The 41,408-nt window shown below is 71.2% G+C and carries 30 protein-coding genes; 8 read left to right on the top strand and 22 right to left on the bottom strand.

Going from position 1 to position 41,408, the window contains the following annotated elements:
* From ACWBNA_RS29965 to rimP, 4 genes are all read right to left on the bottom strand, one after another.
* The coding region (locus ACWBNA_RS29965; RefSeq protein ID WP_482707629.1) for a translation initiation factor IF-2 N-terminal domain-containing protein at positions 1–283 on the bottom strand (283 nt) is incomplete at its 3' end.
* A 147-nt stretch (positions 284–430) separates the two neighbouring features.
* The gene (locus ACWBNA_RS29960; protein WP_482707628.1) at positions 431–709 is read right to left on the bottom strand and encodes a YlxR family protein; all 279 of its coding nucleotides are present in this window, start codon (positions 707–709) and stop codon (positions 431–433) included.
* Between the two features lie 90 nt (positions 710–799).
* The gene (gene nusA, locus ACWBNA_RS29955) at positions 800–1,786 is read right to left on the bottom strand and encodes a transcription termination factor NusA (RefSeq protein WP_217234570.1); all 987 of its coding nucleotides are present in this window, start codon (positions 1,784–1,786) and stop codon (positions 800–802) included.
* Positions 1,787–1,788: 2 nt separating this feature from the next.
* Entirely contained in the window at positions 1,789–2,298 is a 510-nt protein-coding gene (gene rimP, locus ACWBNA_RS29950; protein WP_482707627.1) for a ribosome maturation factor RimP, read from the bottom strand.
* 204 nt (positions 2,299–2,502) lie between these two features.
* Here rimP and ACWBNA_RS29945 point away from each other — a divergent pair, with 204 nt between their 5' ends.
* From ACWBNA_RS29945 to ACWBNA_RS29935, 3 genes are read left to right on the top strand one after another with little or no spacing between them, the layout of a single operon-like run.
* The gene (locus ACWBNA_RS29945) at positions 2,503–3,057 is read left to right on the top strand and encodes a hypothetical protein (protein ID WP_482707626.1); all 555 of its coding nucleotides are present in this window, start codon (positions 2,503–2,505) and stop codon (positions 3,055–3,057) included.
* Positions 3,054–3,521, top strand: coding sequence for a ferritin-like domain-containing protein (locus tag ACWBNA_RS29940; protein WP_482707625.1), 468 nt, complete (start codon positions 3,054–3,056; stop codon positions 3,519–3,521). Before ACWBNA_RS29945 ends, ACWBNA_RS29940 begins: the two co-directional genes overlap by 4 nt.
* A gap of 27 nt (positions 3,522–3,548) precedes the next feature.
* The gene (locus ACWBNA_RS29935; protein WP_482707624.1) at positions 3,549–4,457 is read left to right on the top strand and encodes an aminoglycoside phosphotransferase family protein; all 909 of its coding nucleotides are present in this window, start codon (positions 3,549–3,551) and stop codon (positions 4,455–4,457) included.
* Between the two features lie 476 nt (positions 4,458–4,933).
* Here the strand turns inward: ACWBNA_RS29935 and ACWBNA_RS29930 are convergent, their stop codons facing one another.
* From ACWBNA_RS29930 to ACWBNA_RS29900, 7 genes are all read right to left on the bottom strand, one after another.
* Positions 4,934–6,643 carry a proline--tRNA ligase gene (locus ACWBNA_RS29930; protein WP_482707623.1) on the bottom strand — a complete coding sequence of 570 codons (1,710 nt, stop codon included), beginning with the start codon at positions 6,641–6,643 and terminating at the stop codon, positions 4,934–4,936.
* A gap of 89 nt (positions 6,644–6,732) precedes the next feature.
* Positions 6,733–7,263, bottom strand: coding sequence for a GNAT family N-acetyltransferase (locus ACWBNA_RS29925; protein WP_482707622.1), 531 nt, complete (start codon positions 7,261–7,263; stop codon positions 6,733–6,735).
* 40 nt (positions 7,264–7,303) lie between these two features.
* Entirely contained in the window at positions 7,304–8,152 is an 849-nt protein-coding gene (locus tag ACWBNA_RS29920; RefSeq protein ID WP_482707621.1) for a GNAT family N-acetyltransferase, read from the bottom strand.
* A gap of 221 nt (positions 8,153–8,373) precedes the next feature.
* The gene (gene ispG / locus ACWBNA_RS29915; RefSeq protein WP_383861977.1) at positions 8,374–9,531 is read right to left on the bottom strand and encodes a flavodoxin-dependent (E)-4-hydroxy-3-methylbut-2-enyl-diphosphate synthase; all 1,158 of its coding nucleotides are present in this window, start codon (positions 9,529–9,531) and stop codon (positions 8,374–8,376) included.
* A 313-nt stretch (positions 9,532–9,844) separates the two neighbouring features.
* Positions 9,845–11,137, bottom strand: a complete 1,293-nt coding sequence (locus ACWBNA_RS29910; protein ID WP_482707638.1) for a M50 family metallopeptidase — start codon at positions 11,135–11,137, stop codon at positions 9,845–9,847.
* Positions 11,138–11,145: 8 nt separating this feature from the next.
* Entirely contained in the window at positions 11,146–12,402 is a 1,257-nt protein-coding gene (gene dxr, locus ACWBNA_RS29905) for a 1-deoxy-D-xylulose-5-phosphate reductoisomerase (RefSeq protein ID WP_482707620.1), read from the bottom strand.
* Between the two features lie 95 nt (positions 12,403–12,497).
* The gene (locus ACWBNA_RS29900; protein WP_482707619.1) at positions 12,498–14,429 is read right to left on the bottom strand and encodes an acyl-CoA dehydrogenase family protein; all 1,932 of its coding nucleotides are present in this window, start codon (positions 14,427–14,429) and stop codon (positions 12,498–12,500) included.
* Positions 14,430–14,972: 543 nt separating this feature from the next.
* Between ACWBNA_RS29900 and ACWBNA_RS29895 the strand changes: the two genes are divergently transcribed.
* Positions 14,973–15,992, top strand: a complete 1,020-nt coding sequence (locus tag ACWBNA_RS29895; RefSeq protein ID WP_482707618.1) for a LacI family DNA-binding transcriptional regulator — start codon at positions 14,973–14,975, stop codon at positions 15,990–15,992.
* Positions 15,993–16,064: 72 nt separating this feature from the next.
* Positions 16,065–18,107: a glycoside hydrolase family 31 protein gene (locus ACWBNA_RS29890; RefSeq protein WP_482707617.1), complete on the top strand. Its 2,043-nt coding sequence runs from the start codon at positions 16,065–16,067 to the stop codon at positions 18,105–18,107.
* A gap of 73 nt (positions 18,108–18,180) precedes the next feature.
* Here the strand turns inward: ACWBNA_RS29890 and ACWBNA_RS29885 are convergent, their stop codons facing one another.
* The 7 genes from ACWBNA_RS29885 to ACWBNA_RS29855 form a co-directional block, all read right to left on the bottom strand.
* The gene (locus ACWBNA_RS29885) at positions 18,181–18,906 is read right to left on the bottom strand and encodes a glycoside hydrolase family 12 protein (protein WP_482707616.1); all 726 of its coding nucleotides are present in this window, start codon (positions 18,904–18,906) and stop codon (positions 18,181–18,183) included.
* A gap of 48 nt (positions 18,907–18,954) precedes the next feature.
* Complete coding sequence (locus ACWBNA_RS29880; protein WP_482707615.1) at positions 18,955–21,183, bottom strand: glycosyl hydrolase family 95 catalytic domain-containing protein; 2,229 nt, start codon at positions 21,181–21,183, stop codon at positions 18,955–18,957.
* Entirely contained in the window at positions 21,180–23,162 is a 1,983-nt protein-coding gene (locus ACWBNA_RS29875) for a beta-galactosidase (RefSeq protein ID WP_482707614.1), read from the bottom strand. The genes ACWBNA_RS29880 and ACWBNA_RS29875 overlap by 4 nt, the downstream gene beginning before the upstream one ends.
* Complete coding sequence (locus tag ACWBNA_RS29870) at positions 23,162–25,375, bottom strand: WD40/YVTN/BNR-like repeat-containing protein (RefSeq protein ID WP_482707613.1); 2,214 nt, start codon at positions 25,373–25,375, stop codon at positions 23,162–23,164. Before ACWBNA_RS29870 ends, ACWBNA_RS29875 begins: the two co-directional genes overlap by 1 nt.
* Before the next feature lie 129 nt (positions 25,376–25,504).
* Entirely contained in the window at positions 25,505–26,431 is a 927-nt protein-coding gene (locus ACWBNA_RS29865; RefSeq protein WP_482707612.1) for a carbohydrate ABC transporter permease, read from the bottom strand.
* Positions 26,428–27,480, bottom strand: a complete 1,053-nt coding sequence (locus ACWBNA_RS29860) for an ABC transporter permease (protein ID WP_482707611.1) — start codon at positions 27,478–27,480, stop codon at positions 26,428–26,430. The genes ACWBNA_RS29865 and ACWBNA_RS29860 overlap by 4 nt, the downstream gene beginning before the upstream one ends.
* On the bottom strand, positions 27,480–29,159 hold the full coding sequence (locus ACWBNA_RS29855) for an extracellular solute-binding protein (RefSeq protein ID WP_482707610.1): 1,680 nt from the start codon (positions 29,157–29,159) through the stop codon (positions 27,480–27,482). Before ACWBNA_RS29855 ends, ACWBNA_RS29860 begins: the two co-directional genes overlap by 1 nt.
* Before the next feature lie 380 nt (positions 29,160–29,539).
* Here ACWBNA_RS29855 and ACWBNA_RS29850 point away from each other — a divergent pair, with 380 nt between their 5' ends.
* Positions 29,540–32,395, top strand: coding sequence for a glycoside hydrolase family 3 C-terminal domain-containing protein (locus ACWBNA_RS29850; protein ID WP_482707609.1), 2,856 nt, complete (start codon positions 29,540–29,542; stop codon positions 32,393–32,395).
* Between the two features lie 97 nt (positions 32,396–32,492).
* Here the strand turns inward: ACWBNA_RS29850 and ACWBNA_RS29845 are convergent, their stop codons facing one another.
* From ACWBNA_RS29845 to ACWBNA_RS29835, 3 genes are all read right to left on the bottom strand, one after another.
* The gene (locus tag ACWBNA_RS29845; RefSeq protein WP_482707608.1) at positions 32,493–33,938 is read right to left on the bottom strand and encodes an aldehyde dehydrogenase family protein; all 1,446 of its coding nucleotides are present in this window, start codon (positions 33,936–33,938) and stop codon (positions 32,493–32,495) included.
* A gap of 238 nt (positions 33,939–34,176) precedes the next feature.
* Positions 34,177–35,859 carry a PucR family transcriptional regulator gene (locus ACWBNA_RS29840; protein WP_482707607.1) on the bottom strand — a complete coding sequence of 561 codons (1,683 nt, stop codon included), beginning with the start codon at positions 35,857–35,859 and terminating at the stop codon, positions 34,177–34,179.
* 118 nt (positions 35,860–35,977) lie between these two features.
* Positions 35,978–38,107 (bottom strand): ATP-binding protein, encoded by a 2,130-nt coding sequence (locus tag ACWBNA_RS29835; RefSeq protein WP_482707606.1) that lies wholly within the window; start codon positions 38,105–38,107, stop codon positions 35,978–35,980.
* A gap of 246 nt (positions 38,108–38,353) precedes the next feature.
* On the opposite strand from ACWBNA_RS29835, the gene gabT reads away from it, so the two are divergent.
* Together gabT and ACWBNA_RS29825 are read left to right on the top strand one after the other, a co-directional pair.
* Complete coding sequence (gene gabT, locus ACWBNA_RS29830; RefSeq protein WP_482707605.1) at positions 38,354–39,688, top strand: 4-aminobutyrate--2-oxoglutarate transaminase; 1,335 nt, start codon at positions 38,354–38,356, stop codon at positions 39,686–39,688.
* 242 nt (positions 39,689–39,930) lie between these two features.
* On the top strand, positions 39,931–40,734 hold the full coding sequence (locus ACWBNA_RS29825; protein WP_482707637.1) for a phosphatase PAP2 family protein: 804 nt from the start codon (positions 39,931–39,933) through the stop codon (positions 40,732–40,734).
* Between the two features lie 114 nt (positions 40,735–40,848).
* Here the strand turns inward: ACWBNA_RS29825 and ACWBNA_RS29820 are convergent, their stop codons facing one another.
* Positions 40,849–41,301, bottom strand: a complete 453-nt coding sequence (locus ACWBNA_RS29820; RefSeq protein WP_482707604.1) for a bifunctional DNA primase/polymerase — start codon at positions 41,299–41,301, stop codon at positions 40,849–40,851.
* Positions 41,302–41,408: the final 107 nt, after the last annotated feature.

Below are 41,408 nucleotides of genomic sequence, written 5' to 3'. Positions count from 1 at the left end.
GCTGCTCGGCGGCCGGCTTGGGAGCCGGCGGGCGCGGGGCGGCCGGACGGGCCGCCTGCGCGGGAGAGGGGGCTGCCGGCCTGGCCGGAGCAGCCTTGCGTGCGGCGGGCTTGCCGCCCCCGTTGCCCTGCTGGAGGGCATCGGTCAGCTTGCGTACAACGGGCGCCTCGATCGTCGAGGACGCCGAACGGACGAATTCACCGAGTTCTTGGAGCTTGGCCATGACGACCTTGCTCTCCACCCCGAACTCCTTGGCGAGTTCGTATACCCGGACCTTAGCCACTTCGCTCCTTTTAGGTCCGGGTTGCGTCCGGACCGTCGCTACTTCATGGGCGTACTCATCGCGTGCTCATCGAGTGCTCATCGCAATCTCGACCTACTTCCAACTCGCGGGGTACCAGGGCCGCACGGGGGTTCCGTGCGACGCGTCTTACGGTGTTGCCTGCTCGACGTAGTGGCGCAACGTCTTGGTGTCGAGCGCTCCCGGGGCGCGCAACGCCCTTGGAAACGCCCGGCGACGTACCGCCAGGTCGAGACAGACCAGGGCGGGGTGCACATACGCGCCCCGGCCGGGCAGCGTACCGCGATCATCGGGGACGCATTCGCCCTCGACTGCCACGATGCGCAGCAAGTCCTTCTTGGCCGCTCGCTCCCGGCACCCCACACAGGTGCGTTCAGGGCATGCGCGGGCTCGCGTCCGGCCAGACACTCTTAAGTCTACCTCCCCGCACCGACCTCACCCGTTGGGGGCAAGAATCGAACGGATGTTGTCGTGATCTAAGCGACCTGCGGCTTGGATCTATTCCCCGGGCTGCTCGGTGTCCGGACGGATGTCGATCCGCCAGCCGGTCAGGCGGGCCGCGAGGCGGGCGTTCTGGCCCTCCTTGCCGATCGCCAGGGACAGCTGGTAGTCGGGCACCGTCACGCGCGCGGACCGGGCCGCCATGTCCACGACCTCCACCTTGGAGACGCGGGCCGGGGACAGCGCGTTCGCCACCATCTCGGCCGGGTCGTCCGACCAGTCGACGATGTCGATCTTCTCGCCGTTCAGCTCGGCCATCACGTTGCGCACCCGGCCGCCCATGGGGCCGATGCAGGCACCCTTGGCGTTCAGACCCGAACGGGTGGACCGTACGGCGATCTTCGTGCGGTGGCCGGCCTCGCGGGCGATGGCGGCGATCTCGACGGAGCCGTCGGCGATCTCCGGCACCTCGAGGGCGAAGAGTTTCTTCACCAGATTGGGATGCGTGCGGGACAGGGTCACGGACGGGCCGCGGACACCCTTCGCCACTCGTACGACGTACGACCGAAGGCGCATCCCGTGCGGATACGTCTCACCGGGGACCTGCTCCTGCACCGGCAGGATGGCCTCCAGCCGGCCGATGTCGACGAGCACGTTCTTCGGGTCGCGGCCCTGCTGGACCACACCGGTGAGGATGTCGCCCTCACGGCCCGCGAACTCGCCCAGCGTCGCGTCGTCCTGGGCGTCGCGCAGGCGCTGCAGGATGACCTGCTTGGCCGTGGTGGCCGCGATGCGCCCGAAACCCGTCGGGGTGTCGTCGAACTCGCGGGCCTCCTGGCCCTCCTCGAGGTCCTCGGGATCCTCCTTCGCCCACACCGTCACGTGGCCGGTCTCCCGGTTGAGCTCCACGCGCGCGTGGCGGCGGCTTCCCTCGGTGCGGTGGTAGGCGATGAGGAGGGCCGACTCGATCGCCTCGACCAGCAGATCGAAGGAGATCTCCTTCTCCCGCACCAAGCCCCTCAGGGCACTCATGTCGATATCCACGGCTACGCCTCCTCTTCTTCCGTCATGTCGTTCTTGTCCTTGCGGTTGAACTCGACCTGCACACGGGCCTTGTCGATGGCCTCGAAGGCGAGTCTGCGGCTGGTGGCCTTGCGGCCCTTCACGCCGGGCACTTCGAGGTCGAGGCCCTCGTCGTCGACCCGCAGGATCCTGGCCACCAGTTCGTCGCCGTCGGTCAGCTGGAACTTCACCAGCCGGTCGACGGCGCGCAGGTAGTGCCGGTGTTCCTTCAGGAGGCGTTCCGCGCCGGGGGTTCCGACCTCGAGGGTGTACTCGCCCTGGCCCATCGCGTCCGTCTCGTCGAGCTTCGCCGAGAGCGCGCGGCTCACATCGGCGATCTGGTCGAGGTCGGCGCCGGTGTCGGAGTCGACGACCACGCGCAGCACACGCTTGCGTCCGACCGAGTCCACCGCGATCTCCTCGAGATCCAGGCCCTGGGAGCCGACGAGCGGTTCCAGAAGTTCTCGCAGCCTCTCGCTCTGGGTGGTGCTCATCCGGGTGACTCCTCGGCCGCGTGTGCTGTTGTGGGTAGGTCGCGTGTCTGGTCAAAGGGTATCCGGTCCAGGGGTGTGTTGCCGTCCACCTGCGCCCGGGGCGGTGCCGCTGAGTGGTGCCGGGCCCGTGCGCGGGTACCGTGATCACCGGCGGGGCCGCCCTCCCGCCCGCGTGTTCGTACGAGCTCCCCGAGGACGTCTGACGTGCCGTACCCCCCACCGCCGCGCACCCCCTCGGGGACGCGCAGAAGAACCGTGCTCGCCTCGGCCGCCGGGGCCGTCCTGCTGACGGGCTGCTCCACCGGCTCCGAGGACTCCGACGGCGGGACGGGCGGCAACCCGTCGCTCGGCGAGCGGGCACGCGCGCGTGCGGCCGGCGAGAGCACGCGGCTCGTGGAGCGCTACGACGCCGTGATCGCCGTCCATCCCACGCTGGCGGAGCGGCTGCGACCGCTGCGGGCGGAGGTCGTCCGGCACGCGGAGGCGTTCGGCGCCTCCCGGCAGGCGTCCCCCCGGGCCTCGCGGACCTCCCCCGCCGCCGGGCCCTCCGGTTCGGCAGCACCCTCCGTTTCCCCGCCGGCCGCCGTCCCCGCGGACGAGAAGGGCGCCCTCGCCGACCTCGCCGCAGCCGAGCGGACACTCGCCGACCGGCGGGCGAAGGCGCTGCTCGACCTGCCGGGCGAGCTGGCCCGGCTGCTGGCCTCGGTCGCGGCGGCCGGTGCGGCGCACGCGTATCTGCTGACGGAGGGTGCGAAGTGAAGGAACGGGAGCTGAAGGCCCTCCAGGCGGCGCTGGCCGCCGAGCACGCGGCGGTGTACGGCTACGGGGTCGTCGGCGGCCGGATCATCGAGGGCCGTCGCACGGAGGCGAAGGCGGCCTTCGACGCCCATCGGGCGCGGCGGGACGCGCTGGCGCGCGAGGTGCGAGACCAGGGCGGCACGCCGGTGGCCGCGGCCGCCGCGTACGCGCTGCCCTTTCCGGTGCCGGACTCGGCCGCTGCCGTACGGCTGGCCGCCGAACTGGAGGAGCGGGTGGCCGGGGTGTACTCCGATCTGGTGCGGGCGGCCGGGGACGAGCGGCGGGGCGCGGCGGCCGGGGCTCTGCGGGAGGCGGCGGTGCGGGCGGTGCGCTGGCGCGGCGGGAGCGTAGCCTTCCCTGGGCTCGCCGAGCGGGCGGCGACGACTTCCGCAGCGGGCCCGCCGTCGGCGACGCCGACCGCTTGACGCGTACTGGAAGGAAACGACTCGCGCATGGCTTTCGAACCGCCGCAGCGTCTGGTGAGGGCGCTCGGCGAGACGGCACCGGACGGTGACGACTGGTTGGAGAGGCTGCCCGAGGCGGCCCGACGGGCCGTCGCGGTGGGCGAGTTGACCGTCGAACGGGTGCAGCTGCCGGGCGGGCGCAGCAGCCTGGTGGTGCTGGTGCGGCGGCCGGACGGGACGCCCGCCGTGCTGAAGCTGGCCCCGCGCCGGGCCCGCCCGGAGAGCGAACGGGCCGCGCTCGCGCACTGGGGCGGTCTGGGCGCCGTACAGCTCCTCGAACCCCTCGCGATGGAGGGTGTGCTGCTGCTCGAGCGGCTGCATCCGGACGTGTCGGTGCGGTCGTTGCCGGAGGCGAAGGCGCTCCTGGAGGCTGCCGGGACCCTGCGGCGGCTGTGGGTGGAGCCCCCCGCGGGCGAGGGCGCGCACGTCTTCGAGACGGTGGCCGAGCGGACCGGGCGGCAGGCCGAGGTGATGCGGACGAGTGCCGGCGACGACGCGGAGGTGGCGGCCCTGGTGGACGCGGCGCTCGCGGCCCGCGAGGAGCTGCTGGCCGCGCCGCCCGAGGACCGGCTGCTGCACGGGACGTTCCGGCAGAGCAAGGTGCTCGCCGGTGAGCGGACGCCGTGGCTGGCCGTGGGGCCGGACCCGGTGGTCGGCGAGTGCGCCTTCGATCTGGCGCGGCTCGTCCGGGACCGGGTGGAGGACCTGATCGCCACGCCCTCCGGGGCGGCGACGACCCGGCGGCGGATCAAACGGCTCGCGGAGTCGCTGGACGTCGACCAGGAACGGCTGCGGGGGTGGACGCTGTTCCGGGCCGTGGAGTCGGGCGTGCGGGCGCGGCGGGTCGGGCGGCCGCAGGACGCGGAGCTGCTGCTGGAGTTCGCGGGCTGGCTCTGACTGCCTTGCGTCGGGCTGGCTCTGACTGCCTTGCGTCGACGTCAGGCAGGGGCCGCCGCACCGGCCGGCTGATCGCAGGGCCGGTGCGGCGCAGGAGGCGGGCGGTGTCGGCGAGACCGCGGCGGTCGGCGGGGGCGCTTTCGAGCATGCCGACGCCCATGGGGTCGGCGTCCGGGCAGAACCGGGCGGCCTCGACGGCCGGGATCCAGGTGCCGTGGTAGCCGCCGTCCGGGACGGTGCACACGCCGTCGAGGGTCAGCGACCGGTCGGCGGGATGCCGAACGGCTCTTCCCCGGCCCGGACTTCACAATCCCGGCACGTGGACGGTGCACAAGGCACCGCCCGGCTGGGCCGGCATCCCGGCGGAGCGGAACCAGCCGGCGCCGTGGCGGCGTCAGGGCCGTACCCTTCGCAGCCCTGCTGACGCTGCGTCAGGTACTGCGGTCGGGCACGGCCCTGAGGAATTGTCCTTTACGTCACGCGGTCGTCGCGGTCAGGCGGGCGATCGCCTCCTCGACCGTCAGCTCCTCGCGCTCACCGGTCCGGCGGTCCTTCAGTTCCAGCACGCCCTCGGCGGACCGTCGGCCGGCCACCAGGATCTGCGGTACGCCCATCAGCTCCGAGTCGGTGAACTTCACACCCGGGGAGACTCCGGCGCGGTCGTCCACCAGGACGCGCAGGCCGGCCGCCGCCAGCTTGCCGGAGACGTCGAGGGCGAGTTCGGTCTGGAGGGCCTTGCCGGCGGCGACGACGTGCACGTCGGCCGGGGCGACCTCGGCGGGCCAGCACAGGCCCTTGTCGTCGGCGGTCTGCTCGGCGAGGGCGGCGACCGCGCGGGAGACACCGATGCCGTACGAACCCATGGTCACGCGGACGGGCTTGCCGTTCTGGCCCAGGACGTCGAGCTTGAGGGCGTCGGCGTACTTGCGGCCCAGCTGGAAGATGTGACCGATCTCGATGGCGCGGTCCAGCTTCAGGCCGGTGCCGCACTTGGGGCAGGGGTCGCCCTCCTGCACCACCACGACGTCGACGTACGCGCCGACCTCGAAGTCACGGCCCGCGACGACGTTCTTCGCGTGCGTGTGTTCCTTGTTGGCGCCCGTGATCCACGCGGTGCCGGGGGCCACGCGCGGGTCGGCGATGTACGTGACCTTCTCCAGGCCCTGCGGGCCGACGTAGCCGCGGACCAGGTCCGGGCGGCCCACGAAGTCCGCCTCGGTGACCATCTCGACGGTGGCCGGGGCGAAGTGCGCCTCGACCTTGCCGAGGTCGACCTCGCGGTCGCCGGGGACGCCCACGGCGACGATCTCGCCGTCGACCTTCACCAGGAGGTTCTTGAGCGTGGCGGAGGCCGGGACGCCGAGGGAGGCGGCGAGCGTCTCGATGGTCGGGGTGTCGGGGGTGGGGATCTCCTCGGCGGCCGGGACGCCGGAGCCGTCCACCGTCTTCAGCTCGTACGTGATCGCCTCGGTGTTGGCCGCGAAGTCGCAGTTCGGGCAGTCCGCGAAGGTGTCCTCGCCCGCGCCGGCCGGAGCCAGGAACTCCTCCGACTTCGAGCCGCCCATCGCACCCGCGGTCGCGGCACAGATGCGGTAGTCGAGGCCGAGGCGCTCGAAGACCTTCTGGTAGGCCTGGCGGTGCAGGGCGTAGGACTGGGCGAGGCCCTCGTCCTCGGTGTCGAAGGAGTAGGAGTCCTTCATCAGGAACTCACGGCCGCGCAGGATGCCGGCGCGGGGGCGGGCCTCGTCACGGTACTTGTGCTGGATCTGGTAGAGGATGACCGGCAGGTCCTTGTACGAGGACGCCTGGTCCTTCACGATCAGCGTGAAGATCTCCTCGTGGGTGGGGCCGAGCAGGTAGTCGCCGCCCTTGCGGTCCTGCAGGCGGAACAGCTCCGGGCCGTACTCGTCCCAGCGGCCGGTCGCGTCGTACGGCTCACGCGGCAGCAGCGCGGGGAGCAGCACCTCCTGGGCGCCGATCGCGTCCATCTCCTCACGGACGATCCGCTCCACGTTGGCGAGGACCTTCTTGCCGAGCGGCAGCCAGCTCCAGATACCGGCCGCCGTGCGACGGACGTAGCCGGCGCGGACGAGAAGCTTGTGGCTGAGGACCTCGGCGTCCGCCGGATCGTCGCGCAGCGTCTTCGCCATCAACTGGGACATGCGCTGGACCGGTGCCTTGGCCATGGTTCTCGTACTCCTGCTGCTGGGGTGCCCCCTCTGGGGGAGGGTGATGGCAGGAGGTTATCCGGGCGGCCGATGCCGGTGGAAATCGGTTAGCGGCGGCGCAGGGGCAGCGGGGCGCCCATCACGGCGTACGGCTTGGGTGCGCTGGGGAACAGGACCTGGCGGGCCAGGTCCTGGTAGCCGAGGGAGTGGTAGAGGCCGCGGGCCGGGCTGTCCTGGTCGATCGCGGAGAGGATCGAGCGGGGTTCGGTGGCCGTGTCGGTGATCGTGGTGATCAGAGCGCGGCCGATGCCTCGGTTCTGGTGGTGCGGGTGGACGTGCAACTCGGTGATCACGAAGGAGTTGTCGAGCCAGGCGTCGCAGTGCCGTGCGCGGAGGTACGGCTCCACGACCGTCGACCACCAGTGGGCGCGGTCGTTGGGCATCCCGTAGACGAATCCGACGAGGTTGCCCGCGGCGGTCGCGCCGAAGGCCCTTGCTCCCGGATAGGCCATGTGGCGAAGGACGATCTGGCGGCGTACGGCGACCTCGTCGGGACCCAGTCCGAAGGCGAGGGCTTGGACGGCCAGGGCCTCGTCCACGTGGGCTGCGAGGTCCAAGGGGCCGATGACGAGGTCCATGCGGGGAGCCTACAGGGGGGTTCGGCCGAGGTGGGGGGCGCTAGAACAGGACACTCATGAAGGCGCCGACCTCCTGGAAGCCGACTTTCCTGTACGTCCTTCGCGCCGCCGTGTTGAAGTCGTTCACGTAGAGGCTCACCACCGGGGCCACGTCCGCCAGCGCGTAGCGCAGGACCGCCGCCATGCCCGGGGCGGCCAGGCCCCTCCCCCGGTACTCGGGGGCGACCCACACGCCCTGGATCTGGCAGGCGCGGTCGGTCGCGGCGCCGATCTCGGCCTTGAAGACGACCTTGCCGTCGGCGTCGAGACGGGCGAAGGAGCGGCCGGCGCCGACGAGTTCGGCGACCCGGGCCTGGTAGAGGAGGCCCCCGTCACCGGCCATCGGCGAGACGCCGACCTCCTCGGTGAACATCGCCACGCACGCCGGCATGATCGTGTCCATCTCGTCCTTGCGGATGCGACGGACGTAGGGATCCGGGGCGACGGCGGTGGACACGCGGTCGGTGACCATGAGGGGCTGCTGGGCGCGGACCTCGCGGGCCGGTCCCCAACTCGGCTCCAGCAACCGCCAGAGCAGGGCGGTGGGTTCGGCGGGGCCGACGACGGAGGAGCAGCGGCGGCCGGCCCTGCGGGCACGGTCGGCGAAGGCGCGGACGGCCCTCGGGGTGGCGCAGATCGGGACCAGGTTGGCGCCGGCGTAGCACAGGGACGTGAGCATTCCGTCCTCGTACCAGCCCCACATCTCGCCGCCGAGCCGCCACGGATCCAGTCCGGCGACCTGCACCCGGGATGTCACGAAGGCGTTCGCGACCGGCTCGCGGTCGAGGACGGCGAGCGCGGCGTCCAGGTCGCTCGGTTCGAGGACCCGGGAGGTGGTCTGGGTCAACACGGACGGCGCCTCACACTGGGGTCTGCTGATCTCCGCACTGTACCTGCGGAAGCTGAGCAGCGCCGCCCTGCCTGAGTTGCCGCTTGTTTCCGGGTGACCGGTGACTGCCGTCCCGTACCTGGGGGCTGCCCGCCCCCAGACCCCCGCTTCGGCCCTGAACGGGCCTCGTCCTCAAACCCCGGACGGGCGGGACTGCCCCGCCCGGTGCCCGAAAAGCCCGGTCAGCCCGCGACCGAGATCGACGGCTCGCCCGACGCGACCCCATCGGCCTCCATCTGCTCGGCCAGCTTCATGGCCTCCTCGATGAGGGTCTCGACAATCTTCGACTCGGGGACGGTCTTGATGACCTCGCCCTTCACGAAGATCTGGCCCTTGCCGTTGCCGGAGGCCACACCGAGGTCGGCCTCGCGGGCCTCGCCGGGACCGTTGACCACGCAGCCCATGACGGCGACGCGGAGTGGCACTTCCATGCCGGTCAGGCCGGCGGTGACCTCTTCGGCCAGCTTGTAGACGTCGACCTGGGCACGCCCGCAGGACGGGCAGGAGACGATCTCCAGGCCGCGCTGCCTGAGGTTCAGCGACTCCAGGATCTGGTTGCCGACCTTGACCTCTTCGACGGGGGGCGCGGAGAGGGACACGCGGATCGTGTCGCCGATGCCCTGCGACAGCAGCGCCCCGAAGGCGACAGCCGACTTGATCGTGCCCTGGAAGGCGGGACCCGCCTCCGTCACACCCAGGTGCAGGGGGTAGTCGCACTGGGCGGCGAGCTGGCGGTACGCCTCGACCATCACGACCGGGTCGTTGTGCTTGACGGAGATCTTGATGTCCCGGAAGTCGTGCTCCTCGAAGAGGGACGCCTCCCACAGGGCGGACTCCGCGAGCGCCTCGGGGGTCGCCTTGCCGTACTTCTGCAGCAGGCGCCGGTCCAGCGAGCCCGCGTTCACCCCGATGCGGATCGGCGTGCCGTGGTCCTTGGCGGCCCGCGCGATCTCCTTCACCTTGTCGTCGAACTGCTTGATGTTGCCGGGGTTCACCCGGACCGCGGCGCAGCCGGCCTCGATGGCGGCGAACACGTACTTCGGCTGGAAGTGGATGTCGGCGATCACCGGGATCTGCGACTTACGGGCGATCGTCGCGAGCGCGTCCGCGTCGTCCTGGGTCGGGCAGGCCACGCGGACGATCTGGCAGCCGGACGCGGTGAGCTCGGCGATCTGCTGCAGGGTGGCACCGATGTCGGACGTACGGGTCGTGGTCATCGACTGCACGGACACCGGGGCATCCCCGCCGACCGCCACGGATCCGACCTGGATCTGCCGGCTCTTGCGGCGCTCGGCGAGCCTGGTCGGAACGGACGGCATGCCGAGAGAAATCGCAGTCATCTGCTGTGCAACCCCAAGTCGTGGATCAAGGTCCAGGTCCCGTCAGCGGCGNACCGCCACGGATCCGACCTGGATCTGCCGGCTCTTGCGGCGCTCGGCGAGCCTGGTCGGAACGGACGGCATGCCGAGAGAAATCGCAGTCATCTGCTGTGCAACCCCAAGTCGTGGATCAAGGTCCAGGTCCCGTCAGCGGCGGGCTCCAGGCTTCGAGATTACGGCACATGGCCAGGCGCGAGCACATCACGGCCGTAAACCCACCCGATGGGCGGCGGCCCGGCATCGAGGATGCCGGGCCGCCGCGAATTCCTCGTGACTAGGAGATTCTCACCGGATTGACCACGTCCGCGACAAGGACCAGGAGCGTGAAGCAGATGAAGATCCCGGCCACCACATAGGCGACCGGCATCAGCTTCGCCACGTCGAACGGACCGGGGTCGGGACGCCTCAGTACCTTCGCCAGGTTGCGGCGCAGGGACTCCCACAGGGCGCCCGCGATGTGGCCGCCGTCGAGGGGCAGCAGCGGGAGCATGTTGAAGAGGAACAGGGAGAGGTTGAAGCCGGCGACCAGCATCAGCGCCATGGCCAGCTGCTGGGTCGGGGGGATGTCCAGGGTGAAGATCTCGCCGCCGACGCGGGCCGCGCCGACCACACCCATCGGGGAGTCCGGCTCGCGTACGCCGTCGCCGAAGGCGGCGTCCCAGAGGGCGGGGATCTTGCCGGGGATGGCGGCGAGGGAGTCGACGGCGTCGCCGACGCGGTCGCCCATCCAGGTCACGGAGTCCCCGAAGTCCTGCTTCACGATGCCGGTGGCGGCGCTGAAGCCGAGGAAGCCGGCGGTGACGTACTCGCCCTGGACGTACTGGCCGCTGGAGTCCTTCTTGGCGACCTGGTTGGAGGCGATCTTCGCGTGCAGGGTGAGTTGCTCGCCCTTGCGGTCGACGACGATCGCCACCTCCTTGTCGGGGTTGGCGCGGATGAGGTCGGAGAGCCGGTTCCAGTCGTCGGTCTTCACGCCGGCGAAGGAGATGATCTTGTCGCCCGCCTTGAGGCCGGCGGCCGCGGCCGGGGAGGGCGGGTCGGACTTCTTGCACTCGTCGCGGTTCTGGCTCTGGGCGATGACGCACTGGGAGACCGAGCTGACCGTGTTGGTCTGCTGGGAGATGCCGAAGCCCATGAGGACGGTGAGGAAGAGCGCCACCGCGAGGATCAGGTTCATGAACGGGCCCGCGAACATCACGATGACCCGTTTCCAGGGCTTGCGGGTGTAGAAGAGGCGGTTCTCGTCACCCGGCCTGAGTTCCTCGAAGGCGGCCGAGCGGGCGTCCTCGATCATGCCGCGCCAGGGTGAGGTGGAGCGGGCCTCCAGGCGGCCGTCCGCGCCGGGCGGGAACATGCCGATCATGCGGATGTAGCCGCCGAAGGGGATGGCCTTGATGCCGTACTCGGTGTCGCCCTTCTGGCGGGAGAAGATCGTCGGGCCGAAGCCGACCATGTACTGCGGCACGCGGATGCCGAAGAGCTTGGCGGTGGACAGGTGCCCCAGCTCGTGCCACGCGATCGAGATCAGCAGGCCGAACGCGAAGATCACTATGCCGAGGATGAACATCAGTGTCGTCATGCACGGGCCTCCGCCGTCTGTGCCGCCAGTTGCCGGGCCCGGGTCCGCGCCCAGGTCTCCGCTTCGAGGACGTCCGCGAGGGTGAGCGAGGTTCCCCTGCCCGGGGTGCCGTGCTCGTCCACCACCCGGGTCACGGTCTCCATGATCCCGTTGAACGGCAGCGCGCCGGCCCGGAAGGCCTCGACGCACTCCTCGTTGGCGGCATTGAACACCGCCGGGGCCGTGCCCGCGAGCCGCCCCACGTGGCACGCGAGGCCGACGGAGGGGAACGCGTCGTGGTCGAGCGGGAAGAACTCCCAGGTCGACGCCTTGCTCCAGTCGAAGGCGGGGGCCGCGTCGGGGACGCGTTCGGGCCAGCCGAGGCCGATGGCGATCGGCCCCCGCATGTCGGGGGGCGTCGCCTGCGCGATCGTGGATCCGTCCGTGAACTCAACCATCGAGTGGACATACGACTGCGGATGCACGACCACCTCAATGCGTTCGAAGGGAATGTCGTACAGCAGGTGTGCCTCGATGACCTCCAGACCCTTGTTGACGAGGGTCGCGGAGTTGATCGTGATCACCGGGCCCATGGCCCAGGTGGGGTGCGCGAGGGCTTCCTCGACGGTGACGTTCGCCAGCTCGGCCTTGGTGCGGCCGCGGAAGGGGCCGCCGGACGCGGTGACGACGAGCTTGCGTACGTCGGCTCTGGTGCCGGACGCCAGCGCCTGGAACAGCGCGGCGTGCTCGGAGTCGACCGGGATGATCTGTCCGGGCTTGGCGAGGGCCTTGACCAGTGGGCCGCCCACGATGAGCGACTCCTTGTTGGCGAGCGCGAGGGTGCGGCCCGCCTCCAGGGCGGCGAGGGTCGGGGCGAGGCCGATGGAGCCGGTGATGCCGTTCAGGACGGTGTGGCAGTCGGTGGCGGCGAGCTGTGTGGCCGCGTCGGGGCCGGCGAGGATCTCGGGGAGCGCTTCGCCGGTGCCGTAGTGGGAGCTCAGGGCCTCGCGCAGGGCCGGTACGACGTCCTCGCGGGCCACGGCGACGGTCCTCACCCCGAGCCGGTGCGCCTGCTCGGCGAGGAGGGCGACCCGGCCGCCGTTGGCCGAGAGTCCGGTGACCCGGAACCGGTCGGGATTGCGCAGCACGAGGTCGATGGCCTGGGTGCCGATCGAGCCGGTGGAGCCGAGGACCACCACGTCCTTCGGCCCGTCGCCCGCGACCGGGTCGTAGACGAGGTGCGGGTCGGCGAGAGGGGCTGGACTGTCGGTCATCCCTCCATTGTGGCCGTAAGGACGGTGTGTGAGGACAGGGAGTCCCCCTCGTCCCCCGCACGGGGGGTCGAGGGGGACTTCCTGTCGTGGGCCGGTCAGCGGATCGGCCGGTGCACGTTCTCCCTCTGGCTCGGTCCCGGGGTCGCGTCCGCGATCCACGGTCCGTCGCCCGACGGGTCGACGATGCCCTCCTCCAGCCACTCGTACGTGCCCGAGAGCACGCCCTTGACGACCTTGTGGTCGAGGTCGTCGGTGTTGGTCCACAGACGGCCGAAGAGTTCCTCGACGCGGATGCGGGACTGGCGGCAGAAGACGTCGGCCAGTTGGTAGGCCTCGCGGCCGTGGTCCTCGGTGGTGCGCAGGAGTTCGGCGCGTACGCAGGCCGCGCTCATGGCGAACAGTTCCGCGCCGATGTCGACGATCCGGCCCAGGAAGCCCTGTTTGGTCTCCATCCGGCCCTGCCAGCGGGACATGGCGTAGAAGGTGGAGCGGGCAAGTTTGCGGGCGGTGCGTTCGACGTAGCGCAGGTGCGGCGAGAGGTCGACCTCGTGCTTGAACTCGTTGTAGGAGGTGGGGAGTTGGCCCGGTCCCGCGACCAGTTTGGGGAGCCACTTGGCGTAGAAGGCGCCGGCCTGGGCGCCCGCCTTCGCCTTGTCCGAGAGGGATTTCTCCGGGTCGATCAGGTCGCCCGCGACCGAGAGATGGGCGTCGACGGCCTCGCGGGCGATCAGCAGGTGCATGATCTCGGTGGAGCCCTCGAAGATGCGGTTGATGCGCAGGTCGCGCAGGATCTGCTCGGCGGGCACCGCGCGTTCGCCGCGGGCCGCCAGTGACGCGGCCGTCTCGAAGCCTCGGCCGCCCCTGATCTGAACCAGTTCGTCGGCCATCAGACAGGCCATCTCGGAGCCGTAGAGCTTGGCGAGGGCGGCCTCGATGCGGATGTCGTTGCGGTCCTCGTCCGCCATCTGGGACGCCAGGTCCAGTACGGCTTCCAGGGCGAAGGTCGTCGCCGCGATGAAGCTGATCTTCGAGCCGACTGCCTCGTGGAAGGCGACCGGCTTGCCCCACTGCTCGCGGGCCGCCGACCACTCGCGGGCGATCTTCAGGCACCACTTGCCGGCGCCGACGCACATGGCGGGCAGGGAGAGGCGGCCGGTGTTGAGGGTGGTGAGGGCGATCTTGAGGCCGGCGCCCTCGGCGCCGATGCGGTTCGCGGCGGGGACGCGGACCTGGTGGAAGCGGGTGACGCCGTTCTCCAGGCCGCGCAGGCCCATGAAGGCGTTGCGGTTCTCGACCGTGACGCCCTCGGAGGCGGACTCGACGACGAACGCCGTGATGCCGCCCTTGTGGCCCTCGGACTTGGGCACGCGCGCCATGACGACGAGGAGGTCGGCGACCACGCCGTTGGTGGTCCACAGCTTGACGCCGTCGAGGACGTAGTCGTCGCCGTCGGGGACGGCCGAGGTGGCCAGGCGCGCGGGGTCCGAGCCGACGTCCGGCTCGGTGAGCAGGAACGCCGAGATGTCCGTGCGGGCGCAGCGCGGCAGGAACGTGTCCTTCTGCTCCTGGGTGCCGAACATCTTCAGCGGCTGCGGTACGCCGATCGACTGATGGGCGGACAGCAGGGCGCCGATCGCCGGGTTCGCGGAGCCGACCAGTGCGAGGGCCTTGTTGTAGTAGACCTGCGTGAGGCCGAGGCCGCCGTACTTGGTGTCGATCTTCATGCCGAGGGCGCCGAGCTCCTTGAGCCCGTTGATCGTCTCGTCGGGGATCTTCGCGTCCCGTTCGATGCGCGCCGAGTCGATTTTCGTCTCGCAGAAGTCGCGCAGTTTGGCGAGGAACTCCTCGCCGCGCTGGGCGGCCTCGTCGGGCGGCATCGGGTGGGGGTGGATGAGGTCGAGCCGGAAGCGGCCGAGGAACAGTTCCTTGGCGAAGCTGGGCTTGCGCCAGTCCTGTTCCCGGGCGGCCTCCGCCACCTGGCGCGCTTCACGCTCGGTGACGGTGGGTTGGGTGGGTGCTGCGGACATTGAGGCTCACCTCGCCGCGAATCGGGATCTTGGGGCCGTTTGGTTACCGACGGGTGCTACCCGATCGTATGTACCCGATCCGGGCCGACCCCACCACCCCTCGCGCGTCCGTTCAGCCGATGTCGGCCGAGTACGACTCCGTGTCCAGGCGCCCCGTGCCCTTGAAGACCTCGGTGCCGGCTCGACGCCGGAGACGTAGGTGTCGTTGCCGAGCGGCTTGCGCCGGACGAGTGCCCCGGGTGGTCGTCGAGGTCGAGCTTCAGGGGGCGGGAGCCGTTCCCGGTCCTCGCACGGCGGACACCGCCGTTCCATAGCCCGCCACGGCCGGTCGTGGTAGGCAGGAACCTCCACCTCCGAAAGGCTGCGCGGCAGCGGGTGGGTCCGGGATCGGCGCCCCTGCGGCCGTCCGCTCGCAAGTCGTAGTCGAAGCGCTTCGACAACCTATGGACACCCACCCCCGGTGGAGCTACTGTCGAACCACCCTCACCCGCCCTTATTCGCAACGCGCACTGTCGAAGCGCTTCACAAAGCTTGGAGAGCTGGATGGTCACCCTCGCCGAGGTCGCCCAGCACGCCGGAGTCTCGGCGAGCACGGTGAGCTATGTCCTCAGCGGCAAGCGGTCCATCTCCGGAGCCACCCGGCAGCGGGTGGAGCAGAGCATCCGCGAGCTCGGCTACCACCCGAACGCGGGCGCCCGCGCCCTGGCCAGCAGCAAGTCGAACATCATCGCGCTGATGATCCCGCTGCGCACCGACATGTACGTGCCGGTGATGATGGAGATCGCCATCGCGGTGGCCACCACGGCCCGCACGTACGGTTACGACGTGCTGCTGCTCACCGGCGAGGAGGGCCCCGACGCCGTGCGCCGCGTCACCGGCAGCGGACTGGCCGACGCGATGATCCTGATGGACGTCGAACTCGACGACGAGCGGCTGCCGTTGCTGCGCGGCACCGACCAGCCGTCCGTGCTGATCGGGCTGCCCGCCGACACCTCCGGACTGACCTGTGTCGACCTCGACTTCAGGGCGACGGGCGCACTGTGCGTCGAGCACCTCGCGACGCTCGGCCACCGCGACATCGCTGTCATCGGCGAGGCCCCGGCCGTCTACGAACGGCACACCGGCTTCGCCGAGCGCACCCTTGACGGACTGCGGTCCCGCGCCCTGGAGCTGGGCGTACGACTGCTGCACCGGCCCTGCGAGGGCGGCTACGACGCGATGGCCGTGACCCTCGCCCGGGTCCTCGACGAGCGCCCGGGCACCACCGGGTTCGTCGTACAGAACGAGTCGGCGGTCGAGCCGCTGCTCGCCCTGCTGCGCCAGCAGGGGCGGGCGATCCCCGAGGACGTGTCGGTGGTCGCGATCTGCCCGGACCAGGTCGCCGTCCAGGCCTCGGTCCGGCTGACGTCGGTCGCCATCCCCGCGCAGGACATGGGCCGGCACGCCGTGGAGCGCCTGGTCGCCAAGCTCGACGGCCACGGAGCCGACGAAGTCGTGCTGATCGCCCCCGAGCTGACGGTACGGACCAGCACCGGGCCCGCCCCGGCCCTGTCCGGATCCTGACGCCGAACCCGCCCCCGCCACGCCCTGCCGGGGCACCGCCATGCCCGCACTCCTTCAAGGAGCACCCCCAACGTGAACCAGCCTGCCGCACAGCAGCCCCAGGTCAGCCTCGCGCAGTCGTCACCCACCGTCGGCACCTTCCGCGAGCGGGACGGCGCCCTGGAGTGGAGCGGCCGCCAGGAGACCGTGCGCATCGAGCCGTGGGGTCCGGACGCGGTCCGGGTCCGCGCCCGGCTCGGCGGTCCGGTCCTGGCCGGGCTGCCGGGCGCGCTGCTCGACACGCCGCCCGCCACCGAGTCTTCTGTCAAGATCGAGGACGGGCAGGGCCGGCTGACCGTCGGTTCGCTGACCGTGGAGGTCGACGCCGAGGGCCTGATCCGTTTTCTGCGCACCGAGGACGGCTACGAGGTGCTGGCCGAGGAGCGCGCCCACTTCTGGTGGCCGGGCTCGCGCCTCTACACCGCCGTAGGCAACGGCCACCACCGCCTGGAGCAGCGCTTCGCCGCCTACGACGACGAGAAGCTGTACGGCCTGGGCCAGCACCAGCACGGCCGGCTGGACCAGAAGGGCCTGGTCCTGGACCTGGTCCAGCGCAACGCCGAGGTCGGCATCCCGGTCCTCACCTCCAGCCGCGGCTACACGCTGCTGTGGAACAACCCGGCGATCGGCCGGGTCGAGCTGGCCGGCAACGGCACCCGCTGGGTGGCGGACTCGGCCCGCCAGCTCGACTACTGGATCACCGCGGGCGCTCCGGCCGACGCCCAGCGCCACTACAGCGCGGTCACCGGCCGCACCCCGATGCTCCCCAAGTGGGCGGCGGGCTTCTGGCAGTGCAAGCTGCGCTACCGCACGCAGGAGGAACTCCTCGGTGTGGCACGGGAGTACAAGCGACGCGGGCTGCCCCTCGACGTGATCGTCTGCGACTTCTTCCACTGGACGCACCTGGGCGACTGGAAGTTCGACCTGGCGGAGTGGCCCGACCCGGCGGCGATGGTGCGCGAACTGGAGGAGCTCGGCGTCAAGCTGGTGGTGAGCGTGTGGCCGTCGGTGTCCCCGCTGAGCGAGAACCACCAGCTCATGGAGCAGCGCGGCTACTTCATCGGCACCCAGTACGGGCCGATGGCGCACGCCGACTGGCCGGACAAGGAGGTCGCCTCCACCGTGCAGGTCGCCTTCTACGACGCCACCAACCCCGAAGCGCGCGACTTCGTGTGGTCGCGGGTGAAGCGGAACTACCTGGAGCCGTACGGCATCACGGCGTTCTGGCTGGACGCCTGCGAGCCGGAGCTGAAGCCGGGCTTCTCGGAGAACCTGCGCTACTGGGCGGGTCCGGGCCTGGAGGTCGGCAACATGTACCCGGCCGAGAACGCCCGCACCTTCTACGAGGGCCTGCTGGCGTCCGGCGAGGAGGAGATCATCTCCCTCAACCGCTCGGCGTGGGCGGGCAGTCAGCGTTACGGCGCCGCCCTGTGGTCCGGTGACATCGGCACCGACTTCGCGACCCTGCGCCGCCAGATCGCGGCCGGTCTCAACACCGCCCTGTCGGGCATCCCGTGGTGGAACACCGACATCGGCGGCTTCCACGGCGGCGACCCGGACGACCCGGCGTACCGCGAGGTGATGATCCGCTGGTTCCAGTTCGGGGCGCTGTCCCCGCTGATGCGCCTGCACGGCTTCCGTGACCCCGGGATGCCGCTGGGCCCGGACATGACCGGCGGCCCCAACGAGGTGTGGTCGTACGGCGAGGAGGCCGGGACGATCATGGAGCGGTACCTGCGACTGCGCGAGCGCCTCAAGCCGTACGTCCTGAAGGTCATGCGCGAGGCCCACGAGGAGGGCCTGCCGGTCATGCGCCCGCTGTTCCTGGAGTTCCCCGACGACCAGGCGACGTGGTCGGTCGACGACGCCTATCTCTTCGGCGGGGACCTGCTGGTCGCCCCGGTGCTCACCGCGGGCGCCACGGCCCGCACGACGTATCTCCCGGCGGGCGCGGCCTGGACGGACGCGTGGACCGGTGAGACGTACGAGGGCGGTACGGCCGTGACGGTCGACGCCCCCCTGGACCGCATCCCGCTGTTCCTGCGGGACGGGGCGCGGCTGCCCGTGGCGGAGTAGTCGCGCGGGACACGGAAGTGCGGCCGGTCCCGTGGGGGAGGACCGGCCGCACTGTCCTGCGGGGAGGCGAGGGTCAGCTGCTGCTGACCGTCAGGTTGTTGGTGGTGAAGTCCAGGCCGCCCTGCGACGAGGTGATCTCGTAGCCGAACTGGACGTCACCGATGGTCTCGTTGCCCATCCAGCCCTTGGTGTCCTTGATCCACTTCAGGATCGGCAGGATGTTGACGGTGCCGGAGCTGGAGTTGGAAGTGCGGATGAACGAGAAGACCTCGTTGGCGCCGTTGTTGCCCTTGTAGACGGTCCAGGAGTGGCCGCCGAGCGTCACGTTGCCCTGCGAGGTGCCGAGGGGGCCGACGGCTCCGGTCTTGTTGACCCAGAGCATGATCTCGTAGTCGTAGTCCGTGTCCCAGATGTCGTACGACGTGTTGTACGCGCCGGACGACGGGACGCTGACGTTGTAGCTGCTGGAGAGCGAGCCCAGCGAGGTGATCGTCTTGTTGATCACCTTTTTGGAGTTGGGGTAGGACTTGATGCCGCCGGTGTTGGGGTGGTTGGCCCAGGTGCCCCAGTTGGTGCCGGAGTTGGCCCAGGTGCACTGGGGGCCGGCCGGCGCTGCGGGGGTGCCGCCCCAGATGTTGTTGTAGAGCGTGTAGCCGTTCAGGTTCGTGTTGCCGTACTGGTCGCAGGAGCTCCAGACGGCGGCGGAGGCGGGGGCGGAGGCGACGCCGACGGTGACGCCGAGCGCGAGGGCGGGGGCCAGCAGGACCTTGCTGATCCTGCCGATGGTGCGTGATGCCATGGTGTCCCTTCCATGGGTGGGGGGAATTGCGGGGGATTTTTTGGGGGGTTACCACGCCCCGAGAGTGAGGACGTGGTCTTCTCCGGCGACGAGGTGGAGCGGTTCGGCGCCGGAGGAAGTCCGGAGTTCGACGCGGTGGGTCCGGGTGGGGCGGATCACCGCGGTCGCTTCGTGCTGGTTCCAGGTGAGGTCGATCTCCGCCCCGAAACGGGTGCGGATGCCGAGGAGCCGGCCCTTCGGGTATGCCGCCGGCAGCGCGGGCAGCAGGACCAGCCGGTCCGGCGTCGACTGCACCAGCATCTCGATGAGCACGGCGGGCAGGGTGTGCGCCGCGTCCGCGTTGTAGACGTCGCGGTTCGGGTAGTGCGCGCTCATCAGGGACGCGTGGAAGAAGTCCCCCTTGAGCACCTGGCCGAGGGCGTGCGCCACCCGTTCGCCGTCGCGCAGGCGGGCCGCGACGAGGGCGTGGTGCAGATGGCCGTGCGCGGAGTCGTTCTCGGCGCCGCGCAGTTCGAGGGCCCGGTACGCGGCTGCCGCGAGGTCCGGGGTGTCGTAGGGGTTGATCTCGTCGAGCGGCCAGACGCCGTAGAGGTGGCTGAGGTGGCGGTGGTCGTAGGTGTCGTCGAGGCCTGGCCAGGCCCACTCGGCGAGCGCGCCGTCGGCGTTGATCCGGTGGGGTGGGAGCCGGTCGGCGAGCGCACGCCAGCCGTCCGCCCGCTCCGGGTGGTAGTCGGCGGCGGTGAGCAGGGCGTGCCGGGCGGCCGACAGGTCCATGGCCGCGTTGATCGCACCCCAGCTCGCGTTCGCCGGGCGGTTCTCGGGCGAGTAGGAGGGGACGACGACCAGGTGGCCGTCGGCGTCCGTCCGCGTGAGGAAGTCCTCGTAGAACGCGGCCACTTGGGCGAGGGCGTGGGCGGTGCGCGGGTCACGTTCACCGCGGGTCTCGTCGTGGTCGACGAGCGGCTTGAGCAGCCAGTCGGCGCCCGCGGTCCACAGGTGGAGCGGGTATTCGCGGCTGAAGTGGTACGTGAGCCCGGACTCGCCGTCGCTGTGGGGCGGGGCGACCACGCCCCGGGCACCGAAGATCGCGCGCGCGTTGCCGGCCCAGTCGTCGAGCTGACGGTGGATCAAGGAGGCGTGCGCTGCGGTGACTTCGGGGAGGGCCGCAGCCGCGGCGGAGGAGGTCTGGAGGTTGAGGTTGGCGTCGTTGGTGAACGCGCCCGACCAGGCCGTGTTCCAGTCGCCGGTCCACAGGCCGACGAGGCGGGGCGGGAGCATCCCGCTGGCGGAGAGCAGGTGGTAGCGGCCGGCGGCGAAGAGGCGTTCCAGGAGGGCGGGGCTGTCGGGGCGGGTCAGCAGGGTGGAGCCGGGCAGGTCGCGTTCGACGGGGTCCGCTGCGAGATCCAGGGTGACGCGCTCGTAGGCGGTGCGGTGCGGCGGGGTGTGGCGGTCCAGGAGGCGGGCGTACGGGTCGCCGTCGTCCGGGATCAGGTCGCCGAGGGCGCGGGCCTGGGCGAGGGCGTCCGGTTCGTCGGGGTCCGGGGCGCCCGAGGCGCCTGGGGCGCCTGTGTGGCGCAGGACGCGGGTGAGCAGCAGCACGGACTCGGCGCCGGTGATCCGCAGACCGGGAGGGGTGAGTGTCGTCCGGCCGCCGGTGACCGCGACCAGCGTCACGCCGGTGTACGCGCGGTCGCTGCCGGGGTAGCGGGCGCGCAGGGTGAGCAGGGCGCCCTCGGGGGTGAGGACGGCGCCGTGGCCGACGGCCAGGTCGTGCGGTGCGCCCGGGAGCCGGTGGTCGAGGGAGATGGCCAGGTCGGTGGCGGTGACCTGCTGGACGATGACGTCGTCGGCGCGAGAGACGAAGACCCGGCTGCTCCAGTCGTCGCACTCGGCCGTGGCGACGCCGGTGGTGAAGTCGACGGATCGGCGGTACGCGCGCGGTTCATCCCCGGCCGTCCTGTGCAGCCGCACCTGGAAGGCCGGGTGGAACGGCTGGACCCACTGGAGGTCGCGGCCGTCCGTGAAGGTCTCGGCGGCCGTCGCGTCTCCGGCGAGCAACCGGTCCTGGAGCGCGGGGAGTTCGGCGGCGAGCACCGGCGGGCGGGCGTGCTCGGCGCCGTTCGGGCGGACGAGGGCGTGATGCGTGACGACGACCCGCTCCTCGTTCGGATCGCCGAACACCATGGCGCCGTGCCGGCCGTTGCCGCTCAGGAAGGCGTCCTCCCAGCGGGCGGCGGGCCGCGGCTCCCAGGTGCCGTGGACGGGACGGGCGCTCATGGCCTCAGTACCGCCACTCCGTAGCGGCCGAGCATGAGCTCGTCCGTGACGTTCGCGTCCGTCAGGAGGTCCCGGTGGGTGCCCGGCACCTCGACCGTGACCGATTCACGCCCGTGGTTGAGGACGAACAGCAGGTCACCGCGGCGGACCGCCTCGACCCGGTCGGGCAGCGCGTCGAGCACGGGGCGGGCGCCGGCCTCGCGGGCGACCCGGGCGAGCAGGTCGCGCATCGCGTCCGGCTCGGGAAGCGTCGAGACGTACCAGGCACGTCCCTTGCGGAGCACGGCCGGCAGCCCGTCGAGCTCCCCGCCCTTGTAGGCGGCCTCGACCTCGCCGTCCTCGGCCTTGTCGATCTCCTCCGACCACAGGGTGCCGCGGAAGCCGTCGCACTCGACGTGTCCGTCCGCGTCCAGGGGCCACCACTCGTGCAGGGTGCGGATGCCGAACAGGTCGCGCAGGCGGGCGTCCATGCCGCCGGCCCGGATCCGGTCGTCCTCGTCGGCGACGCCGGTGAGGAAGCCGGAGACGAGGGTGCCGCCGCCGCGGACGTACCCGAGGAGGTTCTCGATCGCCGCGTCGGTGAGGACGTACAGCTGGGGGACGACGACGAGCCTGTAGGCGCTCAGGTCGTGCTCGGGGTGGGCGAAGTCGGTGGTGAGGTGGGCTTCCCACAGGGCCCGGTGCCAGGCTCGTACGAGTTCGGGGTGGTCGACGTGCGTGGACGGGCGGCCGTCCTGGGCGCCGGCCCACCAGGCGTGCCAGTCGTGCAGGACGGCGATGTCGCTCGGCGAGTGGCTGTCCGAGACCTCCGCGCCGATCCGCGCGAGGTCGGCGCCGAGCTGCTTGACCTCCTGGTACGTGCGGCCCTCCTCCCCGGCGTGACTGACCATCCCGGAGTGGAACTTCTCCGAGCCCTGCCGGGACTGCCGCCACTGGAAGTAGCAGACGGCGTCGGCTCCTCGGGCGACGGCCTGCAGGGACCAGAGGCGGTTGAGGCCGCGTGGCTTGGGGTGGTTGACGCCCCGCCAGTTGACCGGCCCCGCCGCCTGCTCCATCAGCATCCAGGGGCCGCGCGCCTGGGACCGGGTCATGTCCTGGACGAGGGCGCCGTTCTGGGCGCCGAGGGGATCGCGCGGGTCGGGGTAGAGGTCGACCGAGACGACGTCCTCCTCCTCGGCCCAGCGCCACGCGTCCTGGCCCACCCACAGCGGCATGAAGTTGGTGGTGACGGGGATGTGCGGGGTGGCCCGGCAGACGATGTCGCGCTCGGCGACGTAGCACTCCAGGAGCATGTCGGACGTGAACCGCTTGAAGTCCAGCACCTGGGTGGGGTTCTTCAGGTAGTGGGCGTGCCGGGGCGTGTGGATCTCCGCCCAGTCGCCGTAGCCCTGGCTCCAGAAGGCGGTGCCCCAGGCCTCGTTGAGGGCGCCGAGCGTGCCGTACTTCTCCTGGAGCCAGCCGCGGAAGCGGGCGGCGGCCTCGTCGCTCCAGTCGTACGTGCAGTACTCGTTGTTGATGTGCCACATGGTGAGGGCCGGGTGGGGGCCGTAGCGGGCGGCCAGGTCCTCGGTGATGGCGGCGGCGTGACGGCGGTAGACGGCACTGGAGTGCGAGAAGTGCTGGCGGCCGCCCCACCACTCGGTACGGCCGTCCTGGTCGACGGGCAGGGTCTCGGGATGGAGGTGCCCCATCCAGGGCGGGGGCGAGGCGGTGGGGGTGGCCAGGACGACCCCGACGCCGTTCTCGTGCATCAGGTCCATCAGCCGGTCCAGCCAGCCGAAGTCCCGCTCCCCTGGCCGGGGTTCGAGCTTCGCCCAGGAGAAGACACCGAGGGTGACGGAGTTGACGCCGGCGTCCTTCATCAGGCGGACGTCGTCGAGCCAGGTCTCCTCGGGCCACTGCTCGGGGTTGTAGTCGCCGCCGTAGAGGATGCGGCCGCGGGTGGCGTCGGCCAGGGTGGGCCGGTTCGTCGCCGCCATCAGACCGGGTCCCCGTACTGGATGCCGCGTCCGTTGGTGGCGAGGTACACGCGGCCGTACACCCGCGGGTCGCCGACGATGACCTCGCCGGTCCAGCCCCACTGGTGGGCGTCGTCGTTGATGCGCACCCAGGTCTTGGCCTCGTCGTCGGAGCGGTAGACGGCGGTGATGGTCTCGGTGGAGCCGACCTGGTAGAGGGCCGGGTATTGCGCCCCGTCGGCCGCCTTGCCGAAGCCGAGGGTGTACGAGGCCCAGCAGCTGTCGAGCTTCGCGAAGGTGGCTCCGCCGTCGGTGGACCGGTACAGGCCGTTCCACTTCGCGGAGAGCCACAGGTCACCGGATCTGCCGGGCGCCGCGACCACCTTGAACTGGCTGTCCCCGGAGGGCAGCCCGGTCGCACGCGCGGTGAACGAGAGGCCACTGTCGGTGCTGGCCAGGAGCGTTCCCGTGTCGGTGTCGTATGCGTAGAAGCGCGTCGGGTCGGCCGGGTCGGCGACCGGCGTGGCGCCCTTCGGGAAGGAGGAGATCTCGGTCCAGGTGGCACCGTTGTCCGCCGAGCGGTGGGCCGGGTACTTCGTGCCGTCCCAGTGCACGAAGGACCACAGCAGCACGCTGCCGTCGGCGTTGGTGGCGATCGGTCCCGGTGCGTCCTTGGCGATCGCGGGCTGGGCCTTGAAGGGCGCCCAGGTCTGTCCGCCGTCGTTGGAGTGGGCGCCGTTGCCGTTGTCGCCCCAGCCCGCGCGGACCACGTACGCCGGTCTCGTCGCGGCCTGCGCGAGTCCCGTCGCCGACCCGAACACGGGGTTCGACGCCATGCCGCGCGAGGGAGACGCCGTGAGCCGCTCGTGGTACATCACGCCGATGTCCCCGCATCCGCTGAGCAGGTGCGCCTCTCCGGCCGGGGGTGAGATCAGCTGGCGCACGGCCGTCTCCTCCAGGCCGCGGATCTGCGGGGCCCAGCGCTTCAGGTCCCGGGTGCCGTAGAGGGTGGCGCCGGTGCCGTAGACGATGTGCTTCGAGTCGTACGGGTCGATGCCGACCGCCTGGATCCACCAGCCGAACTTGGGCTGGTCGCCGCCCCACTTGAGGAAGGGCGTCTCGGACACGTCGAAGACCGCGGCGTCCTTGAGGGACGTCCAGGTACGGCCGCCGTCGGTGGTCCGGTACAGGGTGTCGATCGCCGCCCAGCGGTTGTTCGTCGAGACCACGACGGTGCCGGGGCGACAGGCGTCGACGGCGACACCGCCGTAGCCGAAGGCGTCGGCGGAGCCGTCGCTCGTGGTCCCGCCCGGCTTCACCGGCGTGACCTCGGTCCACCTCCCGTCCGTGGCGCGCAGCTTGTGCACACTGCCGTCCAACTGGCCGTTGGGGCCCGGCGCGTTGGCGTACGTCAGGTAGAGCTCGCGGGTGGTCTTGTCGTACGCGGCGCGGATCGGGACCTTGGCGGCGGTGCCGGAGGGCTGCCCGGGGACGGCCTTCCAGGTGGTGCCGTCGGCGGTGCGGTACAGGTTGGCGGACGTGCCGTCCGAGTCGCCCCAGCCGGCGTAGAGGGTGCGCCCGGCGGCGACGAGGAGGGTGACGCCCTGGCCGGACGCGCTCGGGGTGCCCGGGAAGCCGGTCGCGGCCGCCCAGGTCGCGCCCCGGTCGGTGGACTTGAGCAGCCCGTCGTGGCGGGTCCCCAGCCAGAGGGTGTCGCTGTCGCGCGGGTCCACCAGGAGCCGCTCCCCCGCGCCCCGGCCGTCCTCGTTGGCACCGAGCCTCACGGTGAGGTCGGTGCGTGCCCAGGTCGCGCCCCGGTCCTCGGAGCGCAGCACGGCCCCGTTGCCCGCCCACGACTGGGCGTAGGTGCCGAGGGCGAGGTAGAGACGGTCGGGGTGGGCGGGGTCGACGGCCATCGCCTCCACGCCGAGCAGGTTCCAGTCGTCCCAGCCCAGGTGGTCGGTGAGCGGCGTCCACCGGGCGGCCCGGTCGTCCCAGCGGTAGGCGCCGCCGATGTCGGTACGGGCGTAGGCGAGACCGCGGACCGAGGGGTGGAAGAGGACCCCGGTGACGAATCCGGTACCGCCGATGACGGCGGTGCGCCAGCGGTAGGCGGGGGCGGCTTGGGCCTCGGCGGCGTACGCAGGTCCCTGGAGTACAGGGACGGCGGTCAGGGCCGCGGCCGCCGCGGTCCCGGCGAGAACGGCACGTCGACTCAGGCTGGACGCGTGCATGACACTTACCTCGATCTACGAAAGGGGAGTGGGATACCTAGGGAGGCGCGGGGAACTGCGCGACCAGCCACGACGGACCCGCAGCGGGAAGACCACAGAAACTCCCACTCACGCCCAACCGCTCGGGCGTCAGCCCTTCACCGCACCGGTCAGCATGCCCTTCTTGAAGTGCCGCTGGACGAGGGGCGATGCGATCGCGACCGGGATCAGTGCCAGGACCATGACCGCCATCTGCAGCCCCAGGGCGGAGAGTTGCCCGGTGCGAACCGCCTGCTGGAGGCCGGTCGGCGCCTCGGAGTTCTTCTGGACCAGCTGGATGAGCACGTTCTGCAGCGGCATCATCTGCTGGTCGGAGAGGTAGATGGAGGCGTTGAACCAGGCGCTCCAGTAACCGACCGCGTAGAACAGGGAGATGACGGCCAGCACCGCGCGCGACAGCGGCATGATGATGGTCAGCAGGATGCGCAGGTCACTGGCCCCGTCGATGCGGGCGGACTCGGTGAGTTCGGGTGAGATCCCCATGAAGAAGGCCCGCAGGACGAGGATGTTGAAGACACTGACCGCGCTCGGCAGGACCAGGGACAGATAGGTGTCGGTGAGGCCCAGCGCCTGCACCAGAAGGTAGGTCGGAATGAGGCCGGCCCCGAAGAACATGGTCGCCATCATGGTCATCAGGAAGAACCGGTGGCCCAGACTGCCCGGCCGGGACAGGCCGTAGGCCGCGAGCACCGACACCGCCATCGAGAACAGCGTGCCGAAGAGCGTGATGCCGAACGAGACCATGATCGCCCGGCTGACCTGGCCGCCGCTGAGCAGTTCGGTGTAGTTGACGAAGGTGATCCCCTGCGGGATCACGACGAGGCCGCCGACCCGGTCGATCACGGGTTTCGGGGAGAGGCTGGTGACGATCACGATCCACAGCGGACCGAGCACCCCCAGGCAGCAGAGCAGGAGAAAGCCGCCCTTCGCGGTGATCCCGGCCTTGCTGGGCGGCTCCTCCCACACCGGGCGGGCGGGAGCCTTGAGGCTGCGGATGAGTTGCGTGTTGAGGCTCACTTCTTGTACACCCCCTGCTCGCCGAGCAGGTGCGCGAACTTGTTCGCGCCCAGGACGAGACAGACTCCGATGGCGCCCTTGACGAGGCCGACCGCGGCCGCGTAGCTGAAGTCGCCGTTCTGGATACCCATGTTCCACACGTAGGTGTCGAGGACCTCGCTGGCCCCCGCGCCGACCGCGTACCGCTGGAGCAGGAACTGCTCGAATCCCACGCTCAGCGCGTCACCCACCCGCAGCACCAGCAGCAGCGCGATCACCGGACGCAGCGCGGGCAGCGTCACGTGCCACATGCGCCGCCAGCGCCCCGCGCCGTCCATGGCGGCGGCCTCGTACAGGTCGGTGCTGACCGCGGCCAGCGCGGCGAGGAAGACGATGATCCCCCAGCCGGCGTCCTTCCACACGGCCTGCGCGGTGACCAGGTACTTGAACAGGTCCGCGTTGGTCATCAGGTCGAAGCCGCTCCACCCGTGGTCCTCCAGGGTCTGGGCGACGATGCCCGCGCCGCCGAAGATCTGCTGGAAGACGGTGACCACGAGGACCCACGAGAAGAAGTGCGGCAGATACATGATCGCCTGCGCCACCGCCCGCACCCGGGGCCGGATCACGCTGTTGATGAGCAGCGCGAGCGCGATGGGGATCGGGAAGAACAGCACCAGTTGGAGCGAGAACAGGACGAGGGTGTTCCGGGCGGCGTCCCAGAACAGCGGGTCGTCGACCATCCGCGAGAACTGCTCGATGCCCACCCAGGGACTGTGGAAGATCGCCGTGACGCCGTTGCTGGAGACGTAGGGGTCGTACTCCTGGAAGGCGACGACGTTGCCGAGCAACGGGACGTAGTTGAAGATCAGGAGCAGCACCATGACGGGCAGCGTCATCAAGATGAGCGCCCGGTCACGGCGCAGCCGGATCCGCCAGGGGACCTTGCTCGCCCTGCTCTCCTTGTCCGGCACCCGCTCCTTCGCCACGGCGGTGGCGACCGCGGCCGCCGGTTCCTCGACGGCCGCGGGGGGACGCGTCCCGTCGGGCCTGCTCCCGGCCGTGAGAGACATCAGTTGCCGCTGCCGTTCTTGTCGATGAGCTGCTTGTACCAGTCGCGCAGCTTGTCGCCGCCGGAGGACTTCCAGGTGGAGATGGCGGCCTGCACGTCCGACAGCTTCCGGTTGCCGCGCACGTAGTCGATCTCCAACTGCTCGAACTGGCTGGAGAGGTTCGCGTAGCGGGTCGGCTCGACGATGTTCATGCCGTACGTGGACGTCTTCTTCATGAAGGCACCCATCCGCTGCTGCCACTCGACCTGCTTGCGGGCGACGTCGGGGAAGTCGGGGTGGGCGTAGTAGGCGGCCGGCGCGGCCAGCATCACCCAGGCGTTGAGCACCTCGGAGTTGCCCAGGTCGTTCTTGACCGGGACGCCGTCCTTGACCGTGTAGTGGGTGCCCTCGACGCCGTAGTCGACGAGCATCCGCTCCTTGGTGCCGTAGGGGGCGGCCGAGAAGTTGGCGGCGGCCAGCGCGTTCTCGATCGTCGTCTTCGAGGCGCCCTTGCGGATCAGCGACCAGATGGTGGCGGGCGAGGACGCGTACAGCGTCGGGTCGCCGCCGTCCGCGCCGTAGAGGTCGATGGCGTCGATCTGGAGGTCCGGGTTGGCCTGGGCCTGTTCGGCGGTCTTCCCGTACCAGTCGGCGATGTTGGTGTTGTAGACCAGGATCTGCCCGGCGGTGAACCGCTGGCCCTGGTCGCCCGAGCGCGCCTTGTCGTCGGGGTGGACCACACCCGCGTCGAACAGCTTGCGGACCCACGCCAGGGCTTCGAGGTACTCGGGCTGCTCGATGCGGTACGTCAGCTTGCCGTCGGACCCGATGTCCCAGCCGATCGGCCCGGAGCCGCGGACGCCGAAGTTGCTCCACGCGGACCAGGTCATGTCACCGCAGGCCCACACCTTGGCCTTGGAGCTGGTGGCCTCCTTGGCCCAACTGAGGAACTCGTCCGGCGACTTGGGTACGGAATAGCCCTTCTTGTCGAAGAGGTCCTTGCGGTACAACGGCGTGATCCAGTTCGCGGTGGCGGCCGGCATCGGAATGCCCCGCAGCGCGCCGCCGAAGATGCCCATGCGCCAGGCGTCGGAGGGGATCGCGGCCAGGTTCGGGTACTTCTTGACCTTGTCGCCCGCCAGGTAGGGGCCGAGGTCCATGAACTTCGCGGTGACCGCGTTCGAGATCTTGCCGACCAGCTCCCAGCTCGGCACGACCACCATGTCGGGTATGGAGCTGGAGGCGAGGACGGCGCCGAGCTTCTCGCCGTAGGTGCTGCCGTCCTGGTTCTGCCAGGTGACCTTGGTGCCCGCCGCGGCGTCGAGCGCCGTGTAGTAGGCGCAGCCGGGCTTCGGCGGGGAGCCCCAGAACGGGGACATGATCTTGAAGGGGGCGCCGGTGCCGAGCTTGTCCGGAACCGAGGTTTCGAGGGCCGCGAGGTCGACCTTGCCGGTGTAGCCGGCGGCCGAACCGTTCTTCGACGGAAGGTCCGGCTTGGCGACCGTGCTGGCGACGAAGGCCGGGAGCAGCTTGTCGGCCGCCTTACCCGACGTGGTTCCCTCCCGAGAGCCACTGTCCGAGCCGCCGCAGGCGGCAAGCAGCGGCATCCCGCCCGCCACCGCTGCGGTGGCGACCGCAGTGGAGGCGAGGAAGCTTCTCCGGCTGGGACCGGAGGAGGCGGAAGCGGCGTTCGGCGTCATTGCGTCAACCCTTCATGGCGCACCAGGACACCCGGCGGTGGAGCCGTCGGCTGCGGTGTCTTGAGTGGAACTGGCTGAGCTGAAGCGGTTCTCGGAACCTCGGAGGAGAGCGAGCCGTTCCGGCGGGCAGTCCTCGCAGTCGAAGTAGTCGAAGCGCTTCGATGTTGCTGCGAGGTTAAGTGAACACCCCAGGGTGCACAAGGGTCGTTCCCAAGATTCCTCCGAGGTGTGGAGGATCGAATCGGCCTCTTACGCGACTTGAAATGTCGGTCGGGAGTCGGAGTTGTTGCCCTGGGGTGTCTTGACACCCGGCCCTGGATCGAATGAGCATCGAAGCGCTTCGAAAGCGCTCCGCCGCTCCACCGCAAGGGGAACCCCACGTGACCGCACAAACGCCGCCTACGACGCCTTTCCGCGATCCGCGTCTGCCGTTCGCGAAGCGCATCGACGACCTGCTGTCGCGGCTGACCCTCGACGAGAAGGTCGCTTTCCTGCACCAGTTCGCGCCCGCCGTCGAACGGCTGGGCGTCGGCGAGTTCCGCACCGGCCAGGAGGCCCTGCACGGCGTGGCCTGGATGGGACGGGCCACGGTGTTTCCGCAGGCCGTGGGCCTCGGCGCGACCTGGAACACCGAGCTCGTACGACGGGTCGGCGAGGCGGTGTCCAAGGAGACCCGCGCGATGCGCGCCCGGGACGACCGCGTCGGCCTCAACGTCTGGTCCCCCACGGTGAACCTGCTCCGGCATCCGCTGTGGGGCCGTAACGAGGAGGGCTACTCGGAGGACCCGAAGCTCACGTCGGCCATCGCCACCGCCTACACGCAGGGCCTGCGCGGCGACCATCCGACGTACTGGCGCACGGCGCCGGTCCTCAAGCACTGGCTGGCGCACAACAACGAGACGGACCGGGCCACCGCGTCGAGTTCGGTCCGCCCGCGGGTGCTGCACGAGTACGACCTGCGCGCCTTCCGTGAGACGGTCGAGGCGGGCGCCACGGCCGGGGTGATGCCGGCGTACAACCTGGTCAACGGCCGTCCGAACCACGTCTCGCCCCATCTGCGCGAGCACCTGCGCACCTGGACCGACGAGGAGCTGCTGGTCTGCTCGGACGCGGGCGCGCCCTCCAACCTGGTCGACTTCGAGCACTACTTCGACACCCACGAGGAGGCCACCGCGGCCGCGGTCCTCGCCGGCGTCGACAGCTTCACCGACCACGGCACGGACAGCTCGCAGATCGTCGCCCGTATCCAGGGGGCCCTGGAACAGGGCCTGCTGACCGAGGCCGACATCGACGCCGCCGTCCGCCGCCAGCTCTCGGTGCGCTTCCGCCTCGGCGAGTTCGACCCGCACTACGACCCCTACGCGGACACCAGGGACTTCGACACCCCGGCGCACCGCGCGCTCGCCCAGGAGAGCGCCGAGCAGGCCGTCGTCCTGCTGAAGAACGACGGCGTGCTGCCGCTGGCCCCGGACACCCGGATCGCCGTGGTCGGCCTGCTCGCCGACGAGTGCAAGCTCGACTGGTACAGCGGCACCCTCATCCACCGCTCGACCCCGCTGGAGGGCCTGTACGAGCGGTTCGGCGCGGAGCGCGTCGAGTTCGCGGAGGGAGTGGACCGGGTCCTGCTGAAGACCTCGGCGGGTACGTTCCTCCAGGTGCCCTCCGCCGACGGGGTGGCCGACGAGGCGCGCGGCGCCGAGGGCGCGCTGGACCCGGCCCTGCTCGCGGGCCGCACCGACCTCCCCCCGCTCACCGCGGCCGCCGTCGGCACCGAACTCGCGCTCGTCGACTGGGGCGAGGGCGTCCTGACCCTGCGCGCGCCCGACGGGCGCTATCTCTCGGTCGCCGAGGACGGCTACGTACGCGCCTCCGCCGACCAGCCCGGCGGCTGGGTCGTCCAGGAGACGTTCCGGCTGGAACCGCACGGGGACGGACACCTCCTCAGGCACCTCGGCACGGGTCGCCACGTCTGTGTCGCCGCCGACGGGGTGAAGGTTGCCGACGAGAATCCGCAACCCGGAACGGAGCCGGAAGGCTTCACGCTGATCATCGCCGAACGCGGTCAGGACGCGGTGACCCGGGTCGCCTCACAGGCCGACGTGGTGCTGGTGGTCGCGGGCAACGACCCGCACATCAACGGCCGCGAGACCGAGGACCGCACGACCCTGCGCCTGCCCGCCCAGCAGGAGCGCCTGCTGCGCGCCGCCCGCGCCGCCAATCCGAACACCGTCCTGGCGCTGACCTCCGCCTATCCCTACGCGGTCGACACCACCGACCTCCGGGCGGCGCTGTGGACCGCCCACGGCGGCCAGGCGGCTGGCACCGCGCTCGCCCGCGTCCTGGCCGGCGATGTCTCCCCCGCCGGCCGTCTCCCCCAGACCTGGTACGCCGAGGACGCCGACCTGCCCGGCCTCCTCGACTACGACGTGATCGGCAGCCGCCAGACGTACCTCTATTTCGAGGGCACGCCACTGTTCCCGTTCGGACACGGGCTGTCGTACACGACGTTCTCGTACGGCGAGCTCGGCTCCCGTGTCGAGGGCGAGACGCTGCACGTCTCCTTCACCGTCACGAACACCGGCGAGGTCCCGGCCGACGAGGTCGCCCAGCTCTACACCCGCGCCGTGGACCCGGTGGTCCCGCGCCCGCGCCGCGAGCTGCTGGCGCACCGCCGCCTGACGCTCGCGCCGGGCGCCAAGGAGCAGTTGGTCTTCGAAGTCCCGTTGCGGTCCTTCGAGTTCTGGGACGTGGCGCAGGGCCGTATGCGCCTGGAGGCGGGCCCGTACGAGCTGCTGGCCGGCGCCTCCAGCGAGGACGTCCGCCTTCGCAGGACCGTACTGCTGGACGGTGAGCCCTCGGCCCCGCGTCCCGTGCGCGAACGCGGCCTGGACGCGGCCGACTTCGACGACCAGAGCGGCGTCGAGATCGTCGACCGCACGAAGACGTCGGGCGACGCGGTGACGGCGGCGGCGGGCAGGACCGGTGAACTGGTGTACCGCGGCTGCGACTTCGGCGCCGGTGTCGCGCAGGTGCGGATGACCGTGTCCGGTGAGGGCGTGGTGGAGCTCTCGCTCGACGGCGGTGCGGTGCTCGCGACCCTGACGTCGGACGCGTCCGACTCGGGGCCGTACGCCTACACGACGGTCGACGCCGGCATCGTCGCCGAGGGCGTGCACGACGTCCACCTCAGGCTGCGCGGCCCGCTGCGGCTCGCGCACGTCGGCTTCTCCGGTTGAGGGGCCGGAGAAGACCGGCACAGAGAAGGGGCCCGGCACCGGAAGGCATCGGTGCCGGACCCCTTCGGGGAGCCTATATGAAAATGGTTCCCATGAGCTAGAGGGCCAGTCCGGTCAGGACCAGCACCCGCTCGTACGTGTAGTCGTCCATCGCGAACTTCACGCCCTCGCGGCCCACACCGGACTGCTTCACACCGCCGTACGGCATCTGGTCGGCGCGGTAGGAGGGCACGTCACCGATGACGACACCGCCGACCTCCAGGGCGCGGTGGGCACGGAAGGCGGCCTGGAGGTCGTGGGTGAACACGCCCGCCTGCAGGCCGTACTTGGAGTCGTTGACGGCGGCGAAGGCCGCGGCCTCGCCGTCCACCTTCTGCACGGTGAGGACCGGCCCGAAGACCTCCTCGCAGGAGATTGTGGTGCTCGCCGGCACGTCGGTCAGGACGGTCGGCGCGTAGGAGGCGCCGTCGCGCTCGCCGCCGGTGAGGAGCCGCGCCCCCGCCCCGACGGCCTCCCGCACCCACGCCTCGACCCGCTTGGCGGCGTCCTCGCTGACCAGCGGCCCGACGTCGGTCTTGTCGTCGGACGGGTCACCGGTGACCTGGGCCTCGACGGCCGCGACCACGCGGGGCAGCAGCCGGTCGTGGACGGCGGCGTCCACGATGACCCGCTGGACGGAGATACAGGACTGGCCGCCCTGGTAGTTGGAGAAGGCGGCGATGCGGGTGGCGGCCCAGTCGAGGTCGGCGTCGGAGGCGTAGTCCCCGAGGACGACCGCGGCGCCGTTGCCCCCCAGCTCCAGGGTGCAGTGCTTGCGCGGCACCGAGTCCATGATCGCGTAGCCGACCTTCTCGGAACCGGTGAAGGAGATCACGGGAAGCCGCTCGTCCTGCACGAGGGACGGCATCCGGTCGTTCGGGACGGGAAGAATGCTCCACGAGCCCGCCGGCAGCTCGGTCTCGGCGAGCAGCTCGCCGATGACCAGCCCGGAGAGCGGGGTGGCGGGCGCCGGCTTCAGGATGATCGGCGCGCCGGCCGCGATCGCCGGGGCGATCTTGTGGGCACACAGGTTCAACGGGAAGTTGAACGGCGCGATGCCCAGCACGACCCCCTTCGGGAAGCGGCGGGTGAGGGCGAGCCGGCCCTGACCCCCGGCGTCCGTGTCGAGCCGCTGGGCCTCGCCGCCGTTGAACCGACGGGCCTCCTCGGCGGCGAACCGGAACACGGAGACGGCCCGGCCGACCTCGCCGCGGGCCCACTTGATCGGCTTGCCGTTCTCCGCGGAGATGAGCTGCGCGATCTCCTCGGTGCGCTCGGCCAGCCGCCTGCTGACGTGGTCGAGGGCGGCGGCGCGGATGTGGGCGGGGGTCGCGGCGAACTCGTCCCGCACGGCGTGCGCGGCGGCCACGGCCTCCTCGATCTGCGCGTCGCTCGGCACGGCGACCTTGCCGACGAGGCGACCGTCCCAGGGCGAGGTGACGTCGAAGCTGTCCTCGCCGGTGGCCTGGCGGCCGGCGAGCCAGAAGGCGTGGGTGGAAGTCATGTGTCGACGGTAGGGGCGGGGAGGCCGAAGGGTGTTTGGCCGAGGTGTAGTGGTGGGAGTGGGGAGTGTGCCGGATTGGCGGGGTGGGCGGGGTGGGCGGGGTGGAGGTCCCCGGGGGCTGCGCCCCGGCTTGAGAGGTAGAGGTTCACCGCTTGGCCGACCGAGAGGGTGGGTCCGGGTGGCCAGACGGGGGTTGGGGGCGGAGCCCTCACCGAGCGCCCGCAGCAGCGCCCGGTGCCTACTCCGACGACGTCGCCTTCAACGCCAGCCACAACTCCATCCGCACATCCGGATCGTCCAGCGACCGCCCCAGGATCTCCTCGACGCGCCGCATCCGATACCGCAGCGTATGCCGGTGCACCCCGAGATCCGCAGCCGCCGCATCCCACTGACCGTGCCGCGACAACCACGCCCGCAACGAGGCGACCAGATCCCCCCGCCCGGTCGCGTCATGCTCGTACAGCGGCCGGAGCAGCCCGTCGGCGAACGCCTTCACCGCGTCGTCCGCGAGCAACGGCAGTACGGACCCCGCCGCCACCTGCTCGTGCTCGACCAGCACCCGCCCCCGCCGCCGAGCCACCGACAACGCCTGCTCGGCCTGCTTGTACGCGGCCGCCGCGGCGATCGGCCCGACCGGCGTCGACAGGCCCACGACCAGCTCGTCCTCGTCACCGCCGGCCGTCTGCTCTTGTACCCCCGCCCGCGCGGCCTCCAGTGCCGCCGCGTACTCCGAGCACGCGGCCATCGCGGCACCGCCGTCCGTGGCCAGCACCACCAGCCGCTCCCCCTCGCCGCCCCCGTTCTCCGGCACGACCAGCACGGCCTCGCCGGAGCGGGCGGCAGCAGACTCCACGACCTCGGTGAGGGCGCCCAGCGGGTCACCGTTCGTGTCGGCCGCGGCGAGTGTCGCGGCCGTCGGCTTGGCGAGCGGCTCGCGCGCGTGGTCGTCGGTCTGCACCCGGGCGGCCGACGCGGCGGAGGCCGACTCGGCGACGATCATCCGGAAGGGGGCGTCCAGCAGACCGCCGTACAGATCCCCGGCGACCGTCCGCGCATGGTCCGGCTCCCCGGCGAGCAGCATGCGCAGCACCGCCGTACCGATCCGCTGCTCGGCCGCGTGCAGGGAGCGTGAGCGTTCCGTCGTGAGGGTCAGCAGGGCGATGGCGGAGTGGACGGCGTACCGCTCGGCCGTACCGAGGGCCGCGGCCGTCCCCACCGCCAGTGCCGCCCGCGGCCGTCGTCCCGTGCCCAGCGAGTGCAGTTCGACCCGGTCCTCGTGCTCCGGGCCGCCCACGACCGACGAGGCGGGCGCGGGCCGCTCCCGCAGCCGCTCGACGTCCGCGGTGAGCCGGGCGGCCCGGCGCCCCGCCCAATCCGGCGCGGTGGCGACGACGGCGCCCGAGGCGTCGTAGAGCGCCGCCCACCCGTCGACCTGCGAGGCGAGCGAACTCAGCAACCCCTCCGGGCCGTCCGTCAGCGCCTGCTTGGTCAGTTCCCGCTGCGCGGCGAAGCCCGCCGTCACCGACCGGTACTGGTCGGCGGCGATCGCCGCGGACACGGCCTTGCTGATGGCGAGGAAGGGTGTGCGGCGCGGCACCTCGAGCAGCGGCAGGCCCTCGTGCTCGGCGGCGTCGACGAGCGCCTGGGGGACCTCGTCGTAGGTGACCCCCACGGCGAAGCCGAGCCCGACCACCCCCGCCTCCACCAGCCGCTTCACATAGCGTGCCATCGCCTCCGGATCGCCCGCGTCCAGTTTCAGCGCGGTGATCAGCAGCAGTTCCCCGCCCTCCATGTAGGGCACGGGGTCGGCGAGCTCGCTGACGTGCGCCCAGCGGACCGGCACGTCCAGGCGGTCCCCGCCCGCCCGCACGGTCAGCTTCAGTGCGGAGTGATGGACGAGCGAGGCGAGGGTCGGGGGCATGAGGCCTTCAGGTATGTGTGACCGTCGTGATCTTTGTGATCTTTTGGCCGCCGCGTATGAACGGCCTGTGCCGATTCTGCCTCACCGTACGGTCACCCCGTGACGTCATCCCCTTGCGTCAGCCGCGCAGATCCACCAGCAGCGGCGGCGCGTGCTCCCCCCGCACGTTCGTCAGCGACAGCACCGCGTGCCCCGGCGGCACGTGTGCCAGCTCGGACGCGGACCACCGCTCCCGCTCGACCTGCCGGACGGTCACCGCCCGCGCGGTCGGCGCCTTGCCGGTGATCACCCGCCGCACCGCGTGCAGCACCTTGCCCGCCGGTGTCTCGGCGATGATCTGCCGGTCGGTGACGTCCCGCGCCTCGATCCACTCCTTGCCCCAGACCTCGGCGAAGTCCTGCCCGTCCCACGGCGTGAGCCCGGACAGCGCCATCCGGCACCCGGTGGCCCCGAGCAGCGGCCCGCGCAGCGGCCTCGGTACGTCGTCCAGCGTGCGCAACGTCAGCACGACCCCGGCGTTGCCCGACCGCAGCCGCTGGATGCCCCGTACCGCCTCCGGCGTCACCACGCCGGTGGCGTCGTCCAGCACCAGGCAGGCGAACAGCGACCGGTCCTCCCGTACCGCCACGCTCGCCGTGAACTGGGCCAGCACCAGCCGGGCCAGCATCCGCGAGGCGTCGGCGTGCCCGCGCTGCGGCAGGTCGATACGCACCCGCACCGGGTGGTCCAGTGCCTTCAGCGAGAAGGGCCGCGACTGTCCGGACGTGTCGAAGAAGCCCGCGAAGGCCGGCCGGTCGAGCAGGGCCACCCGGTCCGCGAGCACTCCGCCCACGTCCCCGGGGTGCCCCAGCTGCCGTTCCCTCGCGTCCAGTTCGCGCAGCAGCGACTCCTGCCGGGAGTCCTCCAGGCCCTTGCGCAGCGCGGCCAGCGGCGCGGGAGCGCCGTCGAGCAGCTGCCGCAGCTCCGGTACGGAGGGGAAGCGCCCGTGGACCGCGTGGAACGGGCCGAGGAGCTGGGCGAGGACGGTCGTGGAACGCCGGGTGTCCCCGCCCTGGTGCGGCTCGGCGAGATCGCCGACGAGCGCCTCGGCGAGCACCGCCGCCGCCTCGTCCGGGTCCGTCGTCCCGCCGTACAGGTCGAGGTCGTACACCGATTCCGGATTCCCGATCCGTACGACGACGTCGTAGGCGTCGGCAGGACCGAGCCCGGCGCCCGACGCGCCGACCACCACGACGGCTGCGCGCCCGGCGAGCGCGTGCAGGCACAGCGACTCGGCGATCGGGTTCACGACGCTGCCGGTCTTGCCGGAGCCGGGCGGCCCGACGGCCAGGAGCGAGGTGCCCAGCAGCTCGGGACCGAGACCGAGACCGGTGCCGCGGTAGGCGTACGGGTTGCGGGCGTCGTCGGCCGTGGTGCCCAGGCGCACCTGGCCGGTGACCAGGTCGTGCCGGGCGAGCCGGGTCGACAGGTCGCGCTCGCCGGAGGGATGCGCGCAGGCGGCGGCGCCTTCGCCGAGCACCGCCCCGGTGAAGGTGGCGAGGCCGTGCCGGCCACTGCGCACGCCCTGCCAGGCACGGTCGATCCGGGCGTGGTCGACGTCCCGCATCAGCCCGGCGCGGGCCTCGGCGGCGAGCCGCTCGGCGGCGTCGACGGCTCCGGCGGCCCGCAGGTGGGGCCACTCGGCGGGGTCCTGCTCGGGGGCGGGCGGCCGTTCCGCCGCCGTCGGCGCCGAGCGGCGCCAGGCGGGCGGGCCGTAGCGGCGCCAGACCTCATCCCAGCGGCCGACTTTTCCGAAGACCGCGAAGATCGCCGCGAACACCAGACCGGAGTAGACGTACGAAAGGGAGCCTCCCAGCTCGGAACGTCCCTGCGTCCACGAATCCGGGGCCAATACGTACCACGGCCACTGCCAGAAGCCGCCCAAGTAGCCGTTCCACAGCAGCGAGCAGAGCAGCCATCCGCAGAGGAACGCGATCACCGCCCCTGCGAGCAGCTGCCGCGTGGGAATCTGTTCAGGCTCCTCCTCCGGCCGCGGCTTGTGCCCGAACCGCCACACGCCCGGTGCCGCCTCCGGCCGGGGCGCCCGCAGCCAGGCGAGGAAGGCCGAACCGTCCGGCATCGGCGGCACGCCCGGGACCGGGGCCGCGGTGGGCCGCGGCGGCATCGCCGGGACCTCGGGGGGCCCTGCCGGACGTGGCACAGGATTCGCATGCGTACCCCGCGCGTCCCGCGTCCCGTCGCTGTCCATCGCCCTCGCCCCTTGACCAGCCGTTCCGTCCACCGTCAGCGAGTCAATCTAACGCCCTCGCATGGGGAGTTCACCGCTTACGCGGCCGGACGGACAGTGACCCGCGGCTGTGCCGCCATGTCCACCGCGGACAACCGGAGCCGCGGACAACGCCCACATGGAGCATGCCCACCCCCCGGTTGCCGCCCTAGCCTGCGAGAAGAGAGAAGGCAACAGTCGGCAGAAGCAACACCTCAGGAGCCCCCCATGACCGCACTTCCGCAGGAGCGCCGCGTCGTCACCGCCATCCCCGGCCCGAAGTCGCAGGAGCTGCAGGCCCGCCGCCTCGCCGCGGTCGCGCAGGGTGTGGGCTCCGTGCTGCCCGTGTTCACCGCGCGCGCGGGTGGCGGAATCATCGAGGACGTCGACGGCAACCGTCTCATCGACTTCGGCTCGGGCATCGCGGTCACGTCCGTCGGCGCCTCCGCCGAGGCCGTCGTACGCCGGGCCGCGGCCCAGCTCGCCGACTTCACCCACACCTGTTTCATGGTCACGCCGTACGAGGGGTACGTGGAGGTCGCCGAGGCCCTGGCCGAGCTGACCCCGGGCGACCACGCCAAGAAGTCCGCGCTGTTCAACTCCGGCGCCGAGGCCGTCGAGAACGCGGTCAAGATCGCCCGTTCGTACACCAAGCGGCAGGCGGTCGTCGTCTTCGACCACGGCTACCACGGGCGCACCAACCTCACCATGGCGCTGACCGCGAAGAACATGCCGTACAAGCACGGCTTCGGGCCGTTCGCGCCTGAGGTCTACCGTGTTCCGGTGGCCTACGGCTACCGCTGGCCGACCGGCCCGGAGAACGCGGGCCCCGAGGCCGCCGCGCAGGCCATCGACCAGATCACCAAGCAGGTCGGCCCGGAGAACGTGGCCGCGATCATCATCGAGCCGGTGCTCGGCGAGGGCGGCTTCATCGAGCCCGCGAAGGGCTTCCTGCCGGCCATCAGCAAGTTCGCCGCCGACCACGGCATCGTCTTCGTGGCCGACGAGATCCAGTCCGGCTTCTGCCGCACCGGCCAGTGGTTCGCCTGCGAGGACGAGGGCATCGTCCCCGACCTGATCACCACCGCCAAGGGCATCGCGGGCGGTCTCCCGCTCGCCGCCGTCACCGGCCGCGCCGAGATCATGGACGCCGCGCACGCGGGCGGCCTCGGCGGCACCTACGGCGGCAACCCGGTCGCCTGCGCGGGTGCGCTCGGCTCGATCGAGACGATGAAGGAGCTCGACCTCAACGCCAGGGCGAAGCACATCGAGACGGTCATGAAGGCCCGCCTCACCGCCATGGCCGAGAAGTTCGAGATCGTCGGTGACGTCCGCGGCCGGGGCGCCATGATCGCCATCGAACTGGTCAAGGACCGCGCCTCCAAGGAGCCGAACCCGGAGGCGACCGCCGCGCTCGCCAAGGCCTGCCACCAGGAGGGCCTGCTGGTCCTGACCTGTGGCACCTACGGCAACGTGCTGCGCTTCCTGCCCCCGCTGGTCATCGGTGAGGATCTCCTCAACGAAGGCCTCGACATCATCGAGCAGGCCTTCGCGCGCATCTGACGCCACGGGGAAACCTCTGGTGACAGGGGAGAACCACTGGTCGACCGCCCCGTCACGCCACATGAGCCACACCCGTCCCACCCCCGGAGTTCACCGCGGATTCCGGGGCTGAGGTGGGGAGCGGCAGAGCGTGTGAAGAAGGTGTGCGAGGTGGCTGTCAGGACGCGATTCCACCTGTCTTAGGCCCGTCGCCTGTCGTAGGTTCTACCCAGATGAGAGATACACCCCGCCCACAGGGGACTGTGGGCGACATCAGGCCGGGGCCTCCCCAGCTTCGACCTGGTCGTGCCCTCGCGCACACAACCGGAGCCTCCGGCTCTGGATCTCCTCACCGATCGGACAGTCGCTCGCCCCAAACCCCCCGGGGCGCGCGACCATCCGATCTGATCGGCCGCCCCGGAACCACCCCCCCTGTTCCGGGGCGGCCGGCCTCCTTCTTCCTCCTCGGGCTTCCGGCCCTTCTCTTCACGCTGATCACCTGGCAGGTCGTCGACGACGGCCTGCTGTTGCGCGTGGACGAACGCGTCAGCCGCGCCCTGGTCCACCCGGACCGTGTCTCCGAACTCCTCGCCGACCTGGGCAGTGTCCAGGTCGCGGTACCGGTCCTCGCCGTCGTCCTCGGGTACGTCGCCCTGCGGGCCCGCCGCACGGGTACAGACCACTGGTGGCGTGCGGCCACCGCCGCGGCCGTGCTCATGGCCCTGGTCCCGGCGCTGATCATCCCGCTCAAGGAACTCACGGCCCGCCCGGGCACCCCGGTCATGCCCCCGGGCACCGGCTACTACCCGTCCGGCCACACCGCCACGGCCGCCATCGCCTACGGCTCCGCGACCCTGCTGCTCCTCCCGTGGCTGCGCACCGCCTACGCCCGCCGTGCACTCCTCGTCGGGTGCGCGGCCGTCAACCTCGGCGTCGGTTTCGGCCTGGTCCGCCGCGGCTACCACTGGCCCCTGGATGTGCTGGCCAGTTGGTGTCTGTGTGCGGTGCTGCTCTCGTCCTTGTGGCGGTATCTCGGGCGGGGGACGCCCGACGACGAACCCGAATAGCGGGCGGCAAGCAGCCTTCCACGTCGGCCGCACGGGCGGCCGACGAACAGGCGGACGGCGAGTCGGCGGACGGTGAGCCGTCAAATGCGGCGCACGACCGCGCGGCTGGTCCCCCTAGTCGTCCTCGTGCCTCGCCAGGCTCGCCGCCGCCTCGTGCATCGCCAGTTCCAGAAGCGCCGGGTCGGTGAGGGTGCCGGAGCCGTCCGGAGGGAACAGCCAGCGGACTTTGCCGCTGGAGCGGCCCGGGTACGGCACCACGATCCAGGTGCCCGCCCCCGCCGTACGGATGCCGGTGCCGAGCCAGCGGGCCGCGGTGCCCGGCGGCACGAAGAAGCCCATGCGGGCGTCGCCGAAGTCGACCAGCACCGGTCCCGGCCGGTCCAGGATGCGGGTGAGGACGTCGAGCGTGGGACAGCCGAGTTCACCCGGCAGGATCAGTACGTCCCAGGCCTTGCCGGCGGGCAGGAGCGCGACCCCGTGGGGGTTGCGTTCCCACTCCCAGCGGCAGGCCTCGGGATACGGCGCCACGGATGCGAGCCAGTCGACCGCCGTTTTCGCCCCGGTCATGAGAGGACCTCCCTGTTCTGTCGTGGACGCGCGTCGCGTCACGAGAGAGAGGGAGGTCACCTGGCCGGCATTACGCGAGTTTCTGCCCCTCGTTGGAGTGAACCGGA

This window comes from Streptomyces sp. Q2 (assembly GCF_056820935.1).
The sequence above is the reverse complement of the archived record's forward strand: the minus strand, read 5'-3'. Positions and strand labels throughout refer to the sequence as shown.

Coding starts and splice junctions, on each gene's coding strand:
- ACWBNA_RS29895 (WP_482707618.1), top strand. CDS start 14,973: ATGGTCACCCTCGCCGAGGTCGCCCAGCACGCCGGAGTCTCGGCGAGC.
- ACWBNA_RS29935 (WP_482707624.1), top strand. CDS start 3,549: ATGGCTTTCGAACCGCCGCAGCGTCTGGTGAGGGCGCTCGGCGAGACG.
- ACWBNA_RS29840 (WP_482707607.1), bottom strand. CDS start 35,859: ATGCCCCCGACCCTCGCCTCGCTCGTCCATCACTCCGCACTGAAGCTG.
- ACWBNA_RS29930 (WP_482707623.1), bottom strand. CDS start 6,643: ATGGCCAAGGCACCGGTCCAGCGCATGTCCCAGTTGATGGCGAAGACG.
- rimP (WP_482707627.1), bottom strand. CDS start 2,298: ATGAGCACCACCCAGAGCGAGAGGCTGCGAGAACTTCTGGAACCGCTC.
- ACWBNA_RS29900 (WP_482707619.1), bottom strand. CDS start 14,429: ATGTCCGCAGCACCCACCCAACCCACCGTCACCGAGCGTGAAGCGCGC.
- ACWBNA_RS29880 (WP_482707615.1), bottom strand. CDS start 21,183: ATGAGCGCCCGTCCCGTCCACGGCACCTGGGAGCCGCGGCCCGCCGCC.
- ispG (WP_383861977.1), bottom strand. CDS start 9,531: ATGACTGCGATTTCTCTCGGCATGCCGTCCGTTCCGACCAGGCTCGCC.
- ACWBNA_RS29910 (WP_482707638.1), bottom strand. CDS start 11,137: ATGTTCATCCTCGGCATAGTGATCTTCGCGTTCGGCCTGCTGATCTCG.
- ACWBNA_RS29870 (WP_482707613.1), bottom strand. CDS start 25,375: ATGCACGCGTCCAGCCTGAGTCGACGTGCCGTTCTCGCCGGGACCGCG.
- ACWBNA_RS29845 (WP_482707608.1), bottom strand. CDS start 33,938: ATGACTTCCACCCACGCCTTCTGGCTCGCCGGCCGCCAGGCCACCGGC.
- ACWBNA_RS29855 (WP_482707610.1), bottom strand. CDS start 29,159: ATGACGCCGAACGCCGCTTCCGCCTCCTCCGGTCCCAGCCGGAGAAGC.
- ACWBNA_RS29820 (WP_482707604.1), bottom strand. CDS start 41,301: ATGACCGGGGCGAAAACGGCGGTCGACTGGCTCGCATCCGTGGCGCCG.
- gabT (WP_482707605.1), top strand. CDS start 38,354: ATGACCGCACTTCCGCAGGAGCGCCGCGTCGTCACCGCCATCCCCGGC.
- ACWBNA_RS29925 (WP_482707622.1), bottom strand. CDS start 7,263: ATGGACCTCGTCATCGGCCCCTTGGACCTCGCAGCCCACGTGGACGAG.
- dxr (WP_482707620.1), bottom strand. CDS start 12,402: ATGACCGACAGTCCAGCCCCTCTCGCCGACCCGCACCTCGTCTACGAC.
- ACWBNA_RS29835 (WP_482707606.1), bottom strand. CDS start 38,107: ATGGACAGCGACGGGACGCGGGACGCGCGGGGTACGCATGCGAATCCT.
- ACWBNA_RS29860 (WP_482707611.1), bottom strand. CDS start 27,480: ATGTCTCTCACGGCCGGGAGCAGGCCCGACGGGACGCGTCCCCCCGCG.
- ACWBNA_RS29885 (WP_482707616.1), bottom strand. CDS start 18,906: ATGGCATCACGCACCATCGGCAGGATCAGCAAGGTCCTGCTGGCCCCC.
- ACWBNA_RS29875 (WP_482707614.1), bottom strand. CDS start 23,162: ATGGCGGCGACGAACCGGCCCACCCTGGCCGACGCCACCCGCGGCCGC.